Genomic DNA, 55,166 nt, shown 5'->3' on the forward strand with positions numbered 1-55,166 from the left:
CAGTTTTCAAAGAGCAATTTCGCCACTCATTTAGAAGCGACTTTATTATACTATCATGTTAATCACACAAGAGTCAAGCGTTATTTCAAAAAAAATGAAGTTTTAACGTCTTTGTAACTCTTTCTTAACAACAGATATAAATATATCATCATAATAAAAACTACGCAAGACTTTTTTGCATGTTTTTTAAAATAAATAAAGGACCGAGCAGATATTATCTAAATCGGTCCTTTATAAATATAGAAACTTAACGTTGTCTCATAAGCGGGAATAATAGAACGTCACGAATAGATGGAGAATTTGTTAATAGCATGACCAAACGATCAATCCCAATTCCTAATCCCCCAGTTGGCGGCATTCCATATTCAAGCGCTTCAATGAAATCTTCGTCCATTTCATGTGCTTCATCATTCCCTTGTTCCCGTTCTTTCAGTTGCGCTTCAAATCGTTGACGTTGATCAATTGGATCATTTAACTCAGTGAACGCATTCGCATGTTCACGACCAACAATAAACAATTCGAAACGGTCAGTGAATCGTGAATCTTCCGGATTCTTCTTGGCTAATGGTGAAATTTCGACCGGATGACCGAAAATGAAAGTAGGTTGAACAAGTTTATCTTCTACCTTTTGCTCGAAGAATTCATTAACAATATGCCCAAATTCCATTGTATCTTTCACTTCAATACCATGTTCTTTAGCCAATTGTTGTGCTTCTTCCTTGCTCATCGTTTTCCAGAAGTCAACTCCTGTATACTCTTTAACCGCATCAACCATATGCAGGCGTTTCCACTCAGGCTTTAGATCTATTTCATAATCTCCATATTGAATAGTGGTTGTACCTAGTACATCTTGTGCGATATGAGCAATTAAGTTCTCTGTTAAACTCATGATATCTTGATAATCCGCATAGGCTTCATATAGTTCAATCAAGGTAAACTCAGGATTATGACGTGTAGAAACACCTTCGTTTCTGAAGACACGACCAATTTCATATACTTTTTCAAGGCCACCTACAATAAGGCGTTTCAAATGAAGTTCAATTGCAATCCTTAAATTCAAAGGCATATCTAAAGCGTTGTGATGTGTCTCGAAAGGACGAGCTGCTGCTCCGCCTGCAATAGAATGTAATAAAGGCGTTTCCACTTCAAGGTATCCGTGATCATCTAAATACCTTCTCATTGATCGGATAATTTGACTGCGCAAAATTAACGTATTTTTACTTTCTTCATTTGTAATCAAGTCGACGTAACGTTTACGATAACGCTCTTCAACGTCTTTCAATCCGTGGAATTTATCCGGTAATGGACGAAGAGCTTTCGTTAAGAAAACATAGTTAGTCGCTTTAATTGATAGTTCTCCTACATTGGTTTTAAAAATCAACCCAGTAATACCAACGATATCCCCTAAGTCTGTTTGTCCAAATGATTGATATTGTTCTTCTCCGACAGCATCCAATCTTACATAGATTTGAATTTGTCCTGTCAAATCTTGTACGTGAGCAAACCCAGCTTTACCTTTTCCTCGTTTTGTCATGATACGTCCAGCAATTGTCACTTCAATTTCTTGTTCTGCTAGATCTTCTTTCGATACTTCGCTATACGCTTGTATAATTTGTTTAGCTTGATGAGTTCGATCGAATCTGCTCCCAAATGGATCTTGTCCATTTTCCAAGATTGCTTGCATTTTATCGCGCCTAACCTGCAGTTGGTCATTTAACTCTTCAGTCATGAACGTTCATCTCCATTTTTCTATTTCTCTTTATATTGATTCGATGGTTAATTAGATACTTTATTATTTTTACATAAAGTAAAGTAATCGAACAGTCTTTTCCCTTAAAAACATCCATATAAAAACTGCCAGTTATCCCTGGCAGTTAGTTTTAAGCGTATTATAGGTAAACAGGGAAGTAATGTCAAATTATTAAACCATTTGAATCGTTGCCTCTTTGGCTTCAATTTCTTCTACCAAATCATAAAGAAGGGTGACAACATCTTCTCTTGTATTACACTCATTTATTCCTTTTCTTGCCTTCGCATTGCCATGAACCCCTTTTAAATACCACGCAGCATGCTTGCGCATCTCACGAACAGCGATAGCCTCATTTTTTAAAGCAATTAAACGGTCCATATGAAGGATACATACATCCATCTTCTCACGCACACCAGGTTCATCCATCAATTGACCCGTCTCAAGATATTTTACGGTACGGTAAATCATCCATGGGTTGCCTAACGCAGCGCGTCCAATCATGACACCATCAACACCGGTCTCATCCAGCATTTTTTTTGCATCTTGAGGTGTTTCCACATCACCATTCCCAATAATGGGAATATTTACAGAATTTTTCACTTCGCGAATGATATCCCAGTTTGCCTTTCCTTCGTACATTTGAACACGCGTTCTACCGTGAATAGCTACAGCACTGCCACCTGCACGTTCAACAGCTTGAGCATTCTTAACAGCGAAGATATGCTCATCATCCCAGCCTATACGCATCTTTACAGTTACCGGCTTGTCTACTGCATCTACAACAGCCGATACCATGTCATAAATTTTATTTGGATCTAGCAACCACCTAGCTCCTGCTTCACATTTGATAATTTTCGAAACAGGACATCCCATATTGATATCAATAATATCAGCATTTGTATTCTTATCAACGAATTTTGCCGCTTGAACTAATGAATCTTTTTCCCCACCAAAAATCTGCAAGCTAAGAGGATTTTCTCTTTCATCTATATAAAGCATATTCATTGTTTTTTCGTTTTTGAAATTTATCGCTTTGTCACTTACCATTTCCGCGCAAACTAAACCTGCTCCAAACTCTTTTACTGTCAATCTAAAAGCAGAGTTACAGACACCAGCCATTGGCGCTAGAACAACGGGGTTACTCATTTCGATATCCCTAATTTTTAACACACTATAACCTCCTGCAACGCTTTTCAACTTACTCTTTATCTTCAATTGGCTGAAGTTCTTCTACTGTTATTCCAAGCGCTTCTGACACTTCAAGTAATAATTTATCTGAGGCAAGACGATTACCTCTTTCAATTTCGCCAAGAAGAGATACAGAAATACCTATCTCCTTTGCGAAACCTTCCTGAGTAAACCCTTTTAACTTTCGAAAAGCACGTATGCGCCTTCCCCACTTTTCTGCTTCCATAGTTGGACTCCTTCTTTATCCTCTAATTTCTCAAGAATATTGTTCAAAGGTGTATCAGTATTCGGTAGCATGATAGTTGGATTTATCTCTAATAATGGTACGAGTACAAAGGCCCTTTCCATCATTCGAGGATGTGGTACAGAAAGTCTCTCTGTCTCAATATTTTCATGATTATATAATAAAATGTCAAGGTCTATTGTTCTAGGACCCCAATGTATATTCCTTTTTCTTCCTAATTTACGTTCAATTTCTTGACAAACACTTAGTAATTCATCCGCGCTAAATCCAGTATTAACCAATATAACTGCATTTAAAAACTGAGGCTGATCTAAATATCCAACAGGTGCAGTTTCATAAAGTGATGATGTTTGTACAACATTCACTTCTTTTATTTCATCTAATAGTAAAATGGCCTCTTTAATATAGGTCGAACGATCGCCAATATTAGAGCCAATCGATAAATAAGAATAATTCCCCATGTTATCTTCCCCTTTTAATCTCAACTGCTACAGATTGATAATGGCCAGGGATTGGCGGATCGGGTTTATATACTTTTACTGTACATGTTTGCACCTTAGAAAAGCGTGAAAGAAGTTCCGATGCTATCTTTTCCGCAACAGCCTCTACTAATTTAAATGGTTTACCTTCCGTTACATCCTTACACACTTCATATAGCTCACCATAGTTAATAGAATCCTCAAGATTATCACTTTTACCCGCTGTAGCTAAATCTGTTTCTACAATTAAATCCACATAAAAACGCTGGCCTAGACGTGTCTCTTCTGGAAATACGCCATGGTAGCCGTAAAACTGCATACTATTTAAATAGATTTTATCCACTGTATTCTCCCTTTCCTACCAAGGCATCCATCATCTTTGCTACACGTGCCATTTCCTTCACATCGTGAACCCTAATCATTTGACATCCTTGTTGAATCCCAAAGCAAATTGTGGCAGCAGTACCTTCCATTCTATCATTCGGCGGCAAATCAAGAACATTACCAATCATAGATTTCTTGGAAGTTGCTAATAGTACCGGATATCCTAACGCGACGAGTTTATCAAGGTTTCTCATCATCTCCAAATTCAATGAAGTATCCTTCGCAAAACCAATTCCAGGATCAAGAATAATATTCTCATCCAATACTCCTGCATTTTTTACAAGGATAATACTTTCATATAGATCATTGATGGCATCACGCATAAAAAGTTGATAATCGATCTCCTTGCGATTATGCATTAGTATAATTGGGACCTGAAATTCCGCAGCAATCTTAGCCATGCTAGAATCCGCCTTAGCCCCCCAAATATCATTGATAATATGCGCCCCCGCTGTTAGCGCTTCCCTCGCTACGGCAGACTTATACGTATCGATAGACATCGGTACGTCAATATTTCTTGAAATGGCTTCAATGATAGGAGCAATCCGTTCAATTTCTTCCTCATCTGAAATTCTATCATAGTTAGGACGAGTTGACTCTCCACCTATATCTATAATGTCTGCTCCATCTCTAACCATTTGCTCAACATGTTTCAAAGCCCGATCAATTCGATTATAACGCCCTCCATCAGAGAATGAATCCGGAGTGACATTTAATATCCCCATAATTATTGTTTTTTTATTAAAGTCCAGCGAATATGGACCACATTTAATCTTTAGCGATGGCATGTATCGGTCTCCTTATCCTAATAAAGTGAAACTTTATCCAATGGGAATCTCCTTCATTTCCACTGATTGTTAGTCCCCGTGCTAGATTCGAGTCGCTAGTACCTTACTTCGCTTCAATAAAGCAACTCTACGAACTAAGGTTCAATGAATCAGACTAAGCACGAACTCGTCCTTTAGCCTTTCTTGTGACCCACTTCCTAAGGCCTGAACCTCTGTAAAACTCTTGGTAAGTTTCACCGTATCTCGCCAATCGGACTTTTACTTCAAAAGGCGAGGCGACTGCTTTAAAGAACGTCTACTAAGATTGCTCACGTCCTGTGATAATCCAACAAGCATAAGATGGGATACGGCGTGGCTTAGTTTGCCACAGAGTATTACACCTTATGACCTTAAGTAGGGCTAAGATTCGCAACTAGATAAGGCATTATATCCCTCACCCCTATGCTTCTTCGATTCCTCCAAGCCTTGCGGGGTTTTACTGCCCGTTAACCCGGGATAAAGTCCTCATATAACAAGTGTACCATAAGATGTCTTAGTATTTAAGGTCGAGAAATTACTCACACATCACCAGATAAGGCATAAGAAAACTCAAATACTGGAGTCATCTTTGATCGCCACCACTTCTAGTAATTTACCAATAATAAAAGATGTCCATAAGGCAAAGAGCCAGACCTCGCAACAACTAAATTCAGTATACGATAGTGTATGAAACACTACATACTGATTTAGAGTGCGAGGTCTGACCCTATGAGACACCCTCTTATTTTTAAAATCAATTCTTAATCAAAGTGATATAAAGGCGTGCTCAGATAACGTTCTCCGTTATCTGGAATAATAGCTAAAACCTTCTTGCCCTTACCTAATTTCTTCGCTACTTGCACCGCTGCCGAAATGGCTGCTCCAGAAGAAATACCACCTAGGATTCCTTCTTCTTTGGCAGCACGTCGAGCATATTCGAACGCTTCTTCTGTACTGATAGTAATTATTTCATCATAAATTTCAGTATTTAAAGTTTCTGGAACAAACCCTGCACCAATTCCTTGGATTTTATGCGGACCAGGTTTACCACCTGATAAAATAGCTGAGTCGGTAGGCTCCACTGCATAAATCTTGATATCAGAGTATTTTTTTCTCAATACTTCCCCTGTACCGGAAATAGTTCCACCAGTACCAATACCAGAAATAAAAGCATCCAGTTTCTCATTACCAAACGCTTCTACAATTTCAGGTCCAGTCGTATTGCGATGCACCTCAGGGTTTGCTTGATTTTCAAATTGTTGGGGGACAAAGTAACCATTTTCCTTTGCAAGTTCATCCGCTTTTGCAATTGCCCCTTTCATCCCCTCAGGACCAGGCGTTAACACCAATTCCGCTCCATATGCACGTAACAAGGAACGACGCTCCAAACTCATTGTTTCAGGCATGACTAGAATTGCTTTATATCCTTTAGCTGCCGCTACCATCGCTAAACCGATACCTGTGTTACCGCTTGTAGGTTCGATAATGGTATCACCACTTTTTAGTTTACCGCTTGTTTCAGCTGCTTCAATCATAGCTAGTGCGATTCGATCTTTTACACTGCTACCTGGATTCATATATTCAAGCTTTACATATATATCTGCACTATTCTCATCTTGTAGTCGATTTAATTTTACAATAGGTGTTTGGCCGATTAATTCAGCGACAGAATTTAAAATACGTGTCATTATCCCCACTCCTAATACCTAGTAATTTTATTGGTTTTATATAAAATGTACACCAACAGAATGGAACTGTCAATTTATTTAAACTATTCCGTTTATTGACCAAACCTAATAGTAAGCAACATTCAGCAGCATCTCATTAACTTAACGGATAAGTTAAATAGATATCCAAAGGCCACTTAGATTTCCTACTCTTCATATTACTATAATTCTTTAATTAACGATTCCAAATCTTCCTTCGTGAAATGATAAGTCTCGTTACAAAAATGACAATGGGCCTCAGCCTGGCCATCAGTATCGATCATATCCTGAATCTCGTCTTTACCTAAGCTAACTAATGTATTAGAAATTCGTTCGCGGGAGCATTGACATTTAAATTGAACAGGTAATTTTTCAAGTAACCTAACATTCCCCTCACCTAATACTTCATCAAGAATTTGCTCTGGCGTTAACCCTTGTTGAATCATTTTTGAAATAGGTGTTATTGTTCTTAATCGTTCTTCAATCGCAGTTATCGTCTCATCTTCTACTCCTGGCATAAGTTGAATAATAAAACCACCGGCAGCAAGAATCGTATTATCAGGATTGACTAAGACGCCTACTCCAACAGAAGAAGGGACCTGTTCAGATGTAACAAGATAATATGTGAAGTCCTCTCCCAATTCACCAGATACTAGCGGAACTTGTCCTGTAAAGTAATCCCGAAGCCCTATATCTTTTACAATCGACAACATCCCGTCCGTACCTACCGCTCTTCTTACATCAAGCTTCCCATGTTCATTAAGGTCAAAATGGGTCTGAGGATTCGCCACATACCCTCTTACTTCCCCATTGGCATTTGCATCAACTAAAATAACTCCGAGCGGACCGCCACCTTCAATCTTAATGGTCAGTTTCTCTTCTCCTTTAAGCATTGCCCCTAACATCACACCTGCTGTCATTGAACGACCAAGTGCAGCCGATGCAGTTGGCCATGTATAATGGCGACGCTGTGCTTCTCCTACCGTCTCTGTTGTTGAAACTGCATAGGCACGTACTTGACCATTATAAGCTAAAGCTTTCACTAAATAATCTTCCATCTCTGTACGCCTCCTGGCTATTTTTTTAGGACTATCCTTTATTTTTTTTAAATATAAATTGTAAACCTTTTAATGTTAAAAAGGGGTCAACTACGTCAATAATTGTGGATTCATTAGCAATCAAATGCGCTAATCCTCCTGTAGCAATTACTTTAGGTGGATACTTACTTTGGGCTTTCATCCTGGAGACAATCCCCTCTACCTGTCCAACAAACCCATACAATATTCCAGCTTGCATAGCTGTTACTGTATTTTTCCCAATAATTTCATCAGGACGGATAATTTCAATCCTAGGCAATTTAGCAGCTTTTGAGTATAAAGCTTCCGTTGAAATACCAATACCCGGAGCTATAGCTCCTCCCATATATTGTTTATGTTCATCGATGTAGCAATACGTTGTGGCTGTACCAAAGTCCACAATAATTAACGGGCATCCATATTCATGAATTCCCGCAACCGCATTAACGATTCGGTCTGCCCCCACCTCTCTTGGATTATCATACTTAATATTTAAACCAGTTTTAACCCCTGGTCCGACGATAATTGGTTGAATTCCAAAATACTTTTTGCACATATTTTCAAGAGCAAACATAATAGGCGGAACAACAGATGAAATTATAATCCCATCGAAATCTTTAAAGGTAATCTTTTCGTGCTCTAATAACGCCTTAATCGTCATCCCATATTCGTCTTCCGTTTTATGACGATTCGTTTCAATACGCCAATGAAATTTCAAATCATCTTCTACATATACCCCTAACATGGTATTCGTATTACCGACATCTAAAACAAAAATCATCGATCTCATCACTCCGGAAAATTATTCTCACACATCATAACATAATGCTCAGTTTAGACGCTATCAGACGGACTTTCCACGATTATTTTCCCCTAAAATATAAAAAGGTATTTCCTTGGAGGGAAATACCTTTTTTATATCTTATTTCTTCTGATCGTCTTCGTTAGGGAATGAATTAGGTTCACCGTTAGTGCGTTTTTCTTCAATTGGTGTATTCGGAAGAGTATCATTCGTTACTTCTAAACTCTCTGGTCCTCTTTCATCCAAAGGCTTTAGCAACGCTTCTTTATCTTCTTTTTTACTAATGGTAACTTTCAAGTTACCTTCATTGTCTAAACGACCATTAAGAGCTGTATAATCACGTTCTGGCAATTTGCCATGATCATAAAGACTTTTAATTTGTCCAGCATCCAATGTTTCAATTTCCAATAACGTTTTCGCAATCAGATCTAATTTATCACGTTTTTCCGTAATAATACTTTTCGCTTTTTCGTAAGATTCTTTAATAATTCTTTGAATTTCCAGATCAATATCATAGGCAATCGCATCTGAATAATTCTGCTCATTATTAAAATCTCTTCCTAGGAACACTTGGCCGCCTTGAGACTGTCCAAACTGAAGTGGTCCAAGTTTGTCACTCATCCCGTATTCAGTTACCATGCTGCGCGCAATAGCTGTTGCCCTTTGGAAATCATTATGAGCTCCGGTACTGACTTCACCGAAAACAACTTCTTCAGCTACACGTCCACCTAAAAGACCAACAATCTTATCAAGAAGTTCCGGTTTTGTCATAAAGAAGCGATCTTCTTTAGGGAGCATAACGGCGTAACCTCCTGCTTGACCTCGCGGTACAATCGTTACTTTATGAACCGTTTCAGCATCATCCAGCACTAACCCAATAATCGTATGACCAGCTTCATGCCAAGCAACGATATTACGCTCTTTCTTGGAGATAACACGATTTTTCTTGGCCGGGCCAGCAATAACCCGATCAGATGCTTCATCAAGATCGGACATGTCGATTTTCTTCTTATCTTGACGGGCTGCCACAAGAGCAGCTTCGTTTAATAAGTTCTCTAAATCGGCGCCAGAGAATCCTGGAGTACGTTGAGCAATCGCTTTTAAATCAACACTTTCCGCTAAAGGCTTGTTGCGGGCATGAACTTTCAACACCGCTTCTCGCCCTTTAACATCTGGACGTCCTACTGTAATTTGACGATCAAAACGACCTGGTCGTAATAACGCTGGGTCAAGAATATCAGCACGGTTTGTTGCTGCAATAATAATGATTCCTTCGTTTCCTCCGAAACCATCCATTTCAACAAGCAATTGGTTAAGCGTTTGCTCACGCTCATCATGACCGCCACCTAGACCAGCACCACGCTGACGTCCAACAGCATCAATTTCATCAATAAAAATGATACATGGGGAATTCTTCTTCGCATTTTCAAATAAATCACGAACACGAGAAGCACCCACGCCGACGAACATTTCAACAAAGTCAGAACCACTTATAGAGAAGAAAGGAACTCCCGCTTCCCCTGCAACCGCTCTCGCAAGTAGAGTTTTACCTGTTCCTGGTGGTCCAACAAGCAAGACACCTTTAGGTATGCGGGCACCAAGCTCAGCAAATTTGCGAGGATCTTTCAAAAACTCAACAACCTCAACAAGTTCCTGCTTTTCTTCATCTGCACCAGCTACGTCATTGAAACGCACCTTTTTCTTGTCATCATTATACAACTTGGCTTTGCTCTTCCCAAAGTTCATAACACGACCGCCGCCGCCTTGAGCTTGGTTAAGCAAGAAGAAGAATAATATAAAGATAATCACAAAAGGTATAATAGACGTAAAGAATGTCACCCATCCGCTAGTTTGCTCTGCCGGAATTGTTTTAATAGCAACTCCCTTTTCTTCAGCAAGGTTGTAAATACGGGTTTGTGTAACCTCACTATTTGTTACATAGGTAAAGAACTTATCTGTGCCTTTTTTGTAATCTCCTCTGATTTCATAAACATTACGTACAGGCTGGATTTCAAATGATTTTAATTGCCCATTTTCCAATTGACTATAAAATTGGTCTTGGGTTATTTCTTTAGTCGGTTCATTATTTGTATTAAAAATACTAACAATTCCAATGATGACTAAAAAGATGAGTAAATAAAATATTGTATTACGGAAGATCCGATTCATCCCTTACCTCCTCCCACTGGTAAACAACTATAGTAAATAGTATCATAGAAAATAATGGAGTTACAATAATTTAACATCGCTACTTAATTTAATGAAGATCGTATATTAAATCATTCACCTTTTTCATAAATTTCCGGTTTAAGAACGCCGATATACGGAAGATTACGGTATCTTTCCGCATAATCTAGACCATATCCAACCACAAATTCATCTGGTACAATAAAGCCAGCATAATCAGGTTTAATGTCAACCTTTCTTCCTGTTGGCTTATCTAGCAATGTCACGATACTGATTGACTTCGCTTTTCTGTAACGGAAAAGTTCTGCAAGATAACTAAGCGTTAAGCCACTATCGATGATGTCTTCAATAATTAAAATGTCACGACCCTCAACAGATGCATCCAAATCCTTGATAATTTTTACTTCACCTGAAGAGACTGTGGAATTTCCATAGCTAGAAACATCCATAAAGTCCATTTCCAAATGTGTATCAATACGCTTTAGCAGGTCACTCATAAATGGCATAGCACCTTTTAAAACTCCAACAGCTAAAGGGAATTTGCCTTTATACTCTTGTTCCAGCTGCGCTCCGAGCTCTTTAATTTTATTCTGTAATTCTTCCTCAGTGATTAATACTTTTTCAATGTCGTTTTGCATGGTCATTGTAATTGATTGCCCCCCAAGAATATTTAAGCTTTATGATATTCTAAATAAATAAAAGATTGTTCATCATACGTATCAACAAACTCTAGATTGGACTTTTTCAGACCAGGTAGCCAAACAATCACCCCTGATTGATCGATTAGAACTGGCCAATTCTGCCTCATATGCATTGGGATTTTTTCGTTAATAAAAATATCCTTCAGCTTCTTTGTATGATTGCCTTTGCCCTTAATAATCATATTGTCACCATTTCTTCGATTACGGACGATGAGCGGCAGTCTTATTTTGTGGACAGGCAGATAAAAAGAATGGTTTCCAGCTTGATCAGGAGTTTCTTCTAAATATTGTGCTTTAATTTTATATCCATTCGGTAGAAGAGTCTCTCCAGGAATCGCAATGATAATGGAATAATCAGTGCTTTCTTTTTGATGAAATCGAAACGTACACGTTCCATAAGATTTCTCCGCAATAAGCCCTTCCGGAAGATGTAATTCTGCTGAAGGATGGGGATTAAAAAACAAAGCAGAAAGCTGATCAATATGTACTGCTGAAAGTGATGATGGTCTCTTTAAATAAAGATAGTTTAATATTAGTTGAATCGCTCTTCTTTGTAAAGGTTTAGGTATCATAAGTAGCTGATTCAAATCGATTTGAGACTCACCCTTCGTTTTACTTAGCCAAATTTTTTCCATATAATTTTCTGTCATTTGCTGCAAAAATTGTTCGTCCAAAGCTAACTCTTCACTAAACCTTTGAAAATGTTCATGTACTTTTGGGTTCTCCCGTTTCAAAGCAGGCAATACATCATGACGAAAACGATTTCTTACATAATTATCAAGTTGATTGCTAGGGTCCAATCTAGGAGTCAATTTACAGCGACTTGCGTACGCATGAATTTCTTCCTTTGTTACAACTAGGAAGGGTCTAATAATCTCTCCATTTAGAAAAGGACGCTTAACAGCAATGCCTGCTCGAGCTATCCCTGAAGCTCCTCTCGTCATCCTCATAAGCATTGTCTCAATTTGGTCGTCACCATGATGTCCAAGTGCCAAGATGGACAGTTGATATTTCTTCATTACTTGTTCAAAAAAGGCATATCGAAGAGTTCTTGCTGCTATTTGCGAACTGTCACCCGTCCGTTCCATATAGACAGGGACATTTATTCTTTTTCCCTCAAATGGAATATTCCATTCCTGACATGTTTTCTCGACGAACTGATAATCCTCATATGATTCTTCACCTCGGAACATATGATCGACGTGCGCAACTACGAGTTCAAGTTCCAATCTTTCCTTTAACGAACAAAGAAAGTGCAAAAGAACTAGCGAATCAGGACCACCAGAAACACCGACAAGTATTCTCGATTTTCTTGGGATTAATTGATACCGGTTTATCTCAGACAATACCTTCTGTTCAAACATTATATCTTCCTTCTTTACAAGCATGTTTTATCCTAGCTCTAAATTGTACGCTTTAGATAGAATAACATTTCATGAAATCCTTAATTTTCTTACTATATCATAGGAACTGATTATATACATACAGAACATACAATATTGATACAAAAATAGCTAAGATAAGTGTCTCAAGTAAGCCTCTTTTTTTCTTTTTTCTTTTTTTTCTCATAGAGCGTGTTTGACTTGTGCTATTGTTATTTTTTTTACCTTGGAATGTTGATTGTGCTTCTACTTTTTTATGTTCAGGCTGCCTGTTTAATATGCCCAATAAATCATGACGCATTTCATCTGCTGAATGATATTGACCTTTCACTGCTCTATCAAGCACTTTGCTATACGGATGAAGTCCCTTTTTTTGCTTGATCATCTCATTAAGTTGTTTATAGCCGTCTCCTTTTTTCGAAAATCGTTTTGGGTAAAAGGAATTGATGATAATCATCGCCACCGCAAATAAGTCATATTGCGGATCTGCTTTTCTAGATCCCATTCCCCAATACCCTCTATCAAAAAACTCTGTGAACTCTTTAATGGACCGACCGAATAATGTAGTACCACCAACATCGATACAACGAATTTTATAAGCAGGGATCGTAACAATCAGGTTGTCTGGTTTCAAATCACCAAAAGCCCATCCTTGCTTGTGAAGTTCATCCAAGCTGGACAAAAGTTGTAGCATTAATACCCCAACCCATGAATCCCCTTTCTGTTCAATAAATGCTGAGTAGCCTTCACCCTTTATGTATTCCATGACATAGAACGGAATTGGTCTTCCATTTTTCAACCAATCATCCGCTTCAAAAAAAGAAGGTCCAAGAGAGTGTCCCTGGACCTTGGAAAAGGATTTTAGTATATTCATTTCTGAACTAATGGACGAATAATCATCACTTAGTTTTAAGGCAACTTGTCCGTTATTGCTTTCCGCAAGATAGACAATGCCATTTGCTCCATAACCCAATTCCTGTTGAATTCGGTAAGGATTCTTATTCCACTTTCCAGTTATGAGACTCCCAGGCAGGAGGTTACACTGTTTCCTCAAAGAATGATTCGTCATCATGAGACAACAATCCCCTTAATGAACGTTTTTTATGGAAATAACCTAGTGCTTCGTTAATAGCAGGGCCAGTCGGTGTTATTCCACCGGTTGTAAGCTTCGGAAATATTTTAGTAAGCACCTCAAGTTTCGGAGTCCAATCCAGTAGTTTCTCGACATCCTTTCTTTTCCCAGGAAATACGAATACAGAAAACTTATTATCACCCATTCTAGCATTCATACTTAGCGATAAATCCAAAAGAGCATCTTTAACAGTTGGTAGTTTATGTTTCATACTTGCACTTGTATCTACAAGAACAAGTACTTCCAATTTACTTGTCTCACCAAGCTCATCAACTACTTCCATCACTTCTCCCCGCTTATCCGGTGGCAAATCTTCCATTGACGTTGAATTTCCAAGTATTTGCTGAAGCTCTTTATTCACCAGTCCTTGTATCGTTTGCGTCATCGCCTTTCTCGTCACCATTTGTACAGTATGAGACAACTGCTTTGAATACACAATCTGACTGATCCCTCCACCTGATAATGCGATGGATTCTATTTCCTGCAACCCTTTTTCATCAATTGTATCATTTTCCATAACACCTATAACATTCACCGAAATCCCTTGTTCTCTCGCCAAAGCAGCCATTGCAGCAGGATCTTCACCTTGATTTGAACAACCATCTGTAATTAACAAAATTTGCTTCAATGTTCCTGTTTTCATGTTCATTCTCCCCTCGAAAAAATACTGTTACCATTTTCGACAAGAAAATAATAAATTATACGTTTAATTCCTTTCCTCCTTTATGTTTTCTTCATGCTCTTTTCCGTTGAGTATGAACAGGTATGGTTGCCCATTTTGGTGTATTATGCATGATTTTCGCCGTAACAACAGTCATATCATCTTCAATGTTTCCATTCGTTCTAACAACCTCTTCTAAAATCAAGTCAGAAATTTCCTGTGGATCTTCTGTTTGCAGTTCCTTCAATTTTCTCTTTATCCAAAATTCAAAATTCTCCACATGAGCCGGCCCTTCAAAAATGCCATCACTCATCATAATAAGAATATCCCCTGCTTTTAGCTCTTCACATACAACATCTACATCGAATTCCTGAATAATGCCCATCGGCAAATTACTCGCTTCTATTTTAATGACTTTATCCCCCCTCTTGATAAAGCTAGGTATTGAACAAATCTTCAAAAATCTAGCCTTCGCATCCTGTAGGTCAATCACCGCTAAATCTAATGTTGAAAAAATCTCGTCTGTTGTTCGCAGAGATAGGACAGAATTCACCGATTTAATCGCAATTTTTTCCTCTATACCAGACATAAGAAATTTTTGCAGTAGTTTTAACGTTTCCGTACTTTCAAAATGAGCTCTTTCGCCATTTCCCATTCCATCACTAATGGCAATTGCATATTTGCCAAAACCGATTTCCGTTGTGGTGAAACTGTCTCCCGAGACTAACCCCCCTCCTTTTGCGGCATGGGCCACACCCGTTTCTACCGTGTACTTCTTCGCTGAACGGAATACAACTTCACATTGTCCGTTAGGGAATGTTGCACATTCCTCAGAGTGAACAATCACAGTTTCACCTAGAATGTCAGAGAGCATAGGCGCAATTAGCTTTTCACATTCACCTCTTCCTTGGCAGTATGGAACACTCATTTCAATATCAACATTTCCTTGTTCAAGGCTATATATTTCTACATTCGTTATTTGCAAACCGAAGTTCTGAATAGCTTCCATAATGGACTCTTCCTGGTGATGATGGTTGATGCGTTCACGTTGGATTTCCTTTGCAAAATCGTCCATTACAGCTGATACACCCTTTAACTGATCTGCAACCAATTTTCGACTTTCTTGAACTTGCTTTTTTAATTTTTTATTTGCTTGATAATAGAGAAGCTCTTGAGAAATAGTTGCAATAACTTTCGGGCTGTTAATGCAGTACTTCTCCCATTCCTTTACCGTTTTTTGAGGAAGCTGTCCATCATGTTCACTTAACTGAAACATAATTTCCTGCATCCCTTCATATGTTGTATCAAAGTTCTTCGACCAGCATTGTTCTTTTTTAAAGCACATCTGGCACGTCCTTTCAGTCACATTGCTTAAGAAGTAATCAAGTTCTTTTTCATCATCCTCTCCATCTCCTCGGTCATCAATTTGTGCAAAACTATTGGACAACGCTTCGAATACATTTGAAAATTGTGATACCCTTTGTGCCGTTACATCACGTACCTTCCGCATGTACTGCTGTTGTTCATTCGTATGTTCAACAGTGCCTGGAATATGCTTAGAAATCTTTCCAATAGAGGAGCTTGGGGTGACAAGAAACAAAAGCACAGCAAGTAATGTTTCATATAAAGTAATCGTAATATTGTTCGATCCCTCCCCATACAAACCAATAAGTAAGGTAGCAATTATTAAGCCTATTGAAACACCTACCTTTTTTCCATCACGAAGAAGTCCACCAAGCAAACCGGAAAAAGCAAGCAGGCTCATTTGAAATAAACTTGTTACACTAGCTAAACTGAAAATCAATCCGGTAACTACCCCAACAGTGGACCCAATGGCTGCTCCACCTGCTAATCCGAAAATAAGAACAAGATAGCGAGATAATATATGTTCCACGGAAAGATCATACATTGACCAACCAATTGTTCCAGTCATAACAGAAGCAAGTAATATAATAATCGAGACAATTTCTTCAGTCTTTAAAGATTGTGATTTATTCTTAACTGTCAGAAGAGGAATCGATTGAATGAATATGAGGGTTAGAATAAGCGCCAGTCCAGCTTCCACCCCTACCATCATGCCATCATACAATACAAGTGTACGGTGAATCATATATTGCTTTGACAAACTAACAATGACGATTGAAAGAAATACATATAATGAGATAATTTTAAATTGAGATTCTATTTTTGGCTGCTTTATCTTTTGAAAAAGTAAAAATAACACAACGCTAAAGAACAGAGTAAGACTGTTCGAAATAGAAACCGTTAATGCCCCCAAAACTAATCCGATCAATGCCAACGGGGCACGATCTCGCCTCATCAAAAATACAGCAGCAAAAAAGGCTAAGCCAAATGGAGATAATTGCGATAAAATAAGTGCTCGTCCTAATAAAAAGCCAATAAAAGCCAAGACGATTCCACGTTTTATGAAGATATCTATTAATTTTGTCTGAAGATGAGTGATCCAATGAATAACGCCTGCTTTCGCTCCTTGCAGATGCACCTCAGCAATGGGCTCCAATACATTTCGTTCAATCTTTTCCATATATGAAACACTCCCATTCATATTAGTATTTCTATTATAAAGAGACTATTACACATAATTTGTCAGAATTTTATAATAATAAAACAAAAACGTTCGACTAATTTCTATAGGAATATTCAATTACATACAGATTTTTAAATCAATCTATTAAAAACAAAGCGTTATATTCATTTCCATCTAAATAAAATGAGGGTTTTTATACTTTCTTTGAGAATAAAAATGAGAATAATATGGACCGTATTATGAAACGACAATTAGTAAGATTATCAACGGGCCTTGTCTACAAAAAAATTTGGAACTCTAACATAACCTTACTAGACAAATTATAATGACACGGAGTTTTACAATTTTAACAGTAGTGGCTTCCTGCCAGTTAATGTGGGATAAATCATTAAACCTATTCTTATGTACAAAAAAAAGCAAGCTTATTGATAAGCCTGCTCACATATTATATAAAATTTTTCAAGGAAAAATTGCTAAACTATTGTTTTCAGCAGCAGTTTATCCGCGTCTTCCTCCTCGGCCTCCACGTTTTGTTTCTGTACTACGTTTAAGAGAAGTTAAGCGGTCTTCACTATCTTTTAAGAAACGGGCCATTTTTTGCTCGAAGTTTTCCTTCGGCTGGAAATTACTTTTTGAGCGGAAGTCTTTGGAACGATTATCGTTTCCTCTTCCTTGGCGTGGGCGTTGTGAATAAGAAGATGGTTGTTGTCCCTCAGGTTTATCTTTGGCTTTTTTGATAGACAAGCCGATTTTTCCGTCTTTTTCAACGTTGATAACTTTAACCTCAACAGCGTCACCGACTTTGAGATGATCATTGATATCCTTAACATAATTATCGGCAACTTCACTGATATGAACAAGCCCTGTTGAACCTTCTGGTAATTCTACAAACGCACCAAAATTAGTAATCCCTGTTACTTTACCTTGTAACTTGCTGCCTACTTCAATTGACATAAAAAAAACGTTCCTCCTTAGAAATGTTAACTAACACATATATTATATTATAACGAATGGAAAAAAACAGTGTCAATATTAGTCACGATCTTCATCCTTTTCAGGCAGATTAAATATAATCTCCCCTTTTTCAGATAAGAAATATTCTTTTCTTGCCAACTTGGCTATATACTCGTCATCCTCTAGCTTAATAATTTCCTCTTTTAATTGTTTTTCGTCCTTTTTTAATTGAGCTAACTTACTCTCAACTCGTTCCATTTCCATGTTCTTTTTTTCTAGAGCCTCTGCTTGGGAAATAAGCATAATGGCAGCCAGCACAGAAAGAATGGCAGCACATATTCCATAAAAAGTGAGGCGACGAATCAACCCGCGTCTCCTTTTTCCATATATATGCTCTTGCTGCTCACGTTGTAAGACATAGTCTGATTCAATTTTCGCCACTTTCTTTTTTCGGAGGCTATCCATTTATTTGTTCACCCCTCAGTTTGATTTGTTTCTCCATTTCGCAATGATTACTTTTATAAACTTCTTCATTTTTATAAATATTCCTGTAATTCCATTATAAAACTTACCGACGTTTTTTGTAACAGCATTCGGCAACTTATTCCAAAAAAATAGGAAGATCCAACAAAAGGGCCGTAAAATTATGTTTATAGTCTTAAATACTAAGCGAATTACCCACTTAATAATTGAAAAAAGAATTTTCAATATGCCAAATATCAAGAATACAATCCCAGTTACCAACCATTTTATCGGTTGATAAATTAAGAGTTGAATAGATCTCTTTATAAACTTTGCAATTGCAATAACACTCGTAATTAATGCCTCAAGAATTTTATGATAGCTCTTTTTCAAAAGTGCTTGATATGCAGAAAACCCACAAAGTAAAGCTAGGAATAGATAGAAACGAAACTCTCCTTCATTGATTAAGAATAACACATAAAAAATGATAAGGCCTTGAACAATCCAAAATAGAAAATCATTTAGAAAAACAAACCAGGATTTTCGCTTTGACCGCTTTAAAAAGCGGTTATACGTATCCAGGGCAGCACCAAAGCAGCTGCCCATCCCAATCATGGCTAGTAAGGTATAAAATTGAATGGTTAGCGTCATTTGAACAGCTTCCCAAAAAACCCTTTTGCCTTTTCTCCTGAATGCTCATCTAAATAAACAAGGTCAAAAATTTTACCTTTAATAGATACGATGCCTTTTTCTACGTCTAAATTTTTCATTTGTAGATTTTGCCCGCGTATTGATAAAAACCCCATACTCGTTTCAAGAAGAAACTCTTCATTATCAAAGCTCTCTACTTGCTTTACTCCAGTAATATCAAGCAAGCGGCGTCCTCTCATGGTGACGTCATGTTCTTGAATTGTTGCTTTTTGATTGTTTTGGACTGGCTCATAATATTGGCTCATTTTCATCCCTCACATTAGAACGTTTTGTACATGTTTATGTGAGATTTACAAAGATTAGAACAAGCCTAACGATCCGATTATTTTACTCATCACCTAGTTTCTCTTCCTTCAGTACTGTGTACATATTAGCCGCTTCTTCTTTCTTGGTCGATTCCTGTATTTTCTCAATTCGGACCATAACCCGTTTTTGACCAAATTGAATAGCTAGTTCATCACCTACTTTAACGTTAGAACTTGCTTTAGCCGGGGTCCCATTAATACTGATGCGGCCTTTATCAGCTACTTCTTTAGCCAATGTACGGCGCTTTATTAAACGTGATATTTTCATAAATTTATCAAGTCTCATGCCACTTTACCTCCTTCACTTATAATCCCTTAGATTTTGCTTCCTCCCAATAGTGATCAAGCTCATTAAGCGTATAGTCAGCAAATTCTTTTCCTTCATTTTGAATACGCTCTTCAATATATGTAAAGCGGTTATAAAACTTCTGATTCGCTACATGTACTGCTTCTTCCGCTTGGATCCCATAAAAACGGGTAACATTTACAAGAGCAAAGAATAGATCACCCAATTCCATTCTTAGAGCTGCCTCATTTCCCTCTTGATCCATTTCCGCTTCTACTTCGATAATTTCTTCTTTAACCTTTTTCCAAGCTTCCGAAACTTCATTCCAATCAAAACCCACTTTTGCTGCTCGTTTTTGATATTCATGCGCACGAATTAAATTAGGTATTGATTTGCCAACATCATCTAGTAATGATTTATTAGTAATTCCCGCCTGTTCTTTTTCTTCCTTTTTGATTTGTTGCCAATTCTTTAAAACATCTTCTTCCCCGTTTACTACAATATCACCAAACACATGTGGATGGCGCCGAACCATTTTTGAAGATATTCCTTCTATCACATCTTCAATTGAAAACATTCCTTCATCTTCGCCAATTTGCGCGTGTAACAAGACTTGTAGGAGAATATCTCCTAATTCAGCTATGATTTCATCTTCATCTTGTTTATCAATGGCTTCAATTAATTCGTAGGTTTCTTCAATTAAATACTGTTTCAGACTTTCATGTGTTTGTTTTATATCCCAAGGACAACCATTTGGACCTCTTAATCGTGCAATAATTTGCCTGAAAGTAGAAAATTCTCGATATTGCTTGTCTATTTCTTTGACAGGTGGAATATATACACTCGTCAGATTACTTAGTTCCATTTCACGATCAAGCTCATAAAGGGGTAGTTTTTTTACCGATTCCGTTTTGCTGCCAGCTGCTGTAACAAGATAAACATCATGATCATCAGGCAATTTATCCATAAGCGTCAATTTAACATCCGATGCAATAAACTGATCATATACTTGTCCAATTATCATATGTTGACTGATTTGCAAATCATCTTTTTTAAGCGATGTCCCATCAAGCAGCTGGAATCCTTCAATTGGGTCAATCTTCACTGACTGAAACAATGCATCAAGAAAGCTTTGTCCTCCTTCTATTTTAACAGGGATTCCACATTTTGGACCCTTTTCAATTAGAATCTGCACCGTTTTTTCTGCTACCATTGGATGGCCTGGCACAGCATAGAGTACTGATTCTTTCCTTGCTTGCTTAAGCAATGTCTCAGCAATCTCCTCATAGACCTGACTAAAAGTATCATATTTTTCATAAACAGCATCAAAGCTGGTGAATGATACCCCTTCATTTATCAATTCATTTATAACAGGATGATCCATCGTGCGCACGAAACAGGAAGATGTACCTTTAAGTTTTTTATAAATGCCATATGGAAGCTGATCTAAATCACCTGCGCCAAGGCCAATTATTACAATATCGTTTACCATTTATTGATACTCCTCTTTATGTAAATATGTAACAAGCTTTTCTCCTAGTGGAAGAAGAAGGAGCTCATTCTTTGTAAATAGCCTGGTCTTAAGGATACTGTAAATAAACAAAGTTCCTCCAAGACTGACACCAGTTAGGGCTTGGACACTAGACATGAATCGACCTGATAGCTGGAAAAATTGAAAAAGCTGATTGTACACAATCAAAGTAACAACCATAGTAACCGTTGCCCCTATGATAATGTATACACTGGTTTTTTCAAATAAAGGCATACTAACTTTGGTTTGTAAAAAAATAGCTAGCAGTAGCGCCATCAATATGAAACAAAGAACGGTTGCGATAGCCGCTCCTTCTATCGAGTAATAAGGTACGAGAAGCTTATTAAGAATCCATTTGCATACAAGTCCAAAGCCTACCACCACAATTGGCGCCCATGTATGCCCCATACTTTGTAGAATGGCCGATTGGGCGATAATAACCGATGAAAACAGAATGGAGACCGCCAATATCGCAAGAGTACCAGAGCCTTTCATGTCAGTGAATAGCATGACGTTTACTGGTTTAATTAGGCAGATTAATCCACAAGAAGCTGCTATACCAACAGAGATGCTAAGTTTTAAAGTGAGCCTTATTTTGCTCATTAGCTCCTCATTATCCCTTTTTCTCATAGCGAGGGCGATGATTGGGATCATTGTCAGTGATACGGACGTGACAATAACCGTTCCAAGCTGGATGAGCGGCTGGCCACGATCGTATACTCCCTTCCACTCTTTTGCCTCGATAGCGCCAAAGCCAATTTCTTGCAATAGATTATACAATTGCAAAGAATCGACAAGCTGAATGAGCACCAAAATTAAACCTGTTATGCAAAATGAAAAACCTTGGAAGATTAGCGCTTTCATGATGAATGGGAATTTCCTCAGTCTCAAAGGTATTTTTTTTAGATTCGACCATTCCTTTCTTAAAATAATGAAGCCTAAAAGAATGAATAAACCAGTTAAGCCACCTGTTACAGAGCCAAAAACAGCACCTTTACCTGCTGTATATAGGCTATAACCATTTCGAATAAGTAAAAAAGATAGTAACAAGATTGTAGTGACTCTTATTAGTTGCTCTAGTACTTGAGACAAGGCAGTTGGAATCATATTTCCCTGCCCTTGATAATACCCCCTGATTACAGATGTAGCAGGCATTAGTAAAAAAGAAAATGCGATGATTTTCAAGAGTCCCGCTAACTGAGTATCCCCCATAACCCTTGCAATTGAATCAGCGAAAAAAAATAAACTACCAAACAATACTATGCCCAATGCCCCAAGTAGGGTCAACGAACTCATCAGTATTTCGTTAACAGAAAATCCTTCTTCCGATTCATCACGTTCTGCCAATAATTTTGATATAACTGCAGGAAACCCAAGGGTTGACAGTGTTAGGACAATTCCATAAAAAGGGTACACCTGTTGATAGATATAAAAACCTATATCCCCAGCAATGTTTTGATACGGAATACGATAAGCTGCACTTAATACCTTCACTATAAGACTGGCGATACTTAATATTAACGCCCCGCGGACAAGTTCTCTTGTTGTCTTTATAGGGTCTCCTACCATCTAAAGAACCCCTTCCACACATATGTGGTTGTATTATAGCATAAAGTGAAACTTCTATCAGTGGAGGGTTTGCTTCATCCTCCACTGATGGTTAGTTGAACCAATCGGGGTTTTACAGGCTGTTTTATCACTACACACTTCTCTCTATTTCTCCAACGAAAATGAAAGAGGGATTATTACAGCCTGTTAAACCGGGATAAAGTGAATCTTCCATCAGTGGAGGGTTTGCTTCATCCTCCACTGATGGTTAGTTGAACCAATCGGGGTTTTACAGGCTGTTTTATCACTACACACTTCTCTCTATTTCTCCAACGAAAATGAAAGAGGGATTATTACAGCCTGTTAAACCGGGATAAAGTGAATCTTCCATCAGTGGAGGGTTTTCTTCATCCTCCACTGATGGTTAGTTGAACCAATCGGGGTTTTACAGGCTGTTTTATCACTACACACTTCTCTCTATTTCTCCAACGAAAATGAAAGAGGGATTATTACAGCCTGTTAAACCGGGATAAAGTGAATCTTCCATCAGTGGAGGGTTTTCTTCATCCTCCACTGATGGTTAGTTGAACCGATCGGGGTTTTACAGGCTGTTTTATCACTACACACTTCTCTCTAATTCTCCAATGAAAATGAAAGAGGGATTATCACAGCCTGTTAAACCGGGATAAAGTGAAACTTCTATCAGTGGAGAGTCTCCTACCATTATTCGGGATAAACGAATCTTAATTGATAATTACAACTATCAATCCTTTTTTAGTCTTCAACATAAAAAGGACAGCTGCACGCTGTCCTTTTAGTATTTGTATAATGCCTGTCTTATATTATTGTTCCATTTGTCTAGCTAAGAAGCTTGCTGCTGTTTCTACCGCTTTATGTTCTACTTCTCCTAGCGTTTCTTCCTTAGAGAAGATCACAACAGCTCCAATTGGATCTCCATTAGCAACAATAGGGGATACTGTATAAGATTGTACTTCCTCATCATGGTTATCAACAAATGAAACTTGTGTCTTTGCTGTAATTAGCACTGAATTACGATCATCCATCGTTTTTTCAATAAAATCACTTACATTTTTATTTAAATAATCTTTTTTCGAACTTCCTGCAACTGTGATATATGTATCACGGTCACAAATTAATACAGGATTTCCTAAGCTATCGAACAATGCCTCTGCATATTCTTTTGCAAAGTCTCCTAATTCACTAATAGGTGAATATTTTTTTAAAATAACTTCTCCATCTCGGTCTACAAAGATTTCTAATGGATCTCCTTCACGAATACGCAAGGTCCTGCGAATTTCTTTTGGGATTACCACTCTTCCTAAATCATCAATTCGGCGAACTATACCTGTTGCTTTCATCTTATGTTGCCTCACTTTCATCAAAATTGATTTCCTAATAATGACTTCGTATTTAAGACAAAATCATTACCGACCTTGAATATAGTATTTTTCTTATGGAAAGTTCTATGCACTTTGAAAAATTTTTTCTTTATTTCCTTAGAAAATTACTTTTTTGTTGGTTTACCTATGGTACCAATTTATTTATTTATCGTTTGATTTTCTTTATTGACATGCTGTAGACCCTTCACAAGTTCGAATAATATACTTAACCATTTGTCATGGTCCATACCTTTTAAATGAAGCACTAGCTTCATTCGATTCCCTTCCATACCTAGCCCAACTGCTCGACCAAACTTCGAACTCAAATGAAATACTTTTTGTCCATCAATATTACTACTTTCCTTTTCAGAAATAAAAATCGTAATTTCCTGCTTCAATTGCTTAATGCTTTCAACAGACGCAAGACTTGCATACACTTTGATTTCTGAAATTAATAATAAATAGGCTACTTCAGGTGGATAATCCCCAAAACGATCGACGATTTCTTCTTTCAATTCATCTAAGTCTTCTAAGGTGGAGATGCCTCTAAATCTTTTATACATTTCAATCTTTAGATGACCATCAGAAATATACGAATCAGGGATATAAGCATCCACATCCACATCAATTTCAATTGTTGGTTTCTCTTCAACAGGTTTATCGTTCCTTTTTGCTTCGACAGCTTCTTTGAGCATTTCCGAGAATAAATCAAATCCAACAGAGTCAATGAAGCCGTGTTGCTGAGATCCTAACAAGTTTCCGGCTCCTCGAATTGATAAATCACGCATAGCGATTTTAAAACCTGAGCCTAGTTCTGTAAATTCTTTAATCGATTGAAGCCTCTTCTCAGCTACCTCCGTTAAGACCTTGTCCTTTCGATAGGTAAAAAATGCATAGGCGATCCGATTAGAACGCCCTACTCGGCCTCTTAGCTGATAAAGTTGAGAAAGCCCCATTCGATCAGCGTCATGTACAATTAATGTATTCACATTTGGAATATCAACACCGGTTTCAATAATTGTTGTACTGACTAGCACATCGTATTCTCCTTCTATGAAACCAAACATGACCGCTTCTAATTCTTGTTCTGTCATACGACCATGCGCATATGTGACTCGGGCATCAGGCACTAACATGGAAATTTCTTCTGCCTTTCTTGCAATATCCTCTACCCTATTGTATAGAAAATAAACCTGCCCTCCTCTTGCCATTTCTCTTTCAATAGCCTCGGTTACTAAAACACCGTTGTACTCCATTACATAGGTCTGAATCGGAAAACGATTCTCAGGTGGTGTTTCAATGACAGATAAATCCCTAACGCCGAGCATAGACATATGCAACGTCCTCGGAATAGGCGTAGCTGTTAACGTCAATACGTCTACATTTGTTTTTAGCTTTTTGATTTTCTCTTTATGAGTAACACCAAAACGTTGCTCTTCATCAATAATAAGTAATCCGAGATCACGATATTCAATATCTTTTGATAACAATCTGTGTGTTCCTACTACGATATCTATCGTACCCGCTTTCAGGCCTTTCATCGTTTCAATTTGTTGCTTTCTTGTTCGAAAACGGCTCATTAGTCCTATATTAATCGGATAGTCTTGGAACCGTTCACGAAGCGTCTCAAAATGCTGCTGGGCAAGAATTGTAGTTGGTACTAGAAAGGCCACTTGTTTTCCGTCCGCCATTGCTTTGAAGGCAGCGCGAATCGCCACTTCCGTCTTCCCATATCCCACATCGCCGCAAAGTAAACGATCCATCGGTCTTTCGCGCTCCATGTCTTTTTTTATCTCATGTATAGAGCGCAGCTGATCATCCGTTTCATTATATGCAAACGCACTCTCAAATTCACGTTGCAAGTCTCCATCTGGGGAGAAGGCATATCCTTTTGCTTCTTCTCGTTCTGCATAAAGTTTAATAAGATCATCTGCAATATCTTGAACAGAGGACTGAACTTTGTTTTTTACTCGCTTCCAATCGCTTCCGCCCAATTTATAAAGCTTCGGTTCCTTCCCTTCTGAGCCTACGTATTTCTGAACTAGATTAATTTGATCTACAGGTACATATAATTTATCATCCGCTTGATAGCGAAGATGCAAATAATCTTTATGAATGCCATTAATCGTAAGGGTCTCGATACCCAAATATTTACCGATTCCGTGATTCACATGAACCACATAGTCTCCCACGTTCAATTCTGAATAACTTTTTATCCTTTCAGCATTTGAAAGCTTTTGACGTCTTGCCGACTTTTTCGTTTTTTTATTAAATAATTCCTGCTCCGTAATCACCGCATATTTTTGAAGTGGTAATTCAAATCCCGTATTCAAACTGCCTTTAAGAATTTGAACCTTTCCCGGTAAAATCTTGCTCGAATCTGAAAGTTCCGCAGCATCGATATCATAATCTGCCAAAACACCTACTAGTTTTTTTACCCGTTCATCATCAGGACCTAAAATAACTACTGCATACTTCCCTTTTTTCCAACGTTCGATTTCAGCTTTAAAAACATTCATTTGTCCATGAAAATTTTGCATTTGCTTACATGTAAAATTCAAGATATTTTGCGGGTTTGTATGCGGTACATGGCGCAAAAACAACGATAAGTATATCAATTTCTGCCTTGATTGTGCGATAAGCTCGGGGAGCTTGTGCGAAATTTGAATATCATGTACTATTTGACCCGCTTCAAGCAAGCTTGTGTACCATTCCGCCTCTTCTTTTTCAAGTGTATCGTTAATTTCTTGAATTCGACTAATCTCATCTAGGATAATTAACCCATTACTCGGCATGTAATCTAGCAAACTAGTAGGTCTTTCATAAGCAAGACTTAAATATTTAAAGACTTGATCAGGTCTGTGCCCCGTTTTTAGCTGCTCTAACTCATGCGAGATCGTTTGCAGCATTTGTTCCTTAGCTTGATTATTTTTTATCTTCGTTAAACTTTTGCTTAATTTACTATCTAGCAACTCGATGATTCTTTCATAATGTTCAGACTCCAAGAGATTTTCAGTCACCGGGCCAATCTTTATATGGTCGAGTTTATTAAGTGAACGTTGATTCTCGAGCGAAAATGTCCGGATTGAATCAATTTCTGTATCAAATAATTCAATTCGAATTGGATTGGGCTCGGTTATCGGATAAATATCAATAATACCGCCTCTTAAGCTAAATTCGCCGGGCGATGAAACCATTTCTGATCTTGAATACCCCATAGTAATGAAAGTATGTAATAAGCTATCTAAATCAACATCTGTCCCTAATGAAAAGTGTAATTGATACTTCTGCCATAATTCTTTTGATGGCAACATTTTTCGCAAACCCGGAATTGGTACAATAACAACGCCTTTTTTTGCATATGACCAATAATTTAAAGCCTCTATGCGCTGGGCTCTTAGCTCAGGACTCGCGACACTCAACTCAGCGGCAATTAATTCGTTTGAAGGGTAGATAAACAACTCCTCTTCGGAAATAAAATTCACCAAATCTTCCTGAAGTTTTTGAGCCTGCAATAGATTATGTGTAACAACCAGTAATGGCCTTTCTGTTTCTTCATACAATGCTGCAATTAACATCGAGCGGGATGAACCTGATAATCCAGAAACTAATTGCTCCTTCAGTCCTTCATTGATCCCAGTTAGTAACGAATGGACTTCATTATGTTTAGTGAATAAATTTTGTAAACCATTCATCTCACCTTCTCCTCCCTTTTCTGACTATTTTACTGCCTATATATATTCCATTATTTATTGATTCAAAGGCTCTGATAAACTTGCCTGTTGATTGGAAGGTAAGGTGTTCGCTTTCCGCTGGCGGTCCGGGAGCTTCCTCAGGGCTGTGCGCCTGTGGGGTCTCCCTTTGACTCGCTTTTCTTAGCAGGAGTATCACACCTTCTGTTCCAATCAACATAGTGCCAAAATCAATAATGAGCTTTAACATAGCCAATTCAAAAATACTGAAACGGAAAAATGCTTTGGATTTCGATCCAAAGCTTACTTCCGCTTAATGAATTATATAATCATTTTGATGCAAGTCAGGGTTCTTTTGCAATGCTTCGTGGCAATCTTCGCAAATTGCTTTCACATGTACATTCCCCACTGAATCATAAGCAATCATATCTTGCCGTTCCTCATCATTAAGTTGGGTAAGACCCAGCTGCTCTGAATGTAGTATAGTTTCACTTAACGTTCCTATCTTAGTGCCACAATGCCTACATGTGTAATGGAGAGCCATTAACTAACCCCCTAATTTAGAAAGATTACCCTTATTATTGGCCTAAATAGGGGGATAATATTCAGCCTCCAAAACTTTTTTAGCATTATGATTGATTATACTCATTCATAACTTGTAAGAATGGGGACTTCAACCATTCCTCACATGCAAGGGCGCTTTTTTCAATTGTCTCTCCAATCTTTGTCCACTCTTCTTCGGTAAATCGACCCAATACATAGTCAGACACAGGAATTCTTCCCTCTGGTCGACCGATACCGACTCTGATTCGGTTGAACTCTTGTATACCTAGGTGAGCAATTGTTGATTTAATTCCATTATGTCCACCTGCACTGCCCTTTTGACGCAAGCGAATTCTACCAACAGGCAAATCTAAATCATCATATAGTATGACTAAATCCTCTACCTCAAGTTTAAAGAAAGTCATAACAGCCGAAATGGACTCTCCTGATAAATTCATATATGTTAGTGGCTTTAGCAACAAGACCTTTTCACCATTTACCGAACCGATTCCATAAACCCCTTTATGCTTTGCTTGATCTAAAGGAATCGACCACTTTTTCGAAAGCTCATCTATTACTTCAAACCCAATATTATGTCTTGTTTTCTCGTATTGTCTGCCAGGATTCCCTAGCCCAACGATCAATTTCATGATTCACACTCCATTTATCCCGCATTAACGGAAGTCAAATCCCCCACCTTAAGGCTTAGAAGAATCGAAGAAGCGTAGGTGGGGAATAAACTGCGTAAAAGCCTCATTGGTTCAACTAACAATGGGGGATGAAGACCTCCCCACACTGATTGAAGTTTCACTTTTATTAGAATCATCCATGAGCATCTGCTTTAAAGCCCACCGATGAAAAAGGTTCAGGTTCTAAAAACTGAATTATCTTATGTAGATGGCGGTGTCGCGCTGATTTTGCGAAGCCCCACCCCTTTTCCACAGAAAAAAAGGTCACCAGCTTTTAATTACAATACATTAAATTTTTAAACATCCTATGAAAATCTTACCTCATCTCTACATATAGTTGCAAGCAGTATAAGATTTAACATCATGGATGAGCTTTTCTATACAATAATAAAAAGGACGCAACCTTCAACGGTTACGTCTATTATATCATGTTCAGAATGTTTGATATGCAAGAATCCTGTCGAACAACTTTCGACATGTAAGGAACTCTTATCCTTTAGATTCAGGCGAAGCTTTTGTTTCACGACCTTCTTGGTTTTCAGGAATACCTCCATCTTGCTGCTCACCTGTATTGATTTCCTCTTCATGGCGTGGAGCAAGGACTGATGCAATAACTTCTTCATCTTCATGGTTAAATGTAATCCTATAATTATCTTTTACATCTCCTACTGTTACAACATCACCAACCGCTAAATTTGTTACATCTACATCGATAGCTTCAGGGATATCATTCGGCTTAGCGGTAATCGTCAATTCATGAACAGCTTGTTGTAACACACCGCCATCTTTAACACCCGTAGAGTCTCCTACAAGATTAACTCTGACATGTGTCTGCAGTTCAGTAGACATATTTACAATAAGAAAATCAGCATGATAAATACTACTTTTAAGTGGGTCTTGTTGATAGTCTGTAAGCATGACATTTTTCTTTTGACCTTCAACATCTAAAGAAATAATTCCATTTCTCCCGACCTCTTTAATTGTTTTAAAGAAGTCTCCGCCGTTAATTGAGATTGCTGTGCTTTCATTGTTGTTACCGTACACAACTGCAGGAATTTCGCCACTCAATCTTAATTGACGTAATATGGACCCTTGAGATTTTACTCGCTCTTTCGCTACTAATACATTACTCATATATCTCATTCCACCTTTCTAATCAAAACTCATAGTTCCTCTCTATAAAAATTGCCCTTAATTTGAAACTTCTAAACATTTTTTTGAAAACATAAAAAAAACAGCAAGGAAATAATAAACTGAACCCTTAGATTGGATAAAGGAAAAACACCTCTTATGTCATATAGATAAAACTATATGACATAAGAGGTGTTTTTTTATGGAGACAAGAGTGCATTATCCAGCCGAAATAAAATGGGAAGCTATAAAAATGGTCATTCTTCTACCGAATTAGTGAAGTACTAGGTATTAAAAGTAGTAACCAAGTAAGGATATGGATACAGTGGTATAGGAATGGAGAAACTCATAGGCTTGAACGGCCCGTGGAAAAAAATACATTTTAATAAAGGGATAGGTAAACTCACAGAAATAGTGAAAGAATATATTAATTAATTTAACATGAAAGAACCCAAATAAAACTAAATAACCAGCCCCCGATTAAATATCGAGAACTGGCTACGGCATAAATGCATTTTTTCTGAATCCCATATATGGAGCTCAGACTATAATCTCTGCTATTTTTTTATTAATCAAATAAAGTACTAACAGATTGTTCTTCATGAACACGGATAATTGCTTCCGCAATTAATGGAGCCACTGATAATTGTACAACTTTATCTATTTTTTTCTCTTCACATAAAGCAATAGAGTTAGTTACAGCCAATTCTTTGATTTTTGAATTTTTGATTCTATCAATAGCAGGTCCCGATAAAACTGGGTGTGTACAACACGCATACACTTCTGTCGCCCCATTTTCAACAAGAGCGTTAGCAGCTAAAGTAATTGTACCCGCTGTATCGATAATATCATCAATTAGAATTGCCGTTTTCCCTTCAATGTTCCCGACAATATTCATAATCTCTGCCACATTTGGACGTGGACGGCGTTTGTCGATAATAGCAATTGGAGCTTTTAAGCGATCTGCCAACTTACGGGCACGCGTAACCCCACCGTGGTCTGGAGAGACAACGACAACATCTTTCAAATTTTTACCCTCAAAGTAATCGGCTAAAATAGGTACAGCCTGCATGTGGTCAATCAAAATGTCAAAGAATCCTTGGATTTGTGGAGCATGCAGATCTAATGCAATTACACGGTGCGCCCCAGCCGTTTCTAATAAATTAGCTACAAGCTTAGCTGTAATAGGTTCACGAGCACGCGCTTTACGATCCTGACGAGCATATCCATAATATGGCATAACGATATTAATTGTTTTTGCAGAGGCACGTTTCAAAGCATCAATCATAATCAATACTTCCATCAAGTGCTCATTCACAGGATCACTTGTTGATTGGATTACATAGACATCACAACCACGGATGCTTTCCTCGATATTAATATGAATTTCACCATCACTAAAATGAGTAACAGAGCATTTACCCAGCTCTACGCCAATCACTTCTGCAATTTCTTCCGCTAAACCAAGGTTTGAATTTAAAGAAAAAACTTTTAAATTTGGATCTAAATACTGATTTGACATGATGACCTCCACAGGTTATTTATTAAATTTCAGATTCTTAATATAATCTTCTTTATTAACTTGACGAGCACGAGCAATGGACAAGGCATTCCCTGGTACATCCGAAGTAATCGTAGACCCAGCAGCAACATATGCGCCTTTTCCTACAGTTACAGGTGCCACCAAATTAGAATTACAGCCTATAAAGACTTCATCTTCAATTTTGGTTAAGTGTTTATTATAACCATCGTAATTAACTGTAATGGAACCACAGCCTATATTTACATCTTCTCCAACTTCAGCATCTCCAATGTAACTTAGATGTGATGCTTTGCTTCCCTTACCAAAAACTGTTTTCTTAATCTCAACAAAGTTGCCGATTTTCACTTCATCCTTAATATCCGATTGTGGACGGATATGCGCAAAGGGACCTATATTAACATGATCACCAATGCTACTGTCAGAAGCTACTGATTGTCTCAAAATTGAGCTGTTACCTATATGACAATTATCAATTTCTGTATGAGGTCCAATGATACAATCGCTCCCGATCATACTGTTTCCTTTAATGATCGATCCTGGGTAAATGATAGTATCTGAGCCAATTGTAATATCTGCTTCTATATACGTATTTTCAGGGTCAATAATAGTCACACCACTTCGCATATGGCCTTCATTAATACGCTGACGCATCAACTTCTCTGCTTGTGACAAAGCAACTCGATCATTGACACCCATCGTCTCATTAAAATCTTCCGTTTGATAAGCCGTAACAACCTCTCCTTGAGATTTTAAAATTTCAATGACATCCGGAAGGTAATATTCACCTTGTGAATTATCATTAGACACTTTTTGTAAGGCTGTAAATAAAGCTTTGTTATCAAAACAATACGTACCCGTATTAATTTCCTTCACATTTCGTTCTAAATCATTCGCATCTTTATGCTCCACAATTTTCTCAACAAGACCCGCTTCATTTCGAATAATACGACCGTACCCATCTGGGTTTGTCGCTAGGGCTGTCAGAATACTCGCTTTTGCATTCGTTTCTTCATGAATCTTCATCAAGGCTTCCATGGTGTCCGCTTTAATTAACGGTGTATCTCCACAAACAACAATGGTCGTTCCGTCCTTTTCACCCAGCATATGATCAGCTTGCATCACAGCATGAGCCGTCCCTAACTGTTCTGCTTGCAAGGCATACACACATGCAGAACCAAGCTGTTCCTGAACCTTTTCCGCTCCATGTCCAGTAACAGTTACAATCTCTTCTATTTGTAATTGACTAACCTGATCCACAACATGTTGGACCATTGGTTTGCCACATACAGGATGCAAGACTTTGTATAGTTTAGATTTCATTCTGGTACCTTGTCCTGCCGCCAAAATGACTGCATAGCGATTCATCATAACAGGCCTCCATCTTTACCTTTTTATCCATTAAAAATATTATCTTAAATAGGTATAGTTTTCAACAAGAAAAGCAGAAGCGCAACTTTCCTATCTCATTGCTTCTATGACATATCCTACTCTCCCAGCGACTTCATCAAATTATACACACCTTGCAAAGCCAGAATAATGCCCCTATTGCAGCTTGACTTCACTATGCGCATCCCTTTTGAAGATTAACGCACGGTATCATGTTTAAGGATATTCTATATTTCATAAGTTTGAGTACCAAATCAACTTGCTCAATTGGTCACAAATAAGTCTCTCTTTATTATATACTTTTCTAAAGACTTTTTTAGCGCTATTAACAAATTTTATTAGGGAAATTTTTTCTATATGCCAATGAGGGTATAGGGGGAATCTAAAAATCCACAGCACTTCTTGAATAAACACTAAAAAGAGCCTTACTTTTGAAGTAGGCTCCTGATGCTATTCCATTTAAATTATTTTACGAAGCTCCTGCTCCAGCTTCTTCTAATTCAACTTCCAATTCTCCTAAACGATGATATTCCGCTAAAACAGCTTCCTGGATTTTACCACGTGTTGAAGAATTAATTGGATGGGCGATATCGCGGAATTCTCCATCCGGCGTTCTTTTACTAGGCATTGCAACGAAAAGACCATTATTACCATCAATCACACGAATATCATGGACAACAAATTCATTATCCAAAGTAATAGAGGCGATAGCCCTCATTCGACCATCAGTATTTACGCGGCGTAATCTTACGTCAGTTACTTCCATTCCTGTTCACCACCTTAAATAAATTAAAAACTTAGAATATATATTCAACAAGGATAACGTATTCTCCTTTTTTAAAATGCTATTTTTTTAAAAAATGTAAATAATATTTATATTTTTTCTTTTATTGTTATTATTAGGATTTAATAGGGGGGTAGTAAGATGGTTACAACAAAAATAAAGATATGTAACGAAACTTTGCTTACGCTATCAGAGTGCTTGTTTAATACAAAAGCGTTACTATGAGGGCATGCACGAAAGTTGGAGCTTATGTATACAGCAAAAACTTGCCTGAAAAACAAGGTACTACTTTTATTCATAAAAAAACGCCCGTATTATTTAACGAGCGCAACTACTTCAATTTCAATTAAAGCGTCTTTAGGAAGGCAAGCTACCTCTACACAAGAACGTGCCGGCTTATGAGTTGAAAAATATTCACCATATACTTCATTAATACTGCTAAAGTCGTCCATGCTCTTAATGAAAACGGTCGCTTTAATAACAGTTTCAAAGGAAGCACCAGCTTCTTTTAATACAGCCTTCAGATTGTTAAATACTTGGTGAGTTTGTTCTCTAACATCACCCGTTACCATTTCCCCTTCCGCTGTAAGTGGAATTTGTCCTGAACTAAAAAAAAGATTATTGACGATAATTCCTTGTGAATATGGACCAATTGCAGCAGGTGCCTCGTTAGTACGGATAGATTTCATCATGCCCTCTCCTTTATCATTCAATTATTTAAATAATTACCTCTTGATACTGAGATTATTTTATCACGTTCATCTACTTCTGTTAATTTTATTAAAGAAACAAATTGATCGATAAGGCGTTCTTCTATTTCTTCTGACTCCACAAAAACAGTAATTCCAGCAAGAGTTGCTTTGAACTCATCTAGTAAGCTAACCATCCCTTTAACAGTACCGCCGGCTTTCATAAAATCATCGACAATCAGGACATTAGACCCTTCCTCTAGACTTCTTTTTGAAAGAACCATTGTCTGAATACGTTTAGATGATCCAGATACATAATTAATACTAACCGTAGGCCCTTCCGTTACTTTGTTATCTCTCCGAACAATCACAACTGGAACATTTAAATAATTGGCCACTGCATAAGCTAATGGAATTCCTTTTGTGGCCATGGTCATGATGACTTCTACCTGCTTATCAGCGTAAGCCGCAGCAATAATTCGACCAATCATATTAACTGTCTCTGGGTGACCCAAAATATCTGTCATATATAAATATCCACCTGGCAACAGACGTTCAGGGCTCGCTATAATACTGCAAAGATGATCGATAAAAGCGGTTGCTTCATCTGACTTAATGCCTACCAAGTATTTTACACCACCTGCAGCTCCAGGTACTGTCGTTAACGTTCCAATTCCTCTCTGTTCGAACGTGTCTTTAATAATGGTTAAATCTTCACTAATTGATGACTTTGCCGAACTGTATCTTTCGGCAAAAAAAGTGAGCGACACCAAGCGGCCGGGATGAGCAAGTAAATAATTTGTCATATCAATAAGCCTCTCGCTACGCTTAAATTTCATTTTAACACTCCTCGCCAAAAAAACGAATATTATGTAATAAATATAACACTAACGTCCGATTTTATTCAATAGCACTTAAATCACCTAACATCCTAACTGCATATACTTGATCGCAAAAGCCACGCAAGCCATTATAAATTCGCTGCATACGGGAATCATGTTCTACTAGACCAAACACCGTGGGCCCGCTTCCACTCATTAACACCGCATCTGCACCAAAGTTTTTCATTTGTGACTTAATATTCGCAACCTCAGGATATAATTGCAATGTAACTTGTTCAAGTACATTCCCAAGCCCATTGCATACTCTTTCATAGCTATTGTTTTCAATCGCAGAGATCATTTCCTTAATATTTGGATGGCTAATGTTCCCAACCTGGAGTCTTCGATAAATATCGGCGGTAGATACTCCAATTGTAGGCTTAGCTAGGACTACCCAACATTTAGGTGGAGCAGGTAACTGTACAATTTTCTCGCCTCTCCCTTTTGCTAAAGCAGTACCGCCATAAACGCAAAATGAAACATCTGAACCAATCTCTGCGCCAATTTCAGCAAGCTCGTCCATAGATAAATTTAATTTCCAAAGTTTATTCAACCCTCTAAGAGTAGCTGCCGCATCACTGCTACCTCCAGCTAAACCAGCTGCTACAGGGATATTTTTTTCTATAGCAATTTGAACCCCTGTGTTAATTCCATATCGTTGCTTTAATACGTATGCTGCTTGATAAGCTAAATTCCGATGATCATCAGGAACAAAACGATTATGTGATAGAATTTCGATTTGATTTCCACCGATCTCCTTCAGTTCAATTCTATCTGCCAAATCGACCGTCGTCATGATCATTTCCACCTCATGGTATCCATCCGGCCGCTTAAAAAGCACATCCAATGCTAAATTAATCTTAGCCGGCGCTTTCTCCATAAGCTTCAATATTTCCACCTACTTTTACGTTCTTCTAAAGTTCTTGTCCTATTTTATCATATTTGATTTCATTCTAAAGGTTTTTTCATGGTAATTTCAATGCATACTATTCAAAACTACAACGAAAATAAGAAATGTTTTAAAGGTGATATTGAGGTAGTGATAAAATGAAACTACAATCAATGAGGTCTTCGCTAAATCTTCGATAAAGCGACACTACTAACCTAACTCAATGAATCACAGAAGATAGACTAAATATGCGATGTCCTTTAGTCTATCTTCTGTGTGCCCCACATTCTGTAGGTGCAAACTTTACCTCTGCTTACGTATCAGTAAGTTTCACTGTATTTCTCAAATCAGGTTTTCATGGGATAAAAAGCCAGACCTATCCGCATGGCCATCTAACATTTTGTTAGACTCCATAAGTGGATAAAGGGTCTGGCTTTATAAACTAATGTGCAGCGATGATTTATTAAGTGTTCGGTAAAATTCGCTCAACCATGCTTGATTATCTTTTCTCCATCAATTGGCGCTCAGCCATTTCGATAGCAAGTTTAACCATATTACCCGCATCGCGTGCTCGTATTCCTCCCCAGCCTTCCTTTTGGACAACATCATAAAACCCCAATTCCTTAGCTAATTCTTCTTTAAGACCTGGTGACATGATGCCTTTTCTTCTGCCCAAACGAATCAGCCCCTTTTTATCATGCTGCACAATTCTAGTTTCTACATTCAGAAATAAAACATGAACTCCTTATTTATCCATTTGGAAATTTTATTGAATATCTATAATGGGTTAAAATGTCCATTCTCTTTTTCATCATATAAAGCCAGAAAAGTATTTAGCATAATAAAATAAAACTTTAACTTGTAAGTCATACTGCCCGTTAATAAGGGATAGACTTCGTATAGTGCGCTAGACAATAAAAAAAACAGCAAACAATAGTTTGCTGCCACTTAAAGTTACATTTCTTGCTGTTTATTCAAAAATGTTAATTCTACTGTTTCCGTTAATACATCTGCATAGCTGTAAGATACTCTTTCGAACGCATTTTCATCCTGATCGAGCTCAATCACAAAGACAGCCGGATAAGTCTCTGCTAACGTACCAAAACGTTCAACAGTTTTTCTTCTTCCGCCGTTTGCTTTTAAGAGCAACCGTTTCCCCAAATTGGAGTCTAGTGAATTTTTAATATCCGCTAAAGTTTTTGGCATTTCGGTCCACCTCACTAAGTTTAGTATATCACAAACCAGCAATAAGGTCAAACAAAATAATAAATTATATCAGCATTTAAATTTGTTTGTCAATATTTTTTTATGTAAATACGTAATAATTTAAATACATTTTTTATTATCTCTATTATTTAGAAAAATTATGTAAACCTTACGCTTCCAATCTTGTCCATATAAACCCATATCGCGCTACGTTAAACGGCACGACCCGAGTTTAAGGACAGATGTACACAAAGCAACTTTAATAAGACTGCTGTGTTGAAGCACTATTTATAATTCTCCATAACCTAGGTAGAATGACTACGTGCCCCACTTCCATTCGGATAAAAACAAAAGGGTGTCTCATAAGGGTCTGACCTCACACTTTAAATCAGTATTCGTGTTTCATACACGTGACTTATACTGTGGTTAGTTGTTGCGAGGTTCTGACCCTTTGCTTTTGGACCTCCCTTTTATTCATCTTTATTGATATTATATGGCATACCGGTTCTAAGAACTCCTCTCGTTTCAATACCCCCGAGTCCCTTTTCACCCGTTAATGTATTTCTAAGCACATCCCATACATGAATATAGTCGGTAAATGGCGTGAAGCTGACTTTAGCGACTATATACACAGGATCTAACGCATGTATATTCACTCTTGATGGTGAACTCGCAAAATTGGCACCTGCTTGAATTAACGACTCGAAATGTGATTGACAAGCCCCAGCAAAAATAACAAGTTGATCAAGGTGTGCGATTTTATTTCTTGCTTCTCGCACCGTTTGCACAAAATGCCTAGAATGCCGATAAGCATTTATGTCCTGAAGAGGACCTTTGGACTTCGAATATGCATCATGACCTGTAATAACCAAGATGTCTGGACGATATTGATCAATAAGACTACCAATGCGGATAGGCATCTCTTTCTCATTACAATAAACTCCTTTTACTGGAACTCCAATCTTTTCATATAATGTAAGGCATTTATTTAAATACGAGGCATCCCCATCAATATGCAACACTTTTCCCGGAATTTGAAAAAACTCCCCATTATACCGATACCCATCGCTTAATTGGTAATTACTTTTCTCTGTTTGTAACTGTTTATCTTGGTTAAATAAATGATACGATTGTTCTTGGAGAGCCTCGCTTGTTTTTTGCCGGGTTTGCCTTTCTTCTTCATTAATTTTAATTAAGTCGCTAAAAGGCGCATCTGCAATTAAGCGGATATCCTCACCGTATAGGATTGCAACCTGGCTTCCATCCACTAAATGTATGTCAATCACTCTGAATAAAATGTCACACCCATATGATGATCTTCCGACAATATCATTCACTCGTAAATTCATACTCTCACCTCGTGACAAGATAACATCATGTCTTGTCAGATTTTCATTCCTTTTACACTATGCATGCTCATCTCGATTTGTGAAATGTCCATATGGCCAATTCGTAATATTGGAAAAGTACATGCACCTAGGTTTAACATAAGAACGTATGACTAGAGGTATTAGACGGCTTTTAGCTAGATAGCAAAACATATAAAAAACATTCATAGGTGTCTGCCCAACCTAATGTTGAAATAAATTTCGGGTTCTCAAATTGTATAACCTTATGCAGGTGCGGACATATTTCAAAGCCCCGCCCCTTTTCCACAGAAAAAGAGGTTGTCCCAAAAGTGACCTCACACTCTATACACCGTTTATGTCATGTTCACGTCTTAAACGATATATAGGGATATTTGGTCTGACCTTTCGTTTTGGGGCAACCTCTTCTTACTCTGGTTTATTTAAAATAAAGAAGGAGTTCATCACTTAGTCTGCCGAATTCTTCAATAGATAAGGTTTCTCCTCGTCTTGTTGGGTCTATTCCGGTATGTCCCAACGCTTTTAGAATTTGATCTTTTTTAGATTTCCCATCAGGTAGTTGGCTCGTTAAATTATTAAGAATGGTCTTCCTACGCTGCGCAAAGCTTGAACGGGTCACTGTAAAGAAAAATTCTTCATCTTTTACTTCAACAATCGGTTTTGCTCTTTTCACTAATCGAATGACAGCTGAATCTACATTTGGCTGTGGCATAAACACCGTTTTTGGAACAATCATAACCGTTTCAGCTTCCGTGTAATATTGAATCGCGATTGATAAAGAGCCGTATTCTTTCGTTCCCGGTTTAGCAGCAATACGATCTGCCACTTCTTTCTGCAGCATCACAACCAATCCGCGAATTGGTAAATTTTCTGTCAATAATTTCAGAATGATTGGTGTCGTTACATAATAGGGAAGGTTCGCTACGACCATTACATCGTCGATACCTATAAATTCTTCTGCTATTACTTTCTCCACATCCGCTTTTAGAATATCTTCATGGATGACAGTTACATTATTGTAGGGTGATAATGTGTCTTTCAAAATAGGTAGAAGACGCTGATCAATTTCAAAGGCTGTCACTTTTTTACTACTCTTCGCGAGTTGCTCCGTCAATGCACCTATTCCTGGTCCAATTTCAATAGCACCACTCGCTTCAGTCAATTCAGCGTGTTCCACAATTCTTCGTAATATATTCGTATCAATTAAAAAATTTTGACCCAGACTCTTTTTAAACGCAAAACCGTACTTTTTTAAAATTTCCTGTGTACGAATCGGTGTTGCTATATCCTTATGCATGTTTTTCCTCCTGATCCATCTTGTTAATTGCATGATAAAAATCATCTCTTGAGATTTGGAACATCTTCAGCCTTTTATGTAACTGTTTCCCGTTTGTAAATCCGATTTTCAATAAAAGCCCAAGCTGCTCTCTTCTTTCCCGTGCACCTTCTCCGCCAATCAATCTTGCCTCGATTAGCTCTTCCTTGGAAATCTCTTCACTTGCATCCTCATCCATTGTTTGAGCTTCCTTCAATGCATTGCGAATCGCTTCAGGTAATGCGTGCTCAACACCGAGTCCCCTACCTGTCTTTGGCAACGCCTGCTCCTTAGATAAGAATGCATGCTTGCATCCCGGTACTTGTTCTGTGATTGTATTCCGTATTTTCTGTCCAGGGAAATCTGGATCAGTAAAAATAATAACGCCCCTCGTTTGCTGAGCAAGTGTTATTTGATCAATCACTGATTTATTAATAGCAGACCCATTTGTTTCAATGGTATCAGCGTTGACAGCCCGCTTTATTGCAACGGTATCATCTTTACCTTCTACAACAATAATTTCTTTAATTTTTCTCATATTTTCCTCCAAATAACTGAAACTATTTATCCCACATTAACGGACAGTAAAAGCCCGATTAGTGTCAGTGAAACTTACCGATGCATGAGCAGGGTAAAGTTTGCTCCCATGGATGTGGGTCACACAGACGAAAGCCTAACGGACATTGCGTACTTAGTCTGTGATTGTCAAACCGGGTTCGTAGTGTCGCTTTAAAACCTAGCGACACTAGAATGGGACAATCAGTGGGGGATGAAGAGTAACGTCACTGATTATGATTGAAGTTTCACTTTATAGTGTCACACCGTCTAATACTAATTAATATAGAAATGTGTATGTTTTAGGATCTTTAAACTTTACTTGTACCATTATAACGTAAAAAAGCAGGAGATATGCAATCCCCTGCCACTGTAAACTGATTAATTTAAGACGCGGATTTTCACTTTTTTTACTCCCCATCGGTATGCATCCGATTTTGAGGGAAAGAACACATCTATTTTATGTCCTTTAATAGCTCCACCTTTATCCGCTGCAATTGCATATCCATATCCTTCAACATATACCTTTGTACCAAGGGGTATCACTCTCGGGTCAACAGCGATGACTTTGGCATTAGGGTTTTGTTTTAGATTAACACCTGTAGCTGTGGTTCCTGAACAACCATTACAGCTTGCTGTGTAAGCAGTCGACGACACGTAAAGCTCCCTGCCTGAACCTTGAGAATTATCTTCTCCACGGGACACTTGGGCAACTAATTGTTTCGTCCCTACTGCTACCACTTTGTCTGTTTTTTCAGTTACAACTTTTTCAGATATAAGTGCACGATCAACTTCTTTACCGTTTTCTTTTGTAACTGCAAACTGCCTAGATATTATTCCGTTCTTACCTTCACGCACAACTTTTTCTTTACCTTTATGCAATGTATCGTCCTTCTTCGTGATGGTTGCAAACTGAACAGGTTCTTCCACTACATCGGTGACTTTTTCAATTCTTATGACGTTAACAGTATTCTGTGGTTGAACGTTTTCTGCCAGCTGTGGCTCAACTCGATCTAATTCATTGAGCTTCACACCTTGTTGCCTTAAAAAGTCAGCGACCGTAGTCGAAGTTGACCAAACCTGCTGTTCATTACCACCTAAAACTAGCTTTATTGGAAAAGCTCTTTCGATGGCAATCTGCATGTTATCTTCAATTTTTGAATCTTCAGAATGGCTAAGCTTATCATGTGTTGCAACATCCAATTTCTGTTCCGAAAGAAATTCCTCTACTTTTTTGGCTGTTGTCCAAATGACTGTTTCTTTTCCATCAATATTCAGCCTCACTTGCTGGGCTGGTCTCCACTCGACCTCTAACCCATCCTTTATGATACTGTCTTTCGAAGGATGTATATAATCTTCAGCTTTTGCAGTAATCTCGAATTCTGCCAATATATCATTTACGGTAGCGGCATGTGTTTTCACGATTGTTTTCTGTCCATTAAGCGTTAATGACACCGTGTTCTTTGTCCCTTGATAAAACAGCATTCCTACTGAAGCAGCGACTATTATCGTACCACCTAGCACAATAGCTATTCTTTTTTTCCCAAAAGACTTGGGAATTAGGTTTTTCATAGATTGTAATATAATGAAAAACTCCTCCTTCCTCTGGGTGATTATATAGACATTCTAACAAAGCTGTCAACTCATACAGTTCTTAATTTGGAAAGTAGTTCCTATTATGAACACTCTCTAGTAAATTGAAAAGGAAGAGTTATCGACACGTCTATCCCATGAACCACTTGAGATTTGTAGAACTTTTGAGAAACAAGTTTCCATTAGACAAATTTAGCGAGAAACTGACAAAAATTGCTGTCAGTTTATGCCGAATAATTTCTTTGCATTCCGAGTTGTTGCCTCAGCTACTTCTTCAAATGTAATCTCTTTAATTTCTGCAATTTGCTCTGCTACCAATTTTACATATGCAGGCTCATTACGTTTTCCGCGGAATGGATGAGGCGCAAGATATGGACAATCTGTTTCAATTAGCAAACGGTCTAGTGGTATTTCAGCAGCAACTTCTTTCGGTTTTTTAGCATTCTTAAATGTTACAGGTCCTCCAAGCGAAATGTAGAAGTTCATCTCTAAGCATTCCTTGGCAATTTCGGGGCTGCCGCTAAAGCAGTGCATAATGCCACCTACTTCATGTGCATTCTCTTCTTTCAGTATTTCAACAATATCTGCTGTTGCTTCTCTATTATGAATAATAATTGGTAGTTTTACCTTTTTCGCTAGCTTTATTTGTTTTCTAAACACATCTTTCTGGATGTCCTTTGGTGATTTATCCCAATGATAATCCAGTCCCATTTCACCAATCGCAACTATCTTAGGATGCGAGGCTAAATCCTCAATCCAGTTTAGATCTTCGTCTGTCATGTCAACTGCGTCAACAGGATGCCACCCTACTGCAGCATAGATAAAATCATATTTTTCAACCAATTCCATTGCACGTATTATCGTTGGTCGGTCAAACCCAACAACGACCATATTGGAAACGCCAGTTTCTTTCGTCCTTTGAATCACCTCTTCCAAATCTTCATCAAACTGCTTATCATTCAAATGAACATGTGTATCAAATAACATCATCTTCGCCCTCTCTAGTAATATTCTATTAGTAATTACAAGTTTTCATGTTTCTCATTTATGTAACAAATATATTACAAACAAAACTTCTACTGCATTAATATGTAATTATTTACTAAGAAAACTCAATCCAGAAGCAAGTTATCCCCACCTAATCACAATGGTGGCGGTGCAGAGCTGGATTTTAGATACTTTCTCGATAAAGTAAGTATACCCGCTAAATGGATTGGCCATATTAGTAAATCTTGAAGCCCCGTCCCCCATGTCCTTCACACTAAAACGCAAGAAAAACTCCTTTTATTTTACAAATCTTTTTTATCTTTGCAAACAGACTTTCTTTTCATCTGTAGTTTATCAAATACTTTTTTTATTATACTATACGAGTCCTATTCTTTTTAGCGATAGCCCATGGGTAAAATTATGATTGATAATAAGGTGAAACGTCAATCAGTTGGGGCATAACTACCCGTTAATGCAGAATATGAATATTGCTCTTTTGCTAGAGCCTCATGACTAATCTTTCATAAAATATATATCCAAAATCATTAGCGTTATACAGCATAAAAAAATGAAAAAAATAGCATAAAAATGTTTCACATGGAACATTTTTATGCTATTTATGATTATTATTATTTTACTTTTGAGCCATTTGGCAATGCATCAGGAACTGTTGCTACTGAAAGCTTTCCTTCACCGCTTCCTGCTAGAATCATCCCTTGTGATAATTCACCACGCAACTTCACAGGTTTGAGATTTGTTACACAAATTACTTTTTTTCCTACTAATTCTTCTGGCGTATAATATTGGGCAATTCCAGAGACGACTTGTCGCTTTTCATATCCTAGATCAAGCTGTAACTTCAGCAATTTGTCCGCTTTCTTAACAGGTTCCACTTCCAAAACTTGTGCAACACGTAATTCCACTTTCATGAAGTCATCAATAGTAATTTCATCTACTTCGGGAATTTCTTCTACTTTCGATTCTTCTTTCTTCGCTTCTGGTTGAGGAGCACTTCCTTGCATTTGCTCTTTAATAAACTCTATTTCTTCCTGCATTTCAAGACGTGGGAAGATAGGATCGCCTTTTTCAACCTTTGTTTGCGCTGGAATAAGACCAAATTTCTCTAAACTATCCCATGACTTTATTGTTTCGTCTGTAATAGTTAATTGATTAAAAATCTTCTCTGGTGTTTTTGTTAAAAACGGCATTAATAAAATAGCTGTTCTTCTTAACGTCTCAGCTAAATGCACCATTACACTTGCCAATTCTTCACGCTTGCCATCATCTTTTGCTAGTACCCACGGCTGTGTTTCATCAATGTATTTATTCGTTCTGCTTACTAGCTGCCAGATTCCAGAGAGTGCCACTGAAAACTCCATTTTCTCCATGGCTTCTTCATAGCTAACTACTGTATTTTCATTTGCTTCAAGCAAAGATTTATCAAATTCTCCAATAGAACCTTTATACTCAGGAATCACTCCATCAAAATACTTTTCAATCATCGCAACGGTACGATTCAGTAAATTACCTAAATCATTTGCTAAGTCAAAATTAATTCGTTCTACAAAGCCTTCTGGAGTAAACACTCCGTCAGAACCGAAAGGAACTTCACGAAGCAGATAGTAACGAAGTGCGTCTAGTCCGTAGCGGTCAATTAATGTTACTGGGTCGACTACATTTCCTTTCGATTTTGACATTTTTCCATCTTTCATTAGCAACCACCCATGCGCGAACACCTTCTTAGGAAGTGGAATATCAAGTGCCATTAACATGATTGGCCAATAGATCGTATGGAAACGCACAATTTCCTTCCCAACCAGATGAACATCTGCCGGCCAATAGTTTAGATAGTTTGAATCATCTTCTGTTCCATATCCTAGTGCGGTAATATAATTAGAAAGCGCATCAATCCAAACATAAATGACATGTTTAGGATCGCCTGGTACTTTAACTCCCCAATCAAAGGTTGTACGAGAAACAGCTAAATCCTCTAAACCTGGTTTAATAAAGTTATTAATCATTTCATTTTTACGTGATTCAGGTTGAATAAATTCAGGGTTTTCTTCGTAATATTTCAAAAGTCGATCTGCATATTTCCCCATCTTAAAGAAATAAGATTCTTCTTTCACTAATTCTACTGGATGGCCGCTATCTGGGCTCTTTCCTCCGATAACTTTTCCATTTTCTTTAATCGGGTCGACTAATTGAAGCTCAGTATAGAAAGTTTCATCTGGAACAGAATACCAACCCTCATACTGGTCTAAGTAAATATCTCCTTGATCAAGTAATCGTTTAAATATTTTCTCTACCACATCCTTATGACGAGTTTCCGTAGTTCGAATAAAGTCATCATAGGATATATCAAGCTTCGTCCATAAATCTTTAATTCCAGAAACAATAGTATCCACGTATTCCTGTGGGGTAACTCCTTGTTCCTCAGCTTTTCTTTGAATCTTTTGTCCATGCTCATCTGTACCTGTTAAATACATAACATCGAATCCACGCATACGCTTGTAACGAGCCATTGCATCACCAGCTACCGTTGTATAGGCATGTCCAATATGTAAATTCCCACTTGGATAATAGATTGGGGTTGTAATATAAAATGTCTTCAGTTTTTCTTCCATTGTTTTTTCCTCCTATCATATGTAAATCCTTAAATGATGTTCACTACCTTAGTTTTTAACCTATACCTCTATATTACCTTATCTCACCATAAGAGCGATAAAGAAAATCTATTGAGATTAACTTTTAATAGAGACAAAGTTACAGAATTTAATCGGTTAGGGCTTTTTGTATAAAGGACATGGGGATGGGCCCCGCGACTTACTAATATCTATATATCAGGGATACTGATTTATTGAGAAAGCATCCAAAATTCCAGCTTCACACCGCCACCATTGAGATTAGGCGAGTATAGCGTGCTTCGTGATATATCCTTCATGATAAGTGGTAACGTTTTAACGCCATATTCCTCTTTATGAAAGAAAATCAATATGGCCTTGAAAACTTATACAAAAGTTAAAATCTATATAAAAGGTCTATATTCACAAAGCTTAATAGCATGATCAGTTGTTGGCTCCTAATATTAATTAGGCTCCGCAACACTAAATGACAGCTTTTTAAACGTGAGTTTTTCTTATTGTCAGCATTACCTCTTATACCCAAAGAATATACCTAAAATCACTAACAATCGCAACTCATTTCCCAATCCAAACATCTTACTAACAATAGGATTATCCATTACTGTTTTCTTTCAATCGGTAAATTGTTACTGATTGAAAATATCTAAAAATTTTTACTATTGATTTCCTTTAATTAACATTTTCTCTTGTGTTTTAAATTTGTGAAGAAGTATAATGAGAAAAGGGTAAATAATCATATTTTTAAAGAATTTTACATAAGGTATTTTGTCGAATTATGTCGAAATGAAGAATAAAGCGAAAGGATAAAATGTAATCATATTTTCATTCCTTTGTCATTCATTCAGATAACTGTTTTCAATAAATCCTTAAGTTTAACCTGTTTTTTTTTAGTTTTTTTCAAAAAAATGTATAAACCTAAATAAAAGGATTGACGAATTTGGGAATGGCTGGTATTATAATATTTATAAAAATTGTCGAATATTGACGAATAGAGATAAAAGGTACTAGAATACTATAATAATTGAGAGGAGATTTTCATATATGAAATCTACAGGAATTGTACGTAAAGTTGACGAATTAGGGCGGGTAGTAATTCCAATCGAATTACGCCGTACATTGGGAATTGCAGAAAAAGATGCTTTGGAGATCTACGTAGATGATGAGCGCATTATTTTGAAAAAATACAAGCCTAATATGACTTGCCAAGTTACTGGCGAAGTTTCTGATAATAATTTAACTCTTGCTAACGGCAAATTAATTCTTAGCCGCGAAGGTGCAGAACTACTTATTAAAGAAATTCAACAAAATATGCAATTAGAAACTGTTTGATTCCTTTTTGCACTTTTAAGAAGGCTTCCTTGGGAGAAGCCTTCTTTTTTATTGACCCATTTGGAGTAATTCGCGATGGTTATGTTACCCATTTACATGATAAGCTTGATATACATCTCTTTTCTGTACACCTCGATCTATTGCAGTCTGTTTGATAGCATCTTTTGAGCTAAGCTGTTTTTCATCGATATAATATTGAACATGCTCAGCAAGCTCCATACTTTGCCACCATACTTCTTCTGCTTGTTCCTCTACAAATTCTGCCCCTTCAATAATCAGGCAGAACTCGCCCCTTATTTCATTTTCAAAAGCCCATATTTGTGCTTCGTCTAACGTACCTCTAATAAATTCCTCAAATTTCTTAGTCAGCTCTCGACATAGAACAATTTTTCTATTTCCGAGCACTTCACGCATATGTTTTAACGTATCTTTTAACCGGTGCGGCGATTCATAGACAATCCATGTTGCCTCCATCTTCTTTAACTTCTCCAACTCCTTTTTCTTTTCTTTTGCATTTCGCTGCAAAAAGCCATAAAAGTAAAAAGGCTGTGGAACTAGTCCTGAAGCAATTAAAGCAGTAAGCGCAGCATTTGCACCTGGTAATGGTATAACCGGTATACGCTGTTCTAGTGCTTCTTGGACGAGTTCGAACCCAGGGTCTGATATAGTTGGCATCCCCGCATCACTTACTAACGCAATCGTCTGCCCTGTCAGAAGCCGCTCAATCATCTGCTTCCCACTCGCTTGTTTATTATGTTCATGATAACTAATGACTTGTGTTTCGATTTCAAAGTAATTACAAAGCTTTCTTGTATTCCTTGTATCTTCAGCAGCAATAACGTCTGCTTCCTTTAGAATCTTTAAAGCTCTGTAGCTTATATCCTCCAAATTCCCAATCGGAGTTGGCACTAAATATAAAACGGATTGCTGTCCTTCCTTTTCAAAGCTTTTCTGTTGCCACATCTACATTCTCCTTGCCTACAATTTTTTCTTTTTGTTTTCGAGATAACTGCTTAAATCGATACTCCGCCTGCATTGCTTCCTTTTTTCTTGGATACGATTCAAAATAGACAAGCTTTACCGGCCCGCGGCCTCGTGTGTATTTAGCACCCTTTCCTTCATTATGAAGCATTATCCTTTTTTCTAAATCATTTGTATATCCCGCATAATAACTATGGTCCCGACACTCAAGAACATAGAAGATATGATTATTCTTCTCCATATAAAATCCTTCTAACCTCAGGAGTATACATATTATCCTCATCGTATACGACAAGCGGTGGCAAAACTTTTAAATCAGGACTTCCATCCTTAATCCCTTCTATTAAAATAGTGTTCGCCTCTTTCTTTGCTTTCGGATAAACAAATTGTAAACGTTTTGGTTCCAACCGATGCTTTCTCATTAAACTAAGAATATCCATCAGCCTTCCTGGACGGTGAACAAAGGCCGCCTTTCCTCCCTGACGTAACAATTGGCTTGTATTCTGAACGACATCTTCTAGTGTACACATAATTTCATGTCGTGCTATCGCAAAGTGTTCATTCCGATTAATTTCTTCTTGCGATGGTGTTGGAAAATAAGGGGGATTACATGTAACAACGTCAAATTTATCATTCCCAATTTCTTTTGGGTATACTTTGATATCGCCATGTATCATTTGAATCTGTTCAGAAAGACCGTTATATTGAATGCTTCGCTCAGCCATATTAAATAATCGTTCCTGTATTTCAACCCCGGTTATCTTTGCCTTTGTTCTTGTGCTAAGTAAAAGGGGAATCACCCCATTCCCTGAACAAAGATCAACAATTCTCCCCTTTTGAATCGGGATATTTACGAATTTCGACAAAAGAACCGCATCAAGAGAAAATGAAAATACACTTGGGCTCTGAATAATTCTCAAATTTTCTGCCAATAAATGATCGAGGCGCTCATCATCAATTAATTCTGTCATCTTCTCCACTCCAGTTTCAAATCTTTATAGAAATATTGTTTATATAACGAAAAAAGGGCTGTCCCAAAAGGTTCGGACCTCACACTCTATACATCGTTTATTATGTCATTTACACATCATAAACAATATAGTAGTTGTGGATCTCGATCCTTTCTATATGGGACAGCCGCTAAGCTTACTTTTTATTCAAAAAGGACAGACAAAACAAACAATCGCCCTCTTTTCTCAGGCTACCAAAATGCAAATTACAAATATGGAAGCCTTCTTGATATAAACGAGCTAGATTATCATAACCTTCGCCGACATCCACTGTCTTATCATCAGGGCTTTCTTTCCGTACCTTTGCTTTGGTTTTATCTTTTGTAGAAGGGCTAGGATTCTCTCCAAGGTTTAGACGCCTGCGCAAATGTTCATTCTCAAGCTTAATAGATTGATTATCCTCAAGAATCTCTGCAAGATGTTGCTTCAATTCCCCAAGCTGTGTATATAAATGACCAATTTGGGCTTCCATGCTCGTTACTGATTCAAATATATCTTTCTTATCCATGCTTTCCCACCACCTTGTTAATCTGTGGCTTGAATAGAAACGGCTCCCTCGTTTAGAATCTCATCTAACGTAAACTCTAATACTCTATTCTGTTCGACTAATTCAACTTGAAGAACTCGTTCTAGAATATTAAGCCCCACTACCTTGCCTTTTCCATTTGGTGTCCGAATCATTTCACCTAAGTCAGGAAGCAATTCTTTCGCATTTTCATACTCATCATTTTCATATTTAAGACAACACATCAAACGTCCGCATAACCCTGAGATTTTGGTCGGATTAAGCGATAAATTTTGATCTTTGGCCATCTTAATAGACACTGGTTCAAAATCGCCGAGGAATGTTGAACAACAGAGCATCCTGCCACATGGTCCTATTCCTCCCAGCATCTTCGCTTCATCTCTAACACCAATTTGGCGTAATTCAATTCGCGTTCTAAAAATGGCAGCAAGATCTTTTACTAAGTCACGAAAATCTACCCGACCATCTGCAGTGAAATAAAAAACAACCTTATTGCGATCAAATGTATATTCGACATCAACCAGTTTCATATCAAGCTGATGTTCTTCAACCTTTTTACAACATGTATCATAAGCTTCAATAGCAGCAGACTTATTTTCCTCGACAATTAGCTTGTCCTTCACGTCAGCAACTCGAAGTACTTTCTTCAATGGCAGTACAACGTCGTTCTCGTCTACTTGTTTCCTTTCCGTAACAACTTTGCCGAATTCTACTCCACGCACAGTTTCTACGATAACGAAATCATCCTTTGGAATGATAAGCTCGCCTGGATCAAAGTAGTATATTTTGCCCGCCTTTTTAAAACGGACCCCTACAACATTATACAAATGATGACCCCTCCTGCAAATTCAGCACAAGCTGTTCCATTAACAGCTGCGGATTTGTATTGGACATTAGCTTCCGTTTTGCTTCCAAAATAGAACTCATCTGCTCAGCCAATCGCCTTTGAGTAAGATGAAGGGCGCGCGACTCCAATTCCTCCCGTAAATTTTGAAAGACAACCTGGTCACGTCTATCCAACTGAATATATAATAAATCCTTATAAATAAGAAATAAAAGATCTAAACCACGGTCCAGTTGATCTCTTTCTTTAAAGTGTGTAAACCACTCCTGCTGAAGAAATAGCAAAGCCTTCAGTGAATTTGTATTTAACACTTGATATAATTTTACCACTATTTTTTGGGATTGTGCAAACCATTCCTCTGACCCCATCAGGATTCCCTCTTCAAAGTTCTGCGTTAGATGAGATATAATAGATGACTTTTGTATATCCAATCCATGATTCAGTAACCTTTTCTTTACCATTTCTGGCGACAATGGTTTAAAGGATAAGGTTTGGCATCTTGATAAAATGGTAGGTAAAATTCGTTGTATTTGTTCGGTCATTAATATAGCAACCGTGTCTTGAGCAGGCTCCTCTAAAAACTTCAACAAACTATTTGCAGCCTGTACAGACATTTTATCGGCACTTATAACTAAATAAATTTTTCGTTTTGACTCTACACCCTTTTTAGAAAATTCCTCTTGGAGATTTTTAATTTGATCCTTTTTGATTGAAAGCCCATCCGGTTCAATAAAATGGACATCGGGATGATTTCCACTCATAATCCGTTTACAGTGACTGCATTGATTACATGGTTCTAAGTCATCTTTCAATTCTTCACAAAGCAGGCTTTTCGCAAAAAGCATACCCATTTCTTTCTTACCTGTACCCTTCTCCCCATCAAAGAGATACGCATGGGCAACCCTATGCCGGAGAATACTATTCTTCAGCATTCCAGTAATTTGTGGCTGTAGTTCAAATAGATCCTTCCAGGTTTGTGTCAAAACAAATCAACTCTCTTACATCTATAAAATAAAGAAACTTTATCCCGCATTAACGGAAAGTCAAAACACCCACCTCAAGGCTTAAAGGAAGTGTAGGTGGGGGATGGAACCCCCACTGATTGAAATTTCACTTTATGATTTAAAACTTTAAAATTGTAAAAACTGTTCAATCGGTAATACAAAAACCGTTGCTCCCCCAACTTGAATTTCAACTGGGTAGGGTACGTATGAATCTGCATTCCCTCCCATTGGAGACACAGGTGCGACCAGCTGTTCGCGAGATTGGCAGTTTTTCTTAATGACTTCTAATGCTTTATCTACGCGATAGTCATCTGTACCAATCATAAATGTCGTATTCCCTGATTTTAAGAAACCACCTGTACTCGCAAGTTTGGTTGCTCTAAAATTATGATCTACGAGCTCTGTAAGTAGTCTTTGGCTATCTTTATCCTGTACAATTGCAATAATCATTTTCATGCCTATCATCCTCCATTGCAGTTGTTTGGTCGAGGAGCAGACCATTTTCTCTTAATTATAACAATTATTTATACCCTTAACAGTGATTATTAGGCATTTTTTTATGCTACTTGTACTGGACACCCAAATTTATTAAAAAAAGAAAGCGAGCAGTTCAATTACTTAAACAGACGCTTTCATAAATATTATTATTGGATACGTTCCTTGATGAATTCAATTACTTTCTTCTTAGTCGTAGCGATGACAGTTTCTAAAGGCTGCTCGGCATCGACGATATAAAATCTTTCTTTAAAGCGTTCCATAATGATTTGGTAGCCTTCTCTCACTTTTTCATGAAATTGTAACTCTTCCATATCAAGACGATTGACTTCGCGTTCCTGATTATTATGGACGCGTTTGAGCCCTAAAGCCGGATCAATATCAAAATATATTGTAAGCTCAGGCATAACCCCTGCTATCGCAAACTGGTTTATATTATATACTTCATCAATACTTAATCCTCTTGCATGGCCTTGATAAGCAAGAGAGCTATCAATAAAACGATCACAAAGAACAATCACGCCACGATCCAAAGCAGGCATAACCTTTTCTACTAGATGCTGCCTTCTTGCAGCTGCGTATAATAAGGCCTCAGTTCTTCCGTCCATTTCTGTATTATCTTTATTTAAGATGACTTCTCTAATTTGTTCAGATATAGGAATTCCACCCGGCTCTCTTGTAATAGCCACCTGATATCCAGCATCAGTCAGTTCATCTCTTAGCTTATGAAGAACCGTTGTTTTACCTGCCCCTTCAGGACCTTCAAACGTAATAAATATTCCACGACTCATGCTTATTTTACCTCCAGCCAAACTTGTTTAACTATGTAAGTATACCATCTCAAACTAAAAAGGTCATACGTAAACCAAAAGCTTTCCATTCCTCAATTCCCTTCCACCATGAAACCTTGATCCATCCATGATGATCTGTTCTAAATATTGTATTTGTTCTTCGGTTATGCGTTCCCCCATCATTATTAGTGGAATTCCTGGAGGATAGGGTGTGACCATTTCAGCAGCAATCATCCCCATGCTCTTTTGAAATGAAATAAACTGCATTTTTCTTTTCTTCATTTCTGGATAAGTTAAGGCCAGGGGAGTAATCAAGCCACTTTGCTTATAAACCAGATCATTCTTTACTTCTCCTTTTCCAACGCATACTACATCTGCAATCACGGATGCAATATTTTGAAAATATTCTGAGCTGTTTTCTTTCATTAACGGGAGGACAAGCAAGACATTCTTATGATCTGCAAGCTCTGTAAACACACCTTTTTCTTCTAATCGATGTTGAAATTCAAAGCCTGTTATATTTTTATGAGACCGTATCGTTATTTTCAAGGGATCGAGCATATCCTTTTTTAGCAATTCAATATGACGGATTTCGTCTAATTCTTTTCGAAATCCAAGAATATTCTTCATCAAATCAGTTTTATCATTCTCCCCAAATGAAGCCAAATAAAACCGTGCTAAATCTAATGATGCCATGATCGGATATGAAGGACTGCTAGTCTGAAGCATTTGTAAATAGAATTCTACTTTCTCTCGTACTATCAAAGAGCTATTTATATGTAAATATGACCCCATTGTCATCGCTTGAAGGGTTTTATGGGCTGAATGGACAACAATATCAGCACCAGCCTCAATTGCACTTTGGGGGAATGGATCTCCAAGACTAAGGTGAGCACCATGTGCTTCATCTACTAATACAGGGATCCGCTTTGAGTGCGCAAACTCTATAATCTCACTCAAGCCCCCACAATGTCCATAATAGGTAGGATGCGTAACAATAATCGCCTTCGTCTGTGGATATAACCTAAATGCCTCTTTAACTGACTCAAGTTGCAGCCCTTCAGAGATTCCCCAATCCTCATCAACTTTTGGCTCTATAAAAACGGGTTTTACAGAAGCCAGCATTAAACCATTTAAAACAGATTTATGACAATTCCTCTGAACAAGTACCGTCTCGCCTTCATTAAGGCTGCCAAGAATCATAGCCATATTTCCCACAGTTGATCCATTTACAAGGAAATAACTATTCCTAACACCATAAAGACAAGCCAACAAATTCTGTGCCTCTAATATCGGTCCTTCAGGTGCATGAAGATCATCCAATCCACTAATCTCCGTAACATCAATAGAGAGCAATGGATCGAATAATGATCGAGCTCTCTCTGCAAAAACCATTCCATTTTTATGCCCTGGTACATGAAATGACCTTGTCTGCTTTTCTTTATGACGGATAAGCGCATCAAACAACGGTGTATTTTCTTGATTCATACTATTACCTCTCTACTATTATCTTATCCTCTCATTTTATCAAAGATTACTATTACAACATAATGATACATGATTTGCATTTTCCTACATGCACTTAAGCTATGTAATCTATTTCTCAAGCAGGTATAGAGGCCACTTAATTCGCCTCAATACCTACCTATATTTAAATGATTGAATCCTTACGAATAAATTTCCGGCGTTTTCACTTTTTTTAACCGTTGTAAGTAATACTTGTACCTTGGATCATCTGTCTCCGTTCCAATCATATCTAGCTCACATTGTTTACAAATGAAAGAAGTATATAAGTGTATTCCATCGTCTTTAACCTGATCACACACAATGCAGGTTTCCTCTGTATTCTTCTTTAATGTGCTCATTTCCAAACTATCCACCTCCCTATTTGCATTCTCCCCCCAAAAACACTATTGTATACAATTTTCAAAACAGTGTGAGAGATACTGATTCATTTGCCTATAATAATGTATGAAAGAGTTTTTCAATGTGTGTATGTCTACCTATTTTATTTTCCTTTAGAACAAAAAAGAGACCAGCTATAAATA

The 55,166-nt window shown here is 37.6% G+C and carries 51 protein-coding genes and 1 pseudogene; 1 reads left to right on the forward strand and 51 read right to left on the reverse strand.

Annotated features, from left to right (window positions below; genetic code table 11):
- Positions 1-247: 247 nt before the first annotated feature.
- The 41 genes and pseudogenes from lysS to metG all read right to left on the reverse strand — a co-directional run bounded on the left by lysS (position 248) and on the right by metG (position 46,120).
- On the reverse strand, positions 248-1,729 hold the full coding sequence (gene lysS / locus V179_RS0104625; protein ID WP_028390493.1) for a lysine--tRNA ligase: 1,482 nt from the start codon (positions 1,727-1,729) through the stop codon (positions 248-250).
- A 192-nt stretch (positions 1,730-1,921) separates the two neighbouring features.
- Positions 1,922-2,920 carry a tRNA dihydrouridine synthase DusB gene (dusB, locus tag V179_RS0104630; protein ID WP_028390494.1) on the reverse strand — a complete coding sequence of 333 codons (999 nt, stop codon included), beginning with the start codon at positions 2,918-2,920 and terminating at the stop codon, positions 1,922-1,924.
- A 28-nt stretch (positions 2,921-2,948) separates the two neighbouring features.
- Positions 2,949-3,164 (reverse strand): helix-turn-helix domain-containing protein, encoded by a 216-nt coding sequence (locus V179_RS0104635; protein WP_028390495.1) that lies wholly within the window; start codon positions 3,162-3,164, stop codon positions 2,949-2,951.
- Positions 3,116-3,643 carry a 2-amino-4-hydroxy-6-hydroxymethyldihydropteridine diphosphokinase gene (gene folK / locus V179_RS0104640; RefSeq protein ID WP_028390496.1) on the reverse strand — a complete coding sequence of 176 codons (528 nt, stop codon included), beginning with the start codon at positions 3,641-3,643 and terminating at the stop codon, positions 3,116-3,118. Before folK ends, V179_RS0104635 begins: the two co-directional genes overlap by 49 nt.
- 1 nt (position 3,644) lies before the next feature.
- Positions 3,645-4,004 carry a dihydroneopterin aldolase gene (gene folB / locus V179_RS0104645; protein ID WP_028390497.1) on the reverse strand — a complete coding sequence of 120 codons (360 nt, stop codon included), beginning with the start codon at positions 4,002-4,004 and terminating at the stop codon, positions 3,645-3,647.
- Entirely contained in the window at positions 3,997-4,833 is an 837-nt protein-coding gene (gene folP, locus V179_RS0104650) for a dihydropteroate synthase (protein WP_028390498.1), read from the reverse strand. The genes folB and folP overlap by 8 nt, the downstream gene beginning before the upstream one ends.
- Before the next feature lie 779 nt (positions 4,834-5,612).
- Positions 5,613-6,539 carry a cysteine synthase A gene (cysK, locus tag V179_RS0104655; RefSeq protein ID WP_028390499.1) on the reverse strand — a complete coding sequence of 309 codons (927 nt, stop codon included), beginning with the start codon at positions 6,537-6,539 and terminating at the stop codon, positions 5,613-5,615.
- 200 nt (positions 6,540-6,739) lie between these two features.
- Positions 6,740-7,615, reverse strand: coding sequence for an Hsp33 family molecular chaperone HslO (gene hslO / locus V179_RS0104660; RefSeq protein ID WP_028390500.1), 876 nt, complete (start codon positions 7,613-7,615; stop codon positions 6,740-6,742).
- Between the two features lie 31 nt (positions 7,616-7,646).
- Positions 7,647-8,414: a type III pantothenate kinase gene (locus tag V179_RS0104665; protein WP_028390501.1), complete on the reverse strand. Its 768-nt coding sequence runs from the start codon at positions 8,412-8,414 to the stop codon at positions 7,647-7,649.
- A gap of 141 nt (positions 8,415-8,555) precedes the next feature.
- Positions 8,556-10,604, reverse strand: coding sequence for an ATP-dependent zinc metalloprotease FtsH (ftsH, locus tag V179_RS27040; protein WP_051404837.1), 2,049 nt, complete (start codon positions 10,602-10,604; stop codon positions 8,556-8,558).
- Positions 10,605-10,714: 110 nt separating this feature from the next.
- Positions 10,715-11,260: a hypoxanthine phosphoribosyltransferase gene (hpt, locus tag V179_RS0104675; protein WP_028390502.1), complete on the reverse strand. Its 546-nt coding sequence runs from the start codon at positions 11,258-11,260 to the stop codon at positions 10,715-10,717.
- 32 nt (positions 11,261-11,292) lie between these two features.
- Entirely contained in the window at positions 11,293-12,687 is a 1,395-nt protein-coding gene (gene tilS, locus V179_RS0104680) for a tRNA lysidine(34) synthetase TilS (RefSeq protein WP_028390503.1), read from the reverse strand.
- Between the two features lie 97 nt (positions 12,688-12,784).
- Positions 12,785-13,777 carry a protein kinase domain-containing protein gene (locus tag V179_RS0104685; RefSeq protein ID WP_326929532.1) on the reverse strand — a complete coding sequence of 331 codons (993 nt, stop codon included), beginning with the start codon at positions 13,775-13,777 and terminating at the stop codon, positions 12,785-12,787.
- Positions 13,743-14,492 (reverse strand): annotated as a pseudogene (locus tag V179_RS0104690) (VWA domain-containing protein); the annotation flags it as partial. The pseudogene V179_RS0104690 and the gene V179_RS0104685, both read right to left, overlap by 35 nt.
- A 79-nt stretch (positions 14,493-14,571) precedes the next feature.
- Positions 14,572-17,043, reverse strand: coding sequence for a stage II sporulation protein E (spoIIE, locus tag V179_RS0104695; protein WP_028390506.1), 2,472 nt, complete (start codon positions 17,041-17,043; stop codon positions 14,572-14,574).
- Between the two features lie 501 nt (positions 17,044-17,544).
- Positions 17,545-18,000, reverse strand: coding sequence for a S1 domain-containing RNA-binding protein (locus tag V179_RS0104700; protein WP_028390507.1), 456 nt, complete (start codon positions 17,998-18,000; stop codon positions 17,545-17,547).
- Positions 18,001-18,078: 78 nt separating this feature from the next.
- Positions 18,079-18,465: an FtsB family cell division protein gene (locus V179_RS0104705; RefSeq protein ID WP_028390508.1), complete on the reverse strand. Its 387-nt coding sequence runs from the start codon at positions 18,463-18,465 to the stop codon at positions 18,079-18,081.
- Positions 18,466-18,480: 15 nt separating this feature from the next.
- On the reverse strand, positions 18,481-19,113 hold the full coding sequence (gene yabQ, locus V179_RS0104710; RefSeq protein WP_028390509.1) for a spore cortex biosynthesis protein YabQ: 633 nt from the start codon (positions 19,111-19,113) through the stop codon (positions 18,481-18,483).
- Positions 19,110-19,418, reverse strand: coding sequence for a sporulation protein YabP (yabP, locus tag V179_RS0104715; RefSeq protein WP_028390510.1), 309 nt, complete (start codon positions 19,416-19,418; stop codon positions 19,110-19,112). The genes yabQ and yabP overlap by 4 nt, the downstream gene beginning before the upstream one ends.
- An 82-nt stretch (positions 19,419-19,500) precedes the next feature.
- Positions 19,501-19,764, reverse strand: a complete 264-nt coding sequence (locus V179_RS0104720) for an RNA-binding S4 domain-containing protein (protein WP_028390511.1) — start codon at positions 19,762-19,764, stop codon at positions 19,501-19,503.
- Between the two features lie 19 nt (positions 19,765-19,783).
- Complete coding sequence (yabN, locus tag V179_RS0104725) at positions 19,784-21,256, reverse strand: bifunctional methyltransferase/pyrophosphohydrolase YabN (protein ID WP_028390512.1); 1,473 nt, start codon at positions 21,254-21,256, stop codon at positions 19,784-19,786.
- On the reverse strand, positions 21,257-22,864 hold the full coding sequence (locus V179_RS0104730) for a putative polysaccharide biosynthesis protein (RefSeq protein WP_051404838.1): 1,608 nt from the start codon (positions 22,862-22,864) through the stop codon (positions 21,257-21,259). It lies immediately after the preceding gene.
- 821 nt (positions 22,865-23,685) lie between these two features.
- Complete coding sequence (gene spoVT / locus V179_RS0104735; RefSeq protein ID WP_028390514.1) at positions 23,686-24,222, reverse strand: stage V sporulation protein T; 537 nt, start codon at positions 24,220-24,222, stop codon at positions 23,686-23,688.
- Positions 24,223-24,401: 179 nt separating this feature from the next.
- Complete coding sequence (mfd, locus tag V179_RS0104740; RefSeq protein WP_028390515.1) at positions 24,402-27,938, reverse strand: transcription-repair coupling factor; 3,537 nt, start codon at positions 27,936-27,938, stop codon at positions 24,402-24,404.
- 310 nt (positions 27,939-28,248) lie between these two features.
- Positions 28,249-28,479: an anti-sigma-F factor Fin family protein gene (locus V179_RS0104750; RefSeq protein ID WP_028390516.1), complete on the reverse strand. Its 231-nt coding sequence runs from the start codon at positions 28,477-28,479 to the stop codon at positions 28,249-28,251.
- Between the two features lie 85 nt (positions 28,480-28,564).
- Positions 28,565-29,128 (reverse strand): aminoacyl-tRNA hydrolase, encoded by a 564-nt coding sequence (gene pth, locus V179_RS0104755; RefSeq protein ID WP_028390517.1) that lies wholly within the window; start codon positions 29,126-29,128, stop codon positions 28,565-28,567.
- A 528-nt stretch (positions 29,129-29,656) separates the two neighbouring features.
- Positions 29,657-30,301 (reverse strand): 50S ribosomal protein L25/general stress protein Ctc, encoded by a 645-nt coding sequence (locus V179_RS0104760; RefSeq protein ID WP_028390518.1) that lies wholly within the window; start codon positions 30,299-30,301, stop codon positions 29,657-29,659.
- Positions 30,302-30,866: 565 nt separating this feature from the next.
- A complete protein-coding gene (locus V179_RS0104765) occupies positions 30,867-31,820 on the reverse strand; it encodes a ribose-phosphate diphosphokinase (protein WP_028390519.1) in 954 nt (317 codons plus the stop codon).
- A gap of 15 nt (positions 31,821-31,835) precedes the next feature.
- Entirely contained in the window at positions 31,836-33,209 is a 1,374-nt protein-coding gene (gene glmU, locus V179_RS0104770; RefSeq protein ID WP_028390520.1) for a bifunctional UDP-N-acetylglucosamine diphosphorylase/glucosamine-1-phosphate N-acetyltransferase GlmU, read from the reverse strand.
- 487 nt (positions 33,210-33,696) lie between these two features.
- Positions 33,697-33,993: a septation regulator SpoVG gene (gene spoVG, locus V179_RS0104775; protein ID WP_028390521.1), complete on the reverse strand. Its 297-nt coding sequence runs from the start codon at positions 33,991-33,993 to the stop codon at positions 33,697-33,699.
- A gap of 332 nt (positions 33,994-34,325) precedes the next feature.
- Positions 34,326-34,703 carry a RidA family protein gene (locus V179_RS0104780; protein ID WP_028390522.1) on the reverse strand — a complete coding sequence of 126 codons (378 nt, stop codon included), beginning with the start codon at positions 34,701-34,703 and terminating at the stop codon, positions 34,326-34,328.
- 17 nt (positions 34,704-34,720) lie between these two features.
- Complete coding sequence (gene purR / locus V179_RS0104785; RefSeq protein ID WP_028390523.1) at positions 34,721-35,539, reverse strand: pur operon repressor; 819 nt, start codon at positions 35,537-35,539, stop codon at positions 34,721-34,723.
- Positions 35,540-35,600: 61 nt separating this feature from the next.
- On the reverse strand, positions 35,601-36,470 hold the full coding sequence (ispE, locus tag V179_RS0104790) for a 4-(cytidine 5'-diphospho)-2-C-methyl-D-erythritol kinase (protein ID WP_028390524.1): 870 nt from the start codon (positions 36,468-36,470) through the stop codon (positions 35,601-35,603).
- A 499-nt stretch (positions 36,471-36,969) separates the two neighbouring features.
- Positions 36,970-37,146: a small, acid-soluble spore protein, alpha/beta type gene (locus tag V179_RS0104795; protein ID WP_028390525.1), complete on the reverse strand. Its 177-nt coding sequence runs from the start codon at positions 37,144-37,146 to the stop codon at positions 36,970-36,972.
- Positions 37,147-37,424: 278 nt separating this feature from the next.
- A complete protein-coding gene (veg, locus tag V179_RS0104800) occupies positions 37,425-37,676 on the reverse strand; it encodes a biofilm formation stimulator Veg (protein ID WP_028390526.1) in 252 nt (83 codons plus the stop codon).
- A 470-nt stretch (positions 37,677-38,146) separates the two neighbouring features.
- Positions 38,147-39,025, reverse strand: coding sequence for a sporulation peptidase YabG (gene yabG / locus V179_RS0104805; protein WP_028390527.1), 879 nt, complete (start codon positions 39,023-39,025; stop codon positions 38,147-38,149).
- Between the two features lie 436 nt (positions 39,026-39,461).
- Entirely contained in the window at positions 39,462-40,340 is an 879-nt protein-coding gene (gene rsmA, locus V179_RS0104810; protein ID WP_028390528.1) for a 16S rRNA (adenine(1518)-N(6)/adenine(1519)-N(6))-dimethyltransferase RsmA, read from the reverse strand.
- A complete protein-coding gene (rnmV, locus tag V179_RS0104815; protein WP_034300637.1) occupies positions 40,333-40,896 on the reverse strand; it encodes a ribonuclease M5 in 564 nt (187 codons plus the stop codon). The genes rsmA and rnmV overlap by 8 nt, the downstream gene beginning before the upstream one ends.
- A gap of 398 nt (positions 40,897-41,294) precedes the next feature.
- A complete protein-coding gene (locus V179_RS0104820; RefSeq protein WP_407637229.1) occupies positions 41,295-42,446 on the reverse strand; it encodes a ubiquitin-like domain-containing protein in 1,152 nt (383 codons plus the stop codon).
- A gap of 279 nt (positions 42,447-42,725) precedes the next feature.
- Complete coding sequence (locus tag V179_RS0104825) at positions 42,726-43,493, reverse strand: TatD family hydrolase (protein ID WP_028390531.1); 768 nt, start codon at positions 43,491-43,493, stop codon at positions 42,726-42,728.
- Positions 43,494-44,122: 629 nt separating this feature from the next.
- Positions 44,123-46,120 (reverse strand): methionine--tRNA ligase, encoded by a 1,998-nt coding sequence (metG, locus tag V179_RS0104830; protein WP_028390532.1) that lies wholly within the window; start codon positions 46,118-46,120, stop codon positions 44,123-44,125.
- Positions 46,121-47,179: 1,059 nt separating this feature from the next.
- Here metG and V179_RS0104835 point away from each other — a divergent pair.
- Entirely contained in the window at positions 47,180-47,467 is a 288-nt protein-coding gene (locus V179_RS0104835) for an AbrB/MazE/SpoVT family DNA-binding domain-containing protein (RefSeq protein WP_028390533.1), read from the forward strand.
- Positions 47,468-47,551: 84 nt separating this feature from the next.
- Here the strand turns inward: V179_RS0104835 and rsmI are convergent, their stop codons facing one another.
- The 10 genes from rsmI to V179_RS0104885 form a co-directional block, all read right to left on the reverse strand.
- Positions 47,552-48,430 carry a 16S rRNA (cytidine(1402)-2'-O)-methyltransferase gene (gene rsmI / locus V179_RS0104840; protein WP_028390534.1) on the reverse strand — a complete coding sequence of 293 codons (879 nt, stop codon included), beginning with the start codon at positions 48,428-48,430 and terminating at the stop codon, positions 47,552-47,554.
- On the reverse strand, positions 48,408-48,689 hold the full coding sequence (locus tag V179_RS0104845; RefSeq protein WP_028390535.1) for a GIY-YIG nuclease family protein: 282 nt from the start codon (positions 48,687-48,689) through the stop codon (positions 48,408-48,410). Before V179_RS0104845 ends, rsmI begins: the two co-directional genes overlap by 23 nt.
- Entirely contained in the window at positions 48,676-49,419 is a 744-nt protein-coding gene (locus V179_RS0104850) for a tRNA1(Val) (adenine(37)-N6)-methyltransferase (RefSeq protein ID WP_028390536.1), read from the reverse strand. Before V179_RS0104850 ends, V179_RS0104845 begins: the two co-directional genes overlap by 14 nt.
- 175 nt (positions 49,420-49,594) lie before the next feature.
- Entirely contained in the window at positions 49,595-49,966 is a 372-nt protein-coding gene (gene yabA, locus V179_RS0104855) for a DNA replication initiation control protein YabA (protein WP_028390537.1), read from the reverse strand.
- A gap of 17 nt (positions 49,967-49,983) precedes the next feature.
- The gene (locus V179_RS0104860; RefSeq protein WP_028390538.1) at positions 49,984-50,811 is read right to left on the reverse strand and encodes a PSP1 domain-containing protein; all 828 of its coding nucleotides are present in this window, start codon (positions 50,809-50,811) and stop codon (positions 49,984-49,986) included.
- Entirely contained in the window at positions 50,804-51,811 is a 1,008-nt protein-coding gene (gene holB, locus V179_RS0104865; protein ID WP_028390539.1) for a DNA polymerase III subunit delta', read from the reverse strand. The genes V179_RS0104860 and holB overlap by 8 nt, the downstream gene beginning before the upstream one ends.
- Positions 51,812-51,958: 147 nt before the next feature.
- Positions 51,959-52,288: a cyclic-di-AMP receptor gene (locus V179_RS0104870; RefSeq protein ID WP_028390540.1), complete on the reverse strand. Its 330-nt coding sequence runs from the start codon at positions 52,286-52,288 to the stop codon at positions 51,959-51,961.
- Between the two features lie 188 nt (positions 52,289-52,476).
- Complete coding sequence (tmk, locus tag V179_RS0104875; RefSeq protein WP_028390541.1) at positions 52,477-53,118, reverse strand: dTMP kinase; 642 nt, start codon at positions 53,116-53,118, stop codon at positions 52,477-52,479.
- Positions 53,119-53,181: 63 nt separating this feature from the next.
- Positions 53,182-54,606, reverse strand: coding sequence for an aminotransferase class I/II-fold pyridoxal phosphate-dependent enzyme (locus tag V179_RS0104880; RefSeq protein ID WP_028390542.1), 1,425 nt, complete (start codon positions 54,604-54,606; stop codon positions 53,182-53,184).
- Between the two features lie 179 nt (positions 54,607-54,785).
- Positions 54,786-54,983: a sigma factor G inhibitor Gin gene (locus tag V179_RS0104885; RefSeq protein ID WP_028390543.1), complete on the reverse strand. Its 198-nt coding sequence runs from the start codon at positions 54,981-54,983 to the stop codon at positions 54,786-54,788.
- Positions 54,984-55,166 lie beyond the last annotated feature (183 nt).

The organism is Bacillus cihuensis (assembly GCF_000504145.1).
Classification (GTDB): domain Bacteria; phylum Bacillota; class Bacilli; order Bacillales; family DSM-1321; genus Peribacillus; species Peribacillus huizhouensis.

Coding starts and splice junctions, on each gene's coding strand:
- lysS (WP_028390493.1), bottom strand. CDS start 1,729: ATGACTGAAGAGTTAAATGACCAACTGCAGGTTAGGCGCGATAAAATG.
- V179_RS0104635 (WP_028390495.1), bottom strand. CDS start 3,164: ATGGAAGCAGAAAAGTGGGGAAGGCGCATACGTGCTTTTCGAAAGTTA.
- folK (WP_028390496.1), bottom strand. CDS start 3,643: ATGGGGAATTATTCTTATTTATCGATTGGCTCTAATATTGGCGATCGT.
- folP (WP_028390498.1), bottom strand. CDS start 4,833: ATGCCATCGCTAAAGATTAAATGTGGTCCATATTCGCTGGACTTTAAT.
- cysK (WP_028390499.1), bottom strand. CDS start 6,539: ATGACACGTATTTTAAATTCTGTCGCTGAATTAATCGGCCAAACACCT.
- hslO (WP_028390500.1), bottom strand. CDS start 7,615: ATGGAAGATTATTTAGTGAAAGCTTTAGCTTATAATGGTCAAGTACGT.
- V179_RS0104665 (WP_028390501.1), bottom strand. CDS start 8,414: ATGATTTTTGTTTTAGATGTCGGTAATACGAATACCATGTTAGGGGTA.
- ftsH (WP_051404837.1), bottom strand. CDS start 10,604: ATGAATCGGATCTTCCGTAATACAATATTTTATTTACTCATCTTTTTA.
- hpt (WP_028390502.1), bottom strand. CDS start 11,260: ATGCAAAACGACATTGAAAAAGTATTAATCACTGAGGAAGAATTACAG.
- tilS (WP_028390503.1), bottom strand. CDS start 12,687: ATGTTTGAACAGAAGGTATTGTCTGAGATAAACCGGTATCAATTAATC.
- V179_RS0104685 (WP_326929532.1), bottom strand. CDS start 13,777: ATGATGACGAATCATTCTTTGAGGAAACAGTGTAACCTCCTGCCTGGG.
- spoIIE (WP_028390506.1), bottom strand. CDS start 17,043: ATGGAAAAGATTGAACGAAATGTATTGGAGCCCATTGCTGAGGTGCAT.
- V179_RS0104700 (WP_028390507.1), bottom strand. CDS start 18,000: ATGTCAATTGAAGTAGGCAGCAAGTTACAAGGTAAAGTAACAGGGATT.
- V179_RS0104705 (WP_028390508.1), bottom strand. CDS start 18,465: ATGGATAGCCTCCGAAAAAAGAAAGTGGCGAAAATTGAATCAGACTAT.
- yabQ (WP_028390509.1), bottom strand. CDS start 19,113: ATGACGCTAACCATTCAATTTTATACCTTACTAGCCATGATTGGGATG.
- yabP (WP_028390510.1), bottom strand. CDS start 19,418: ATGAGCCAATATTATGAGCCAGTCCAAAACAATCAAAAAGCAACAATT.
- V179_RS0104720 (WP_028390511.1), bottom strand. CDS start 19,764: ATGAGACTTGATAAATTTATGAAAATATCACGTTTAATAAAGCGCCGT.
- yabN (WP_028390512.1), bottom strand. CDS start 21,256: ATGGTAAACGATATTGTAATAATTGGCCTTGGCGCAGGTGATTTAGAT.
- V179_RS0104730 (WP_051404838.1), bottom strand. CDS start 22,864: ATGGTAGGAGACCCTATAAAGACAACAAGAGAACTTGTCCGCGGGGCG.
- spoVT (WP_028390514.1), bottom strand. CDS start 24,222: ATGAAAGCAACAGGTATAGTTCGCCGAATTGATGATTTAGGAAGAGTG.
- mfd (WP_028390515.1), bottom strand. CDS start 27,938: ATGAATGGTTTACAAAATTTATTCACTAAACATAATGAAGTCCATTCG.
- V179_RS0104750 (WP_028390516.1), bottom strand. CDS start 28,479: ATGGCTCTCCATTACACATGTAGGCATTGTGGCACTAAGATAGGAACG.
- pth (WP_028390517.1), bottom strand. CDS start 29,128: ATGAAATTGATCGTTGGGCTAGGGAATCCTGGCAGACAATACGAGAAA.
- V179_RS0104760 (WP_028390518.1), bottom strand. CDS start 30,301: ATGAGTAATGTATTAGTAGCGAAAGAGCGAGTAAAATCTCAAGGGTCC.
- V179_RS0104765 (WP_028390519.1), bottom strand. CDS start 31,820: ATGTCAAATCAGTATTTAGATCCAAATTTAAAAGTTTTTTCTTTAAAT.
- glmU (WP_028390520.1), bottom strand. CDS start 33,209: ATGATGAATCGCTATGCAGTCATTTTGGCGGCAGGACAAGGTACCAGA.
- spoVG (WP_028390521.1), bottom strand. CDS start 33,993: ATGGAAGTAACTGACGTAAGATTACGCCGCGTAAATACTGATGGTCGA.
- V179_RS0104780 (WP_028390522.1), bottom strand. CDS start 34,703: ATGATGAAATCTATCCGTACTAACGAGGCACCTGCTGCAATTGGTCCA.
- purR (WP_028390523.1), bottom strand. CDS start 35,539: ATGAAATTTAAGCGTAGCGAGAGGCTTATTGATATGACAAATTATTTA.
- veg (WP_028390526.1), bottom strand. CDS start 37,676: ATGCCAAAAACTTTAGCGGATATTAAAAATTCACTAGACTCCAATTTG.
- yabG (WP_028390527.1), bottom strand. CDS start 39,025: ATGAATTTACGAGTGAATGATATTGTCGGAAGATCATCATATGGGTGT.
- rsmA (WP_028390528.1), bottom strand. CDS start 40,340: ATGCATAAGGATATAGCAACACCGATTCGTACACAGGAAATTTTAAAA.
- rnmV (WP_034300637.1), bottom strand. CDS start 40,896: ATGAGAAAAATTAAAGAAATTATTGTTGTAGAAGGTAAAGATGATACC.
- V179_RS0104825 (WP_028390531.1), bottom strand. CDS start 43,493: ATGTTATTTGATACACATGTTCATTTGAATGATAAGCAGTTTGATGAA.
- metG (WP_028390532.1), bottom strand. CDS start 46,120: ATGGAAGAAAAACTGAAGACATTTTATATTACAACCCCAATCTATTAT.
- V179_RS0104835 (WP_028390533.1), top strand. CDS start 47,180: ATGAAATCTACAGGAATTGTACGTAAAGTTGACGAATTAGGGCGGGTA.
- rsmI (WP_028390534.1), bottom strand. CDS start 48,430: ATGTGGCAACAGAAAAGCTTTGAAAAGGAAGGACAGCAATCCGTTTTA.
- V179_RS0104845 (WP_028390535.1), bottom strand. CDS start 48,689: ATGGAGAAGAATAATCATATCTTCTATGTTCTTGAGTGTCGGGACCAT.
- V179_RS0104850 (WP_028390536.1), bottom strand. CDS start 49,419: ATGACAGAATTAATTGATGATGAGCGCCTCGATCATTTATTGGCAGAA.
- yabA (WP_028390537.1), bottom strand. CDS start 49,966: ATGGATAAGAAAGATATATTTGAATCAGTAACGAGCATGGAAGCCCAA.
- V179_RS0104870 (WP_028390540.1), bottom strand. CDS start 52,288: ATGAAAATGATTATTGCAATTGTACAGGATAAAGATAGCCAAAGACTA.
- tmk (WP_028390541.1), bottom strand. CDS start 53,118: ATGAGTCGTGGAATATTTATTACGTTTGAAGGTCCTGAAGGGGCAGGT.
- V179_RS0104880 (WP_028390542.1), bottom strand. CDS start 54,606: ATGAATCAAGAAAATACACCGTTGTTTGATGCGCTTATCCGTCATAAA.
- V179_RS0104885 (WP_028390543.1), bottom strand. CDS start 54,983: ATGAGCACATTAAAGAAGAATACAGAGGAAACCTGCATTGTGTGTGAT.